The sequence below is a fragment of the Sanguibacter sp. Z41_6 genome (genome assembly GCF_059621145.1).
On record NZ_JCAQIF010000003.1, the window covers coordinates 57,672 to 115,342 of the forward strand.

Below are 57,671 nucleotides of genomic sequence, written 5' to 3' on the forward strand. Positions count from 1 at the left end.
CGATGGAGCCCGCGTCCGCGAGAGCGAGGATCTCGCCGGTCCGCACGTCCTGCACCACGGCCCACCCGCCCTCGGCCCCCATCGCCTCCACCTGTCGGTCGAGGGCCGCCTGGGCCGTCCACTGCAGGTCGTTGTCCAGCGTGAGCCGCACGTCCGAACCCGGCACGGCCGGGTCGGTCGACTGCTCGCCCGTGGGGATGCGGTGGCCCTTGTAGCCCCGCTCGTACGTCATCAGCCCCGGCGTCCCCGACAGGACGTCGTCGAGCGCGTACTCGAGCCCGGACTGGCCGGTCCCCTCCGCCCCGACGAACCCGATGAGGTTTCCCCCGGTCGTGCCCGCAGGGTACGACCGCTTCGGGTCGGGGGTGCCGAAGACACCGGAGATCCCCAGGCCGCGGACGGCCTCCCACGTCTCCGGAGCAACGTCCTTCGCGATGATCTTGTGCTTGTTCTCGCCGACCATCTGCGCTGCGAGCTCGGGGGCAGAGAGGCCGAGCAGCGGTGCGAGGAGACGCGCTGCCTCGGGAGCTCCTCCGACCATCGCGCCCTCCACCTCGTGCTCCCACTCGGCGATCAGGGGTTGGTCGATGAAGATCTCGTAGCGGGTGACCGAGGTGGCGAGCACGACACCGTTCGCGTCGGTGATCTCTCCTCGCACGGCTGGGATCGTGACCTGCTTGATCCGCAGCGCCTGGGCCTTCTCGGCGAGTTCGTCGCCGAGATAGCCCTGGATGTAGACGAGACGGCCGGAGAACACGACCAGCACGAGCATGACGATCACGCTGAGGTAGCGGATCCGCCGATCAGGGTGGCCGGGCGCCGGCGCCTTGCGCGGACGATCGGCGCGCACCCGGTCCAGGACGCGTCGGTCGGCTCCGCCGCTGGCGGACCGTGGGGGCCGCCCGCCGGCCACGTCGCGTGACGCGGTGCGGGCGGGCGCGGCAGCGTTCCGCACGCGTGGTCGCGCTGCACCGGCGGGAGCACCGGTCCGTCCGGTGCGTGCACCGTCCGCGGGGCGTCCCGTACGCGCCGCACGTGCGGCACCACTGCTCCGGGCGGGACGCGGGTCGCCTGCTGCCACACGTGGGCTGCGAACCCGGTCCGGGACAGGTCGAGAGACCGTGGGGGCGCTCGGCCCCGCAGGTCGAGCCTGAGGCGACCTCTTCGCCACCGGCCGCTGGTCCGTCGCACGCTGACCCGACGCCGCGCCATCCTCCCGGACAGGCCGTGCGGGCCGCGCGTCGCGCTGACGGGCGGCCGAGGTCGGCCTCGGCGTCGGCCTGGGCGTCGTGCGTCCCGTCGCGCTCGTCGTCGGACCGTCCGCACGTGGACGGACGGCGGGGCGCGCCGACCGCGTGCCCGCCGTCCGCTCGCCCCCTGCGACCGAGGCCGCGCGCGGCTGCCGGGTCGTCGAGGCCTGCGACCGCCCACGCGGCGTCGCCCCCTCGCCGCGGGAGCCCGTGGGGCGCGGCACCCCGGCGCCACGCTCCGGTCGCCGCTCCGTCACTGCGTGCCGCCTGCTGCCGGGGCTCCGCCGTACACCGTCTGGTCGGCGAGCCGCAGCGTCCCCGGGTTGTAGAACCGGACCATGCCCAGCTCCGTAGCGCGCGCAGCGAGTGCCTGCGGCGACTTCTTCTCGTCGAGCGCTGCGCGGAGGTTGTCCCCCACCTCTGCCTCCCGCGCGAGCTCCCGCTGGAGGGTCTGCGCTTCGTACGCCCCGTTGGCCATCGCCGTGTTGAGCACGAGCGTACCGAGCAGTGCCGCGGCCAGGATCCCGATGCACAGGAGGACGAAGGGGACCCGGCTGCGGGAGTACGAAGGGGCTTCGACGAGCTGGAGCCGGGGCGCTTCGTTCGCGACCGGGGAGACGGGCGACCGGTCGGTCGACGTGACGCGTACGGCAGCGGCATGTGCACGGCTCATGGTGTGCGCTCCCTACGGGTCTTCATGTGGTCGGGGGTGGGTCGGATACGTTCGACGGCGCGCAGGCGCACCGATGCGGATCGAGGATTACGAGCGAGCTCGGCCTCGTCGGCCTCCTCGGCTCCTCGGGTGAGCAGCCGGAGATAGGCCCGGTGCGTCTCGGGCTCGACAGGAAGGTCGGGTGGCGCGCTCGAGGTGACTCCCCGCGCGAACGCGCGCTTCGTGAGCCGGTCCTCGAGCGAGTGGTACGACTCCACGACGAGGCGCCCTCCGACGGCCAGGGCCTCGATGGCAGCCGGCAGCGCTCGCTCCAGCACCTCGAGCTCACCGTTCACCTCGATCCGCAAGGCCTGGAAGGTGCGCTTGGCGGGATTGCCCCCGGTCTTGCGCGTCGCGGCCGGGATGCAGGCCCGGACGAGATCGACGAGATCGGCTGACCGCTCCCACGGCCTCGTGGCACGCCGCGCGACGATCGACCGGGCGATCTTCGCCGCGAACCGCTCCTCGCCGTACTCACGCAGGATTCGAGCGAGGGCGCGCTCGTCGTAGGTGTTGAGGACATCCGCCGCCGTCAGGTCAGCGGTCGCGTCCATACGCATGTCGAGCGGTGCGTCGTGCGCGTAGGAGAAGCCGCGCTCGGACTCGTCGATCTGCAGGGAGGAGACACCCAGGTCCATGAGGATCCCGTCTGCTCCCGAGATCCCCAGGCCGCTGAGGACCTCGGGGATCTCGTCGTACACCGCGTGGACGCCCACGAACCTGTCGCCGAACACTGCGAGCCGCTGCCGCGCGAGGCTCAGCGCCTGCGGGTCCCGGTCGATGCCGACAGCCCGGACGTCGGGAAACCGTCTCAGGACCTCATGGGTGTGCCCGCCCATACCGAGCGTGCAGTCCAGGTAGACGGCGCCGGGCTTGCTCAGCGCCGGGGCGAGCAGGTCGACGCACCGCTCGAGCAGGACAGGGACATGACGGTCCGCCGCATCGGTCGGACGTGCTGCATCCCCACCGGCGTCGTTCGTCATGGGCGTGTTCCTGTCCCTGGTCATGTCGGATGGTGTCGTGCTGATCGTCCGGGCCGCCGGATCAGGTCTCCCTCCGCGTCCCTCTGGCACCGGGGAAGTGCGCCAGAGCGGGCGGGAGGAGGCCTCATCCGACGGCCGCGCTCACATCCGCAGTCCTGGAAGGATCTCTTCCGCGGTGTCCGCATAGGTGTCCACCTGTTCAGCGAGGTAGGTCTCCCATGCGGCGGCGTCCCAGATCTCGACACGGGTGCCCGCACCGATGACGGCGACGTCGCGGGAGAGGCCGGCGTACTCCCGGAGGCTCGCCGGGATGGAGACCCTTCCCTGCTTGTCAGGCACCTCGTCGCTGGCTCCGGAGAGAAAGACCCGCAGGTAGTCGCGCGCCTGCTTGCTCGTCACCGGAGCCTGTCGGATCTGCTCGTACATGCGCGTGAACTCGTCCATCGGCAGCAGGAAGAGGCAGCGCTCCTGCCCCCGAGTCATGACGAGCCCAGATGCCAGCCGAGACCGGAACTTGGCGGGAAGGATGAGGCGTCCCTTCTCGTCGAGACGTGGTGTGTACGTGCCGAGCAAGAGGCCTGGGCCGCTGCCGAACAGTTCTGTCACTGTCCGCACCCCTTCCTTTTGCTCCAGCAATCCCCACGGTACTCCACTTTCCTCCACCTGCAACGAGAGCATGGGCAGAATTCACCCACTCTCGGGCCATTTGCGCAGGTCACGCAGCTGAGGCGTGGTGGAGGGCGTTGACGGTCCTGCGGCCGCGCAGCGGTCCGCGGCCGCCGAGGCCTGATGCCCGGGGCGCCCCGGCTCCCGACGGCGCGCGCACGACGGGCGCCCGCACAGTCAGGCGCCCAGGCGCGTCAGGAGCGCCGGGACCCGAGGGTGGAGGGAAGTGGGGCGGCGGGAAGCGGACCCACGACGCACATGAGCCCTACCGCAGTGCGGTAGGGCTCATGGGTGGTACGTGTCGTGCGGCCGGACGTGGGTCCGGTCGCCGTGGGACGTGGCGCCGCGTCGGGATCAGCCGCGCTCGTCGCGGCGACGCTCCCAGCGCTCCTCGAGTCGTTTCATGAACGACTGGCTCCGCCCGGAGGTCGCGCTGCCCGGCCGGGCTCCCTTGCCGCGCGGGCCCGAGCTCCGCGGTCGTTCGATCTTTCCGTCGCCGGCGACGATCCCCGTGGGCCCCGACAACGGCGCGGGTCGCTTCGGTTGTGCAAACGCGTACGTCACGGCTCCGAACATGATGACGAATCCCACGACGCCCACCCAGGGAACGGACTGAGCGACACCGAGCACGAGGAGCAGCAGGCCGACGAGCAGCCCTACCCCGGCGACGACGTAGCGGAGTCCCGACCGGGGGGACGAGGACTGGAGCGTCGTGGCGAGCCGTGGGTCGTCAGACGTGAGCTCTCGCTCCATCTGCTCCAGAACACGCTGCTCGTATTCGGACAGAGGCATCTCTACCCCCGCGCTCTCGGTGGTCGGACCGTGTCACTTCTCAGGATAGTTGCACATCCCGAACTACGGTAGTCGAGGAGGTCGGGCGCACCCCTGCACCGATCGCCCCGTGCCCGAAGCGCTCGCGCACCTGATCGACCGCGAGCTCGACGGACCTCGTCTGCGCGTCAGTGTCCTCGACCGCGTCCTCCAGCGTCGGCTGGACACCAGACCGCGAGCGCACCTCGAGCCCCTCCGCCCGAACGCCCACGAGTCGTACCGGAAGCCCGCGCAGATCCACCGACGAGACGAGCTGGCGCGCGACGAGATAGACCTCCCGGCCAGAGTCCGTCGGCGAATGGAGCGTCCGGGAGCGGGTGAGCGTTCGGAAGTCGCTCGTGCGCACCTTGACGCTGACGGTGCGCGCGAGGAACCCGTGGGAGCGGAGACGCGCACCACACCTGTCTGCCAGCTCGAGGAGCTTCGACTCGACCACAGAGACGTCGTACTCGTCGCGCGCGAACGTGCTCTCGCCACCGATGCTGCGCTCCTGCCGGACGGGCTGGACCGGTCTGGGGTCGCGCCCCCACGCCAGGTCGTGCAGGTGCGCAGCGGAGGCGACGCCCAGGATCTGTCGGAGCACGCCGCGGTCCGAGTGCGCCAGCTCCGCCACCGTCGTGATCCCCCACCGAGCCAGGTTGTGCTCCGTCTTCTCTCCGACTCCCCAGAGAGCGCCCACCGGCAGCGAGTGGAGGAACGGCACCGCGGCGGCGCGAGGGACGAGCATGAGCCCGTCGGGCTTCGCGTGCGTCGACGCGAGCTTCGCGACGAACTTCGTCGAGGCGACACCCACCGAGCACGTGATCCCGAGCTCCCCGGAGACCCGCTCCCGGATGGCACGCGCGATGTGCACGGCTGGTCCGAGCCGCCGTCGCGCACCGGAGACGTCGAGGAACGCCTCGTCGACGCTCACCTGCTCGACGACCGTCGTGACGTCCCGCAGGATCTCCATCGCGCGGCCCGAGACCTCGCGGTAGGTAGCGATGTCCGGTGGGATGGTGACCGCCTGCGGGCACAGACGTCGTGCCATCGCAGCAGGCATGGCCGATCGCACGCCGAACGCCCTGGCCTCGTACGTCGCTGCGAGCACCACCGCGCGGTCGGAGCCTGCGACGATCACCGGCTTGCCGCGCAGATGAGGCCGACGAGCGATCTCGACCGAGGCGAAGAACGCGTCCATGTCCACATGAAGGATCGAGCAGCCGTCCTCGTCGTCCCCCCACGACCGTCGGGCGTCGCGCGCCCGGGGCGCCCGGCTCACGGCGTGGCCCCTCGTCGGATCATGACGCCCAGCCAGCGTCCGCGACAGCGTCGCCACCGAGGTGCGCACTCACGACATCCCTGAAGTCCTCAGCCGCAGCCACCCACCGCGCTGCCAGCGCATCGTCGACCATGTCCGAGCGTCCTGCAGCGACAGCCGCTCGGAGCCGGGCGCCAGCCTCGAAGTACGCGGCCCAGTCCGCGAGCCGGGGCTCCGCCTTCTGCAGCTGCTGCCAGGCGCTCCGTGGGCGACCCCGCGGGGGATGGACTCCCGCTGCGGCGAGCGCGGCTCCCGCGATGCGGAGCGCCGCGAGGTGCGCGTGGAGGAAGCGCTCGGCGGGGTCGGACGCAAGCTGGGAGGCCAGCAGCTCTGCATCACCGCGGCCGAGCATCTCCATGGAGGCGCGCGAGATGGGAGCCCGCCCGCGTGGAGGAGCGTCGACGAGCGTCCGCCCGACCGCCCCTCTGTCCCTCGTGCCCATGATGACCTCCCCGCTCATTCTCGAACACCTGTTCGAACACTGTCAAGCAGTCCGGACCACCTACGCTTGCTCCATGGCCCGTCGCCCGTCCCGCACCGCATCCTCCACCGGGCCACTGACACCCGGCTCGCGGGCCCCCCTCCCCTCCGGACCCGTCACCACGGACCACGGGGTGGTGGAGATCGTCCGCGACCGGGACGCCCCCACGGCACTCACCCTTCTCGTCAACGGTGCACCCAGCTCCTTCATCGACCTGGACGATCCGCGGCACGTCGGGTTCGAGTACATGGAGATCATGTGCGCGATCATCGACGAGGTCCGCGAGGGTCCGGTCGACGCCGTCCACCTCGGCGCCGCAGGGTGCGCCATGGCCCGGTACATCGACGCGGCCCGGCCGGGGTCACGACAGATCGGGATCGACATCGACGGACGCCTGCTCGAGCTGGTCCGGGACTGGTTCGCCCTCCCCCGCTCGCCCCGGCTGCGCCTGCGCGCCGGAGACGCGCGCGACCAGCTCGCGTCGCTCCGATCGGCGTCCGCCGACATCGTCGTCCGCGACGTCTTCGCCGGGGACCGCACTCCCGAGCACCTGCTCACGCGCGAGTTCGGGGAGGAGGTGCTCCGCGTGCTCCGGCCCGGCGGGGTCTACCTCGTCAACTGCGCCGACCGCCCGCCGCTCGTGACAGCCAGGTCCGAGATTGCGACGCTCCGCGCAGCGCACGCCGCCCACCCGGCGGCCGGCGCAGGGAGCACGGCGGACCTTCAGCTCGCCCTCGTCTCCGAGCCCGCACTGCTCAAGGCGCGCAGGTACGGCAACCTCGTCCTCGCGCTCGTCGCCCCCGGCGGAGAGCCAGGGGACCCGCTCCTCGGATCAGCGACGCTGGCCCGGCGTCTGCGCACGCTCGCAGTGCCGGCACACATCGTCCTCGGTCCCGAGCTCCGCCGCTTCGCCGGACAGGCGCCGGAGCTGCGCGACCCGCAGGAAGCGGGCGGTCAGCTTCCCTGAACGTCGCCGCGGTGCTGCGAGAGGAACTTCTCGAACTCCGCGCCGAGCTCGTCCGCCGTCGGCAGGTCGGTGGCGTCGGCGAGCAGGTTCTCGCGGGCGGCCGACTGAGCGAACGCGTCGTACTGCTCCTCGAGCGCCTTGACCACCCCGGCGACGTCCTCGGACTCACGCATCTGACGGGCGATCTCCTCGTGGGCCTCGTCCGCGGCCGGGGCGAGCTCCTCGACGCGCAGTGCCAGACCGGTGAGGCTCTCGACCTGGGTGAGCGCCGCCGCCGTCGCCGGCGGATACACGGACTGCGCAAGATAGTGCGGCACATGGATGGCATACCCCACCGCGTCCCGACCTCGCTCGCCGAGGCGGAGCTCGAGGAGGCTGGCTACGCTGCCGGGCACCTTGACCCTGCCGAACCACGAGACCGATGCCCCGGCGAGGGTCTCGCGCGTTGCGTGGGTCGTCGAGGACACGGCGCGGGTGTGCGGCACGCCCATCGGTATGCCGTACGCCGACACCGTCAACGACACCGCGAACCGCTCGACGAGCTGGCACACCGCTTCGACGAACCGCTCCCACTGCACATCGGGCTCGCTGCCGTGGAGCACGAGCACCGCGGTGCCCTCGGCGTCCCGCACGAGATCGATCGCCAGCACCGGCGCTTCGTACTCGGCCCACGACCGGGCGTCGAACACCATCATCGGTCGCCTCGAGCGGTAGTCGAGCAGCTGGTCGACGTCGAACGTCACAAGACGCTGGGCGTCCCCCTGCCCGAGCAGGTGCGTCGCGGCCGTGCCGGCGACCCCACCTGCGTCGACGAGACCCCGCACCGTGTTGATGAGCACGGGCCCGGTGCCGCCCGCCGTCGCCGGCAGCCCGAGCTCCGACTCGACCACGGCGTCCACCTCGTAGATCCCCTGAGGATCAAGCACCACACGTCTCCTGTCGCTGGTCGTCCGCGGACCGCGCTGGCGGTCCGAACCTCCGAGGGGTACAACGCTCCCGGCGGTCCGATTCTTCCCGCGGTCAGCGAGAGGGGAGGCGCACCACGGACACGAAGAAGTCGTCGATCTGGCGGACGACCTCGATGAAGCGGTCGAAGTCGACGGGCTTGGTCACGAACGCGTTCGCGTAGAGGGAGTAGCTGCGCACGACGTCCTCCTCGGCCTCCGAGGTGGTGAGCACGACGACAGGGATCTTGCGGAGCTCGGGATCCGACTTCAGCTCGGAGAGGACCTCGCGCCCGTCCATCCTCGGCAGGTTGAGGTCGAGCAGGATGAGGTCCGGCGTCGTCGCCCCGGCGTAACCACCCTCCTTGCGGAGGTACTCCATCGCGCTGACGCCGTCGCTCACCACCGAGAGGCGGTTGGCGACCTTGTTGTGCTCGAACGCCTCCTGGGTCATGAGGACATCACCCGGGTCGTCCTCGACGAGCAGAACCTCGATGATCTGGGTGACGTCGCTCACATGTTCTCCTTGCGATCCGCGGACGGACCGTCGACTCGGGCGGGCGCAGCCACTTCGGCGCTCTCTGCGGACGAGGATACCGCCACCCCCGTGCCATGGGGTCCGACGACGTCCCAGCCGGCCGGAGCCGCCTCGTCGATCGTGGTGGAGATGACGTCAGGCAGCGTCCACCGCACCGTGGTCCCGTCGGTCCGTTCGGGGCTGCTCGCGTCGTCGTCGCCGGCCTCCACCTGCGTGGGCTCGTCGATCCAGATCTCGCCTCCGTGGAACTCGACGATCTTCTTGCACAGCGCGAGGCCGATGCCGGTGCCCTCGTAGACGTCCTTGGCGTGCAGACGCTGGAAGATGACGAAGACCCTGTCGAGGTACTGCTTCTCCACCCCGATGCCGTTGTCGGTGCACCACAGCTCCCACATCTCGTCCCTGCGGCGCGCGCCGACCCGCACGTGCGGGTCGCGGCCGGGTGCCCGGAACTTGATCGCGTTCCCCACGAGGTTCTGGAAGAGCTGGACGAGGAGCCCGTGCTGGCCGATCACCGTCGGGAGCGGGTCACGGTCGACCCGGGCGCCGGTCGTCGCGATGGTCTCGCCGAGGTTCGCCAGCGCCACGGCCAGGGCGTCGTCCAGGTCGACGGGCTCAGGGTCACCCAGCGAGCGCCCGACCCGGGAGAACCCGAGGAGGTCCTGGATGAGGCGCTGCATGCGCTTGGCGCCGTCGACGGCGAAGTCGATGTACTGGTCCGCGCGGTCGTCCAGCTGGCCGCCGTAGCGCTTCTGCAGCAGCTGCGTGAAGCTCGCCACCTTGCGCAGCGGCTCCTGCAGGTCGTGCGACGCGACGTAGGCGAACTGCTCGAGGTCACGGTTGGACCTGCGCAGCTCCTCGGCCTGCTCCGTCACGAGGCGGTGCGCCTCGGCGATCTCGGCCCGGGACGTGCTCGCTGCGGCCATCTGGGTGACGAGGGCGACGCGCATGGTGTCGACCGCACCGGCGAGCGCCGCGATCTCTCCCGGGGCCTGCGTCCGGACCGCCTGGTCGAGATTCCCGTTGCTCACGGTCTCGGCCTTCGCCGCGAGGTCGGCGATCGGCTCGAGCACGCGCTGACGAAGAGTCCGCCAGAGCGCCAGGCCGACGACGAGGCCGGCGAACGCGAGCATGATCACCGTGAGGAACAGTGCCTGCGTCCACGACGCCAACGTCTCGGCGGCATCGTTGCGGGCCTCCCGCAGCCCTGAGACGAACGCGTCGGCGGCCTTCTCGGCCTCGGCGCCGAGCGTGGCCCCCTCGGTGAGGAGGTCCGCAGGCACAGCGTCCGGTCCACCGGCGCGCACGAGCTCCCTGACGGGGTCGGCGAAGTCGTCCTCCCAGGCGCGCGCTGTCGCCGACGCCTCGTCGAGAGACTCGACGAGCACCGAGTTGCTGCCGAGCTCGCGGACCACGTCGCTCCGCACGCTCTCCGGGCGTCCGCTCTCTCCGTCGACCGGTTCGAGCGTGCGCTCGTAGCCGGTGACGAGGTAGGCGTCCATCGCGACCTGGGCGTCGTCGATCCATGCCTGGTGCTCCTGGGCCGCGACGATCGCACGGAAGTAGAAGTCGGTGACACGAGACTGGTAGTTGACGACCTGCACGAGCGCGACCACGGCGAACGCCACGATGACGAGGAGCACGGCAGCGGACGCTCCGAGCATCCGGGCGAGGTGGTGTCGGAGCGTCGGCGACGCCTCGGCGTCGGCGGTCGGGGTTCCGGACGTGCTCACTGCCACTCCTCCGCGTCCGCGAGCGTCGCCGTCCGTCGGCCCGCGGCATCGTCACCACGACCAGGCCAGCCGACGAGGAGCACGGCGGCGTCGTCTGCCAGGCGTCCCCCGTGCGCCGAGTGCACGCGGTGCAGGAGCCGCTCGACGAGGTCGTCCGTCCCCGCGGCGAGCTCTGCATCCACGACCTCGAGGAGACCGTCGAGACCCAGGCGGGCAGCGACCTGCACGCCCGGCCCCTCGAGCACCGTCGGCGGGGCGTCGAGGATCGTCGTCTCGAGGAGACCGTCGGTGTAGATCATGAACCACCACGTGTCGCCCAGCTCGACGCGCGTCGGCTCCCACCGGCCGTCGACCGGGATGCCGAGTGCCGGCCCGCGCCCCTCGGCGGACATCGGGGTGCTCACGTCACCCAGGACGATCGGGGCCGGGTGCCCGGCCAGGTACAGGTCCGCCGAGCGCCGGTCGGGAGCCACGACGACCTGGCACAGGGTCGTGAACGTCTCGGGCCGTGCCCGTTCGTGGACGAGCACGCGTTCCACGAGCGACAGCACCTCGCCGAGCGGCACCCCCGCGAGCACGAGCGTGCGCCAGGCGGTGCGCAGCGTGGCACCGAGCGCTGCCTCGTCCGGGCCGTGCCCGGCGACGTCGCCGACGATGCAGGCCAGACTTCCGTCCGGCCGCTCGAGGACGTCGTAGAAGTCGCCCCCCAGGAGTCCGCTGCCTCCGGGCAGGTACCCGACATGGATCGAGAGGCCCGTGTCACGTACGACCGGTCGAGGGAGGAGCGCCCGCTCGAGGCGCGCGGTCTCCTCCGCACGCACGGCGTTGCGGTAGATGGTCCGCTCCTGCTCGTCCGAGCGACGGCGCTGGACGGCGTACCGGACGGAGCGTGCAAGGAGGTCGGGGTCGATGTCGTTCTTCACGAGATAGTCCTGCGCGCCTGCAGCGACGGCCGCGACGCCCATCTCCACGCTCGACAGGCCGGTGACGACGACGAGGGCCGGCTGCTCCGGGGCGGCCCGCAGCGCCGTGACGCCGGAGAGTCCGACGGAGTCCGGCAGCCCGAGGTCGAGGAGCACGCAGTCGACGTCGAGCATGCCGAGAGCCTCGTCGACGGAGCGCGCCCGGGTGAGGAGCACCTTCAGGCCTCCGTCCTCGAACATCGTCTCGACGAGGACGGCATCGCCGTCGTCGTCCTCGACGAGCAGGACCCTGACCGGCCCCTCCTCGCTCGGCGCTGTCACGTCGGGGTCTCCTGGGTCGGGCATGCCCACGATCGTAAACGGTGGCGAGCGCTCCTCCTCCCCCCGGTGACGGACGGCGGCGCACGAGTCACCGCGGATCAGCCATAATGGACGGCCGCGATCGGCTGACGACGCGATCCCCTCGTCCCGGAAGGACACGTGTGAGCGACCAGGCCGCTGAGGTCAGCCTCGAGCAGCAGACCGTCGATGCCCTGTACGCACGCCTGGACGAGCTTCGCGCCGCCGCCCGCGGCCGACTCCGGGACGTCCGGCGCGGAGGCCCGAGCGGGTCACCGCAGAACCGGAGCGAGCGTGACGCCTTCGCCACGCTGTACGAGGACCGCATCGCGCTCCTCGACGCCGTCGAGGACCGGCTGTGCTTCGGTCGTCTCGACTTCGACGCGGGTCCCCCGCGGTACATCGGGCGCATCGGCCTCACCGACGTGGAGCACACGTCGATCCTCACCGACTGGCGCGCCCCCGCCGCCCAGGCCTTCTACCGGGCGACGGCTGCCCACCGGGACGGCGTCGTCCGACGCCGTCACCTCGTCACGCGCAGCAGGCGGGTGACCGGGATCGAGGACGAGATCCTCGATCTCGAGATGTCGAGCGAGGATCAGGCCGGGCTCGCGCTCTCCGGCGAGGGCGCCCTGCTCGCGGCACTCACGGCCGGCCGCACCGGACGGATGGGTGACATCGTCGCGACCATCCAGTCCGAGCAGGACACGATCATCCGCGGAGAGCTGCAGGGCGCGCTGGTCGTGCAGGGCGGCCCCGGGACCGGCAAGACCGCCGTGGCGCTGCATCGCGCCGCCTATCTCCTCTATGCGCACCGCCGGCTCCTCGAGCGCTCCGGCGTCCTGCTCATCGGGCCCAGCCAGTCGTTCCTGCGGTACATCGACCAGGTCCTCCCCTCGCTCGGCGAGACCGGCGTCGTCAGCACGACGATCGCCGACCTCCTGCCCGGCATCAGCGCGCGTGGGGACGAGGACCCCCGGGTCGCCGAGATCAAGGGGCGCCCCGAGCTCGCCGGCGTGATCCGTCGCGCTCTGGCGGCCCGTCAGCGCGTGCCGGAGGCCGACGTGCACGTGCGCGTCGACGGGCACGACATCGTCGTCCGTCGACGCGACGTGCGCGACGCCATCGCCCGCGCGCGTCGGCACCGCAAGCCGCACAACCTCGCACGCGTCTCCTTCGTCCGGGACATGCTCTCCCGGCTGGCCGACCAGTACGTCGAGCAGATGCGCTACCCCCTCGCGGACGACGAGCGCGGCGAGATCATCGAGGAGCTGCGGACCACCCGGGAGATCAGGATCGCGCTCAACCTCGCCTGGATGCCCCTCACCCCCCAACGGCTCGTCGAGGACCTCTACATCAAGCCTCACCGGCTCGCGGAGGCGGCCCCGGGGCTCTCGGCCGCGGAGCGCGCTCTGCTCGCGCGTCCCGCCGGCTCGCCCTGGACGGAGGCCGACGTCCCGCTGCTCGACGAGGCCGCAGAGCTGCTCGGCGAGGACGACCAGGCAGCCCGGGCGCAGGCACGCCGCGACTCGGAGGAACGTGCCCGCGACCTGGACTACGCGCGTCAGGTGCTGGAGAGCTCCGGTGGCGGCGGCATGGTCAACGCCGAGGTGCTCGCGCAGCGGTTCAGCGCTGGTGGTGGATACCTCACGACGGCGGAGCGCGCCGCGAAGGACCGCGCGTGGACCTTCGCTCACCTCGTCGTCGACGAAGCGCAGGAGCTCTCCGCGATGGCGTGGCGGATGCTGCTGCGCCGGTGCCCCACACGGTCCATGACGATCGTGGGAGACGTGGCCCAGACGTCGTCGCCCGCCGGTGCCCGGTCGTGGTCAGCCATGCTCACCCCGCTCCTGCGGGACTCCTGGCGCCTGGCCGAGCTCACCGTCAACTACCGCACACCGCAGACCATCGCGTCCGCCGCTCGTGCGATGGCGCTCGAGGCAGGGCTCCCTGTCTCCCCCCTCACCTCGGCCCGCGAGGTGCCGGACGCGCTCGTCGTGCGGACCGTCCCCGCCGCCGAGGTCGTACCGGTGGCAACCCGCGAGGCCCAGGACGCCGTCGCGCGTCTGCACCGCGCGGGCCAGGGCGGGACGGTCGCCGTCATCGCACCCGCACCGCTCGTCGCGACGACGCGGGACTCCGTCGGCGCAGCCCTGGCGTCGGACGAGGCGTCCGCAGCCATGGTCTCCGTCCTCAGCCCGAGAGAAGCAAAGGGCCTGGAGTTCGACGTGGTCGTCCTCGTCGAACCCGCGCAGGTGCTCGCTGGCCCCGGCGGCGCCTCAGACCTCTACGTCGCCATGACCCGCCCGACGCAGGCTCTGCGCATCGTGCACGCCGAGCAGCTCCCCCCGGGCATGCGCGAACAGGGCACGCCGATGTCCGAGTGACAAGACCCGTTTGGCTGGCGGCGCAGGAGAGAGGAGCATGACTACGTGCTCAAAGCCCTGCTCCTGGAAAACGTCCACCCGCTCTCCGTCAAGATCCTCGCGGACCACGGCATCGATGTCGAGGTCCGGTCCGGGGCGCTTGACGAGGACGAGCTGATCGAAGCGCTCGCGGGCGTCCACATCCTCGGCATCCGCTCCAAGACGCAGGTGACCGAGCGGGTCATCGCCGCGTCGAGCGAGCTGTTGACGATCGGTGCATTCTGCATCGGGACCAACCAGATCGACCTGCGCGCCGCTGCGAGCCACGGGGTCGCCGTGTTCAACGCACCCTTCTCGAACACGCGGTCCGTCGTCGAGATCGCACTGGCCGAGATCATCTCCCTCACGCGTCGCCTCACGGAGCGGGACAAGGCCCTGCACGACGGCGTCTGGGACAAGTCCGCCGAGGGCTCCCACGAGGTGCGAGGTCGCACGCTGGGCATCGTCGGGTACGGGAACATCGGCACCCAGCTCTCCGTGCTCGCTGAGAACCTCGGCATGTCCGTGGTGTTCTTCGACACCTCTGAGAAGCTCGCGCTCGGCAACGCGCGCCGGCTGGACACCCTCGAGGAGCTCCTCGCCGTCGCGGACATCGTCACGCTCCACGTCGACGGCCGCAGCGGCAACGCCGGCCTCTTCGGTGCCGCGCAGCTCCAGCAGATGAAGCGAGGGGCGGTCTTCCTCAACCTCTCCCGCGGCTTCGTCGTCGACACCGCCGCGCTCCGCGAGGCCATCGTCTCGGGGCACCTCGCGGGTGCCGCGATCGACGTGTTCCCGCACGAGCCGAAGAAGCGGGGTGACGCATTCGAGTCCGAGCTCCGCGGGCTGCCGAACGTCATCCTCACGCCGCACATCGGCGGTTCGACCCTTGAGGCGCAGGAAGCCATCGGGGTGTTCGTCGCGAACAAGATCCGTGACTACGTCCGCACCGGCACGACGACGCTCAGCGTGAACATGCCCAACCTCGCGCTGGAGAACTCCACGGGGGTCGCCCGCGTTGCCCACCTGCACCGCAACACCCCTGGCGTGCTGGCCGCGGTGAACAAGACGTTGGCCGAGCACGGCACGAACATCGAAGGCCAGCTGCTGGCTACCCGCGGGGAGATCGGCTACGTCGTCACGGACGTCGGGTCGACGCTCGAGGCAGCGGTGATCGAGGCGCTGCGGGGCATGGACCAGACGATCAAGCTCCGCGTCCTCACCGAGGCGCGCGCCTGAACGGCCCCGGACACGACGAAGGGCCCGAACCGTTGACCACGGTACGGGCCCTTCGTCGTCGCGGGCGCGCAGTAACAGGAGGCACCGCCACGGCCTGTGACGGTGAGCGGGACTCAGCCCGACTTGCGTCGGAACGTGCGCTGCACGGGTCCGGTGGTCTCAGAGGAGTGCACCGACCCGGTGTTCGACGAGCCCTCGCTCGTTCTGTGGCGCGCTGCGTTCTTGCGCTCCAGCGCCTCCTTGAACTTCGCCTTCGTGTCCGCGCTGACCGCCGCGGTGTCCTTGTCCTCGCTGTCGTGCGTCATGAGGCCTCCTCTTCGTCGTCGTGCCGGTCGCTGCCTGGGCCGTCGTTGTCCGCCGCTGCGGCCTGCTCGTGCTCAGCACGGAGCAGGTTGATCGCTGCCTCGAAGTCCTCGAGGGAATCAAACCCCTGGTACACGCTCGCGAAGCGCAGATACGCGACCTCGTCGAGCTCGCGCAGCGGGCCGAGGATCGTCAGGCCGATCTCGTAGGCGTCGAGCTCGGCGCTTCCCGTCGCGCGGACCGACTCCTCGACGCGTTGTGCGAGCAGCGCGAGGTCATCCTCGCTCACCGGCCTCCCCTGGCACGCCTTCCGTACACCGTTGACAACCTTCTCGCGGCTGAACGGCTCGGTGACTCCGGATCGCTTGACGACGGAGAGGCTCGCGGTCTCCAGGGTGGTGAAACGTCGGCTGCACTCAGGGCACTGGCGACGTCGCCGGATCGAGGCGCCGTCGTCGGAGGTGCGGGAGTCGACCACACGAGAGTCCGGGTGACGGCAGAACGGGCAGTGCACGGGCGCCTCCTGAGCATCGACTGCGAGCGTCGATCGACCCGCTGTCCGGTGCCACCCTACGCGGGACCCGGCCGCCCGCGCACGTGCTTACCCTCAGCGCACGGGCAGGAGGATCTGCTCGCCCACCTGCAAGGCAGCGCTGCTGCGCCCGTTGAGGGTGATGATGTCGGCGACGACATCACGCACGTCCTCCCCCGGCAGCGCGACCGAGGAGGCGAGTGCCCACACCGTCTCGCCCTGGGCGATCGTGTACGGCACCACCTCGACGGGATCCCCCGGTCCGCCTGCGAGCGCGCGCCCGCCGAGGAGCACGCCCCCGAGCACGAGCATCACCGCGAGCATCCACAGGACGACACGTCCGCGGCGCGTGAGGACGAGGTCGGGTTCCCGGATCGTGCGGGCGCTCGTCGGACGGGCCGCCAGGGCCCCGGTTGCGCTCGTGCTGTGCGCCATGATCGCTCCTTCCAGTTCGCGGGTCGGCGTCAGCCGGACCCCGCGATCGAACACATGTTCGTAGAACAAGTGTACGAACGACGCCCCAGATGGCAAGGGGTCGGGCCCAACACGCTCGAACATGTGTTTGAAACGTGGGCGGCACAGCCCTAGGCTGAGGCAGAACCGTCGAGACGCACTCGACCACGACCCACTGACACCGGGCGCGGACAGGTGGCCACCAGGCGCGCGACGGGCGCGGACGACGACCGGAGGACCCTCGTGGTGACGAACATCAGCAAGGCCGCGGCGCAGAGCGTCGCTCCCGGCCAGGGAGCTGCGTCGAGCGAGCCGGCCGACGGGCTCAGTGCGCGCCAGCGGCGGGTGCTCGAGACGATCCGGTCGTCGCTCGACGCCCGCGGCTATGCCCCGAGCATGCGGGAGATCGGTGACGCCGTCGGCCTCAACAGTCCCTCGAGCGTCAAGCACCAGCTCACGGCACTTGAACGCAAGGGATACCTGCGACGCGACCCCAACCGCCCACGGGCGATGGAGCTCGTCCTTCCCGCAGGCGACGACCCGGCCGCCCGGCAGCAGGAGAGCTGGGAGGAGGGCGGGAGCGAGGGCGAGCTCGATGCCCGTCCCGCTGCCACGTACGTCCCCCTCGTCGGCCGGATCGCCGCCGGTGGCCCGGTGCTCGCCGAGCAGGTCGTCGAGGACGTGTTCGCACTCCCCCGACAGCTCGTCGGCGACGGTGACCTCTTCCTCCTGCGGGTCAGCGGGGAGTCGATGATCGACGCGGCCATCTGTGACGGGGACTGGGTGGTCGTGCGACGTCAGCCGGTCGCGGAGAACGGACAGATCGTCGCTGCGATGATCGACGGCGAGGCGACGGTCAAGACGTTCAAGCGCAGCGACGGCCATGTGTGGCTCATGCCGCACAACCCGGCGTTCAGTCCGATCCCCGGAGACGAGTCGACGATCCTCGGCCGCGTCGTGTCGGTCCTTCGCAGCCTCTGACCGCCGAAGCCCCCGGCGCGCATCGCGCGCAGCCAGTACGCACACCGCCCCGCGACCCCTTCCGGGGCCGCGGGGCGGTGTGCGTACGCGCGCGCGTGGTGGGTCAGAACCCGAACCGTCGAGCGACCTGCGTGAGCGCGGCGGCCGAGCGCTGCAGGCCCCGGATCTCGGTCGGGGACAGCGGCACGGCGAGTCGTTCCGTGCAGCCTGCGCGTCCCACGACGGACGGCACGGACAGGCAGATGTCGCTGATGCCGTAGTAGTCGTCCAGCAGGGTCGAGACGGGCAGGATCCGATGCTCGTCCTGGAGGATCGCCTCGATGATCCGCGAGCCCGCGAGGGCCACCGCATAGTTCGTCGCGCCCTTGCCCTCGATGATCCGGTAGGCCGAGTGCACCACCTCGTGGGCGATGGACTCGCGCACCTCCTGGGTGAGCGGCCCGCCCCCGCCGACACCGTTCCAGTCGAGGAGCGGAACCCCGCCGATGGATGCAGAGCTCCACAGCGGGATCTCGCTGTCGCCGTGCTCCCCGGCCATGTACGCGTGGACGTTCTGCACGGCCACCCCGCAGTGCGCGGCCACGAGGTAGCGCAACCGGGAGGAGTCGAGCACCGTGCCCGAGCCGAAGAGCTGGGTCGGGGGGAGCCCGGAGATCTTCAGGGCCGCGTACGTGACGATGTCCACCGGGTTGGTGACCATGACGTAGATGGCGTCCGGAGCGACCGCCTGCAGCTGCGGGAGGATCTTCGACACGAGGCCGATCGTGGCCTCGGCGAGGTCGATCCGGGTCTGGCCCGGCTTCTGCTTGGCGCCGGCCGTCACCATGATGACGTCCGCGCCCTCGCAGACCGAGATGTCGTCAGAGCCGAGCACCTCGGCCATCGGCATGAACTGGATGCCGTGCGCGAGGTCGAGCGCTTCGGCCTCGACCTTCGCCTTGTTGATGTCATAGAGCGCGACGGTTCGCGCGGAGCCCCGCATGAGAGCGGCGTAGGCCATCGTCGAACCGACCGCGCCAGCCCCCACGACCGCCACCTTCGTCGTCTTGCGACGGGCCGAGGCGGGTATCGGGCCGGTCTCGCCGATCTCGGGCGATTCTTCGTCGGTCATTCTTCCTCCACGCGATCCTGGTCACTGGGGCGGGCCGGAGAGACCCTTCACGTCAGGGTAGGCCAGCGAGTCGGCTCAGCGCCGCTTCGGCGACCGCCCGGTCGGTGGTCCGCCAGAAGTCAGGAAGGGTCCGGACGAGGAACGGCCCGTACCGGGCGGTCGCGAGGCGCGGGTCGAGGACCGCGACGACCCCCCGGTCCGACGTCGTCCGCACGAGCCGGCCAGCCCCTTGTGCGAGCAGCAACGCCGCATGGGAGGCCGAGACCTGCATGAAGCCGTTGCCGCCGTGCGACTCGACGTAGCGTGCACGGGCGGCCTTGACGGGGTCGTCCGGACGGGGGAACGGGATCCTGTCGATGAGGACGAGCTGGCAGGCGGAACCGGGCACGTCGACGCCCTGCCACAAGGAGAGCGTGCCGAACAAGCAGGTGGCGTCGTCCTCGGCGAACTGCCGGACGAGCGTCGGGAGCTGGTCGTCCCCCTGGCACAGGATCGGCACGTCGAGACGCTCGCGGAGCAGCTCGGCAGCGCGCTCCGCGGCACGCCGCGACGAGAAGAGACCGAGCGTGCGCCCCCCTGCCGCGGTGATGAGGGCAGCCATCTCGTCGATCTGAGCATCGGTCGTGGCCTGCTGGCCCGGCACCGGGAGCTTGCTCGCGATGTAGAGGATGCCCTGCCGCGGGTAGTCGAACGGGCTCCCGACGTCCGTTCCCCGCCAGCGTGGCGCGGGCGCAGCGCTGGCCTCACCCGGCACGGCGGACGACGGCTCGAGGCCCACCGAACGGGCGATGGGGTCGAAGGAGTCCCCCAGCGCGAGCGTCGCGGACGTGAGCACCCCGACCTTCTCGTCCCACAGGCCGGTGCGCATGAGGCCGGACACGCCCAGCGGTGCCGCATGGAGCTTGGACATGCCCGCGCCGAACCCGCCTTCGCCCGCGCGCGAGCACCACAGCACGTCGAACTCCGAGGACTCGCCCGTCATCCGCTCCGCGATCTCGAAGACGACGAGCATGCTCGAGGACGCCATCTTCAGACCGCTGCTCGCAGCTCCGCCGTCCCCGCTCGTGGGCGTGTCGGGCTTGAGCTCGCTCATGACCGCGCGCGCCGCGTCGCGCACCGCCGCGACCGCGGCGTGCGCCGCTTCCGGGAGGCCGTCAGGGAAGCGCTCTGCCGGGAGGGAGGCGAGGACCGCGCCGAGCTGGGCGGACGCGGCGTCCAGGTCGGTGGTGAGGACGCCGCCGTGGCGCCGCGCCTGCCGCGCAGCATGCTCGACGGAGGCGACCGACAGCTCGACGGTCGCGGCTGCCGTGACACGGTCGGGGAGCTCGTGCGCCTCGTCGACGACGAGGACGGCGTGCTCGGGCAGGACGTTGGGCGACCCGGTGGCAGCGATGCCGAGCATGGCGTGGTTCGTCACGACGACGTCGGCCTCACGAGCGAGACCTCGTGCCCTCTCGGGGAAGCACTCGGTGATGAGCGGGCACCGCTGCCCGAGGCACTCGAGGGAGTTCACGGAGACCTGCCGCCAGGCCCGGTCCGAGACGCCGGGCGTCAGGTCGTCGCGGTCACCCGTCTCCGACTCCTCCGCCCACTCGCGCAGCCGGAGGATCTGCTGCGCGAGCCCGGCGCTGCTCTGCTCCTGTCGCGACGGGGACGCGCCCGGTGGAGCGTCGAACGGGTCCGGGGGGCCGTCCGTGCGGGGCATGTCGAACAAGGTGCCCGCGTCGTCGGCCGGGTACCCGCCGGCGATCTTGTGGCGGCAGGCGTAGTTGTGCCATCCCTTGAGCAGTGCGAGCCGGGGACGCCGCGGCAGGTGCGGGGCGAGCGTGTCGGCGACGAGCGGCAGGTCCCGCGTCATGATCTGACGCTGCAGCGCCAGGGTCGCCGTCGAGACGATGACGCGCTCTGCGCTGTGGACGGCGTGCTGGACCGCGGGGACGAGGTAGCCGAGCGACTTCCCGGTCCCTGTGCCGGCCTGGACGAGGAGATGCTCGCCGCTCGTCATCGCAGACGCCACCGCCGCCGCCATGACGTGCTGGCCTTCCCGCCGCGCGCCGCCCAACCTGGCCACAGCGAGGTCGAGCAGCTCGTGCACGGCCTCCGTGTCCGGCGTCGCCGTCGGCCGGGGCGTGCTCGTGGAACTCACCGGGTGAGTCTACGGTCACCGGGCGGACCAGAGGCGGCGTCCTCGAGGAACGCGGGGGTGTACCGCGACCGCAGCCGCGCACGCCGCGTCACCCGCGCACGGCCACCGCAGACAGCTCCGCCGCCAGGCCGTCCTCGACGCGGCCACGCAGGAGCGTCCCTGACTCGATGTGCTCGAGGTGATCGATCTCGCCCTCCAGGTGAACCCGGCTCAGCAGGTCCCCCCGGTCGTACGGCACGACGAGGTCGACGGACACACCGGGACGGGGCAACGACGCCGAGATGTAGTCGAGCAGCTCGGGGATCCCCTCACCGGATCGCGCCGAGACGACCACCGTGCTGCGTTCCCGGCTCTGCAGCCGGGTGATCGTCTCGGCGCTCGCGACGTCCGCCTTGTTGAGGACGATGACCTCAGGCACGTCCTCCATCCCCGGGATGTCGGCGAGGACGTGGCGCACGGCCGCGATCTGGCCCTCGGGGTCCGGGTGGGACGCATCGACGATGTGCAGGAGAAGATCGGCGTCTGCAACCTCCTCGAGGGTCGAGCGGAACGCTTCGACGAGCTGGTGCGGCAGGGAACGGACGAACCCGACCGTGTCCGCGAGCGTGTAGACGCGCCCGTCCGGGGTCTGGGTGCGTCGCACCGTCGGGTCGAGGGTGGCGAAGAGCGCGTTCTCGACGAGCACCCCGGCTCCGGTCAGCGCGTTGAGGAGACTCGACTTGCCGGCGTTGGTGTAGCCGGCGATGGCGACAGCCGGGATGGCGTTGCGCTTGCGTGCCGCGCGCATCGTCACCCGGGACGGCTCCATCGCGGCGATCTCGCGCCGCAGCTTGGCCATCCGGTCGCGGATCCGGCGCCGGTCGAGCTCGATCTTCGTCTCACCAGGACCGCGGGAGCCCATGCCCGCGGCGGCGCCTCCCACCTGACCACCGGCTTGGCGAGACATCGAGTCTCCCCAGCCCCGCAGACGCGGGAGGAGGTACTCGAGCTGGGCGAGCTCGACCTGTGCCTTGCCCTCCCGGGACTTGGCGTGCTGCGCGAAGATGTCGAGGATCAGTGCGGTGCGGTCGACGACCTTGACCTTGATGACGTCCTCGAGGCTGCGGCGTTGCGACGGTGCGAGCTCGCCGTCGACGATCACCGTGTCCGCGCCGTTCGCGGCGACGAGGGCAGCGAGCTCGGCGGCCTTGCCCGAGCCGAGGTACGTGCTCGGGTCGGGCTTCTGGCGCCGCTGGAGGATACCGTCGAGGACGACGGACCCCGCGGTCTCCGCGAGCGCCGCGAGCTCGCGGAGCGACACCTCCGCGTCCACCATGTCGCGGGACCACAGCCCGACGAGGACGACCCGTTCCAGACGGAGCTGGCGGTACTCGACCTCGGTGACGTCCTCGAGCTCGGTCGACAGACCAGCGACGCGCCGCAGCGCCGTGCGCTCCGCGAGGTCGAGCTGGTCCCCGTCGTGCACGGAGTGGTCCGTGCCTCCCTCCGAACGAGCGGTTCCCGCTCGCGCGAGCACACGCGCGACGACGTCGCTCGCGATGTCCCGGGCGGCCCGCGGGGCGGGGTCAGCCACAGCCGCGCCCGTCGCCTCGAACTGCTCGTCCGACGTCCCGCTGTGTGGCTCGTGACTGTTCGTCATGCATCCCTCTGTCTGTCTGGTGTCGTGTGGACTCAAGCGTCCCATGCCGGTGCTGCCCGCGCTAAGTGATTACGCGCAGGGAGGACGGCTCCGGCCACACCCGGACTACGATGGCCCACTGTGAGCGAGACGAGCCCGGACCACTACTTCACGGCGCGACCGGCGTCCTCCGACGAGCGGCGCCTGCTCACGGTCCGCCTGGACGGCGCGGACCGTGAGGTGGAGACCGCAGGTGGTGTCTTCTCCCCCGGGCGCCTCGACCTCGGCACCCAGGTGCTCCTGCGGACGGTCGAGACTCCCCCGGCCGGCGACGTCCTCGACCTCGGGTGCGGGTGGGGGCCGGTCGCCCTGACGATGGCGCTGCGCAACCCGGCAGCCACGGTATGGGCCGTGGACGTCAACGAACGCGCGCTCGACCTTGTCCGTCGCAACGCTGCGCGGCTGGGACTGACCTCGGTGCGAGCGGTCCTGCCCGACGACGTGCCGGACGACGTCACCTTCACGACGCTGTGGTCCAACCCGCCGATCCGGGTCGGCAAGGAGGCGCTGCACGCGATGATGGACCGCTGGATCCCCCGGTTGGCTCCGCAGGCGTCGGCTTTCCTCGTCGTCCAGCGCAACCTCGGGGCGGACTCGTTCCAGACCTGGCTGGCAGAGCGGTTCGCCAGCCTGTCCCCGGCCGCAGGCCCGGACACCGGCTCCCCGGGCGTCACGGTCTCCCGGGTGGCCAGCGCGAAGGGGTTCCGGGTCCTGCAGGTCGTCCGACCCTAGCCAGCGAGCAGACGGTCGAGACGGACCCGGCCGCGTGCGACGACGACCGCCGGGCCCGCGAGCTCGACGTGGCCGTCCTGGCGCATCGTCACCCGGACGGTGCCGCCCGGGACGTCGACGAGCCACTCGTCCGGAGCCGCGGCACCCGCCCACGCGCGCACCGCGAGGGCGGCGGCGCACGCACCCGTCCCGCACGAGAGCGTCTCCCCCACGCCTCGTTCGTGCACCCGCATGCGTACGCGCCCCACCGTCCGGCCGTGCGCACCCGTCTCCTCACCGAGGGGCACGACGAGCTCGACGTTCGTCCCCTCGGGCGGGACGGGCACGACGTCCGGCGCTCGGAGCAGGTCGGCGCGCTCGAGGTCAGCGAGGGTCGGGAGCGCGAGGACCGTGTGCGGGTTGCCCAGGTCGACGCTCAGCGCGGGTCGGACGACCTCGGCGCCGGCGGGCTCGCACCCGTAGGCGCGGACCTCGGCATCGAACCCCTCCGCGACTGCACTGGCGCCCCCCGGGAAGGACCAGGCACCCATGTCCACGACGAACCACCCGGTGTCCTCCTTGCGGACGCGCCGCGCCCCGGCCCGGGTCCCGACGACAAGCTCGGGTGTCCGCGCGTCGAGCTCGACGAGCCCGAGGTCCTCGAGGAAGGCGACGAACACGCGCACACCGTTGCCGCACATCTGCGCGATCGATCCATCGGCGTTGCGGTAGTCCATGAACCATTCCGCGTCCGGCTCGTGCCGCAGGACGGCCCGCCCTTCGGCGAGGTGCGCGGACCGGACGACACGGATCACTCCGTCACCGCCGACCCCGGCCCGCCGGTCCGCCAGGAGCCGGACGAGCTCGTCGGTGAGGTCGAGGTCGTCGTCGCGGTCGTCGATGAGGACGAAGTCGTTCTTCGTCCCGTGCCCCTTCGCGACGTCGAGCTCTGCCGGGTGGACCAGGCCAGGTGCGGCGGCGTGCGTCATGATCCCAGCGTACGGCGGACGGGCGTGTCCGCGACCGCCGTGGGCCCCTGGTCGCCTGCCCGACGGACGACAGCCAGCGCCTCCTCCACGAGGTCGTCGGACTCAGCAGAGAGCCAGTGCACACGCGGGTCGCGGCCGAACCATCCCATCTGCTTGCGGGCGAGCCGCCGGGTGTTCGTCACGACCGCCTCACGCGCCTCGTCCTCGCTCGTCGCCCCGTCGAGGTAGGCAAGGACCTCGGCGTAGCCGACCGCCCGCCGGGCGGTCCGCCCCATCCCCCGCTCCGCGAGGGAGCGCACCTCGTCGACGAGCCCGTCGCGCCACATGGCGTCCACACGGGCCGCGACCCGTCGGTCGAGGACGTCCCGGGAGCAGTCGAGACCGATCTGCACGGTGGGGCGGACGTAGACCTGCCGGGGAAGGTTGGCGGTGTACGGCCGTCCCGTGATCTCGATGACCTCGAGGGCCCGGACGACGCGGCGGACGTTGCGGGGTCCGATCGCCGCGGCGGCGGCCGGGTCGAGTCGTGAGAGCTCGGCGAACAGCGCACGCGTGCCCGCACGCTCGAGCCGTGCCTCGATGGCCTCCCGCACCACGCTGTCCGTCCCCGGGAACGTCATGTCGTCGAGCAGTGCGCGGACGTACAGCCCGGATCCTCCGACCACGACGGGGAAGCCGCCCCGGTCGAGAATCTCGGCGACGTCGGTCCGGGCGGAGTGCTGGTAGCGCGCGACCGACGCGTCCTCGGACGGTTCGATGACGTCGATCTGCCTGTGCGGGATGCTCCGCCGGTCGGCGACCGGAACCTTGGCCGTACCGATGTCCATACCGCGATAGAGCTGGAAGGCGTCGGCGTTGACGATCTCGTTGGTCCCGGCAGGATCCGCGCCGAGGCGTTCGGCGAGGTCCATCGCGAGATCCGACTTCCCGGTGGCCGTGGGTCCCACGACAGCGACGATGAGCACTCGACGACGGTACCGTCTCACGGTGAGGCGAGGGCTGCGTGGGCGGCGCGGGTAGGGTTGCCTCATGGCGTTCTTCAGGGATCGGCGGTGGAGCTGGTCCGCGCGGCCGGCATCTGGCGCGCGAGCCGCACACGGGGCACCCATCGCCCGGGCACCACGTCACGTGTCGGACGCCGACCTCCGCACGGACGTCGAGCTCCTTCTCGAACGGGAGCTGGGTGCGTCGACCCTGGCAGACGAGACACCCCTGCGGCCCGCGCCCGTCACCAGGGACAGGCTCCTGCGCTGGATCTCCGAGTACGGCTACTCCTCCTTCGTCGACTCCGACGGTGACGTCGGCGGACTGTGGAACTCCCGGGTCTTCTACTTCCTGCTCTTCGGTACGCACCAGGAGATCCTCCAGGTGCGGGGACAGTGGAACCGGGAGATCACCATCGAGCGGGTGGAGGAGATCCTGGAGTTCTGCAACGACTGGAACACCGACCGGATCTGGCCGAAGGCGTACTTCCGGGTCCGGGACAACGGGATGATCCAGGTCTACGGGGAGGTCGCGGTGGACCTCGAGCACGGCGCCAGCGACGAGCAGCTCGACCAGATGCTCACCTGCGGGCTGAGCACGGGCGCCATGCTCTTCGACGCGCTCGACGAGCTGTACGTGGACCCGGCGGGGACGGCACCGTGAGCGCCGCCCCACCGACCCGCTGGCTGCAGCGTCTCCTCATGGCACGCGCGACGGACACCCGCACCGCGCCTCCCGCTCCCCTGCCGACGCCGGTCACGCGCGACCGCGTCGGGGCGTACCTCACCGGTCGCGGCTACAGCTTCCGGTTCGACGAGGACGACGACATCACCGGCACGTGGGACGGCAACCGCTTCTGGTTCCTCCTGCTGGGCACCCAGGACGAGATCCTCCAGGTCCGCGGGCGCTGGCACCGGCCGCTCCCGCCGAACGCCAAGAAAGCCGTCCTCCAGACGATCAACGACTGGAACCGCGAACGCATCTGGCCGAAGGCCTACGTCCGCACGGAGTCGACCGGGCTTGCGCTGTACACGGAGGTGTCCGTGGACTTCGCACCCGGCGCTACCGACGACCAGCTCAACCAGATGCTGGGCTGCGGCCTCGGCACGGCCGTGCAGCTCTTCGCGTCGGTGTCCGCGATGCTCCCACCGGAGTCCCGGGACGACTTCGAGCAGGACGCGGGCGACACGCCCACGGACTGAGCCCTCACACCCGCCGGACGGTGGGGAGCCCGAGGTCGACCTTCGCCGGGTTCGCGAGCACCGACGTCTGCTGCGGCGTGGTCCCGTGGGAGTGCGCCTCCCGGTCGAGCCCGACCCGGACCCGCTCCCGACGGACCCACGCGTCGCCGGCAGACGTGCGGCGGACGGCGTACACCCGGTCGTCCGGGTCCACGGCCAGCACCGAGTCGGCGATGAGGTGGTACGGCGACGAGCGGGTGACCTGGACCGTCACGACGTCGCCCGGGCGTGGCAGCAGCGGGTCAGGGTCCTCGGCCAGACGCGGGTCGACCGCGCTCGCACCGCCCGGTCCCACGACCGCGAGGTGCGCGGGGACGGCGAGGTGCACGAGCCTGTTGTCCGCTGCCCGTCCGGTGAGTCGGTGGGTCGCTCCGTCCTTCCGGCCCGAGCCGTCGGTGACGAGGACCTCGACCGTCCGGCCCACCTGGAGGGCGCTCTGCTCCGCCGACACCCGGTCCTGGAGCGCCATGAGCCGCTCGTACCGTTCCTGGACCACAGCCTTCGGCAGCTGGTCCGGGAGGTCGGCAGCGGGTGTGCCCGGACGCGGGGAGTACTGGAACGTGAAGGCCGAGGCGAACCGGGACTGCTCGACGACCCGCATCGTGTCGAGGAAGTCCGCCTCCGTCTCGCCCGGGAAGCCGACGATGATGTCGGTGGTGATCGCGGCATCGGGGATGCTCGCGCGGACACGGTCGATGATGCCGAGGAACTTCTCTGCCCGGTAGGAGCGCCGCATGGCGCGCAGGACCCGGTCCGATCCGGACTGGAGCGGCATGTGGAGCTGGGGCATCACGTTCGGCGTCTGGGCCATCGCCTCGATGACGTCGTCCGTGAACGCCGCGGGGTGCGGTGAGGTGAAGCGCACACGCTCCAGCCCCTCGATCTCCCCGCAGGCGCGCAGGAGCTTGGCGAACGCCCCGCGGTCGCCGAACTCCACGCCGTAGCTGTTGACGTTCTGTCCCAGGAGAGTGACCTCGATGGCCCCCTCGGCGACGAGCGCCCGGACCTCCGCGAGGATCTCGTCCGGCCGCCGGTCGCGCTCCTTGCCGCGCAGGTGGGGGACGATGCAGAAGGTGCAGGTGTTGTTGCACCCGACACTGATCGAGACCCAACCCGCGAAGACCGACTCACGACGGGTGGGCAACGTCGACGGGAAGACCTGGAGCGACTCGGCGATCTCCACCTGCGCGGCGTCGTTGTGCCGGGCACGCTCCAGGAGCACCGGCAGCGCGTCGAGATTGTGCGTGCCGAACACGACGTCGACCCAGGGCGCCTTCACGACGATCCCCGCGCGGTCCTTCTGGGCGAGGCAGCCACCTACGGCGATCTGCATCCCCGCTCGCCGGTTCTTCACCGAGGCCAGCTGACCGAGGTTGCCGTAGAGCTTGGTCGCCGCGTTCTCGCGGACCGCGCACGTGTTGATGACGACGACGTCCGCCTCGTCGCGAGCGTCCTGCTCCGGCGTCGCACGCCGGTACCCCGCGCGCTCGAGCATCCCCGACATGTGCTCCGAGTCGTGGACGTTCATCTGGCAACCGAGAGTACGGACGACGTAGGTCCGCCCGTCGGCGCTCGGAGGGACGGGTGGGGCAGCTGTGCCAGCACCAGAGGGGGCGGTCGCACCCGGCACCAGGAGGTTCGTGGACATCACACCCCAGGATACGGCGCCCCACGGCTCGATCCCCCGGCGCGTGCCCGGTTGTGTGGCGGTCACGTGAACAGATTGTTACGCCATTCGATGGCGTCCGACACAAATGTCCCCTACGTTCAGGGCATGCCCGAGAGCGAGCGTCGCACGACCCCACCGGACCACACGTCGGAGCCCCGACCAGCAGCTGACAGCCTCGTCAGCCTCACCGGGGTGAACAAGCACTTCGGTGCCCTGCACGTGCTCAAGGACATCGACCTCTCCGTCGCGCGCGGCGAGGTCGTCGTCGTCATCGGCCCGTCGGGCTCGGGCAAGTCGACGCTCTGCCGGGCGATCAACCGGCTCGAGACGATCGACTCGGGCGTCATCGAGCTGGACGGCGAGAAGCTCCCCGAGGAGGGCAAGGCGCTCGCCCGCCTCCGCGCCGACGTGGGCATGGTCTTCCAGTCGTTCAACCTCTTCGCGCACCGCACCGTGCTGGAGAACGTGACGTTGGGGCCGCGCAAGGTCCGCAAGATGAGCCGCGGGGACGCGGAGCGCCTCGCGATGGAGCTCCTGTCCCGGGTGGGGGTGGAGTCGCAGGCGAAGAAGCTCCCCGCGCAGCTCTCGGGTGGTCAGCAGCAACGCGTCGCGATCGCGCGTGCGCTCGCCATGCAGCCGAAGATCATGCTCTTCGACGAGCCGACCTCGGCCCTCGACCCGGAGATGATCAACGAGGTCCTCGACGTCATGGTGGCGCTCGCCCGGGACGGGATGACGATGATCGTCGTCACCCATGAGATGGGGTTCGCCCGCAAGGCCGCGGACCGCGTGGTCTTCATGGCCGACGGCGAGATCGTCGAAGAGGCAGAGCCCGAGACCTTCTTCCTCCATCCGTCGTCCGAGCGTGCCAAGAGCTTCTTGTCCAAGATCCTCACCCACTAGACCCACGACACCCGTTCACGCGGCACGGCGCACAGCTGGCCGTGACTAAGGAGGAACCATGCGGCAGGCACGACGGCCCCTGATCACGACGATCGCTCTTGTCGGGGTCTGGGCCCTGGCACTCGCGGGATGCAGCTCGGACGACGGCGGCGGTGAGAGCAGCGACGGGAGCGGCGGCATCAAGATCGGCATCAAGTTCGACCAACCCGGCCTCGGCTTCAAGGACGGCGACACGTACTCCGGGTTCGACGTGGACGTCGCGAGATACGTGGCGGGCGAGCTCGGGTACGCCGAGGAGGACATCGAGTTCGTGGAGACCCCGACGCCGCAGCGCGAGACGATGCTGCAGAACGGTCAGGTCGACATGATCTTCGCGACCTACTCGATCACCGACGCTCGGAAGGAGACGATCTCCTTCGCGGGGCCGTACTTCGTCGCTGGTCAGGATCTGCTCGTCGCGAACGACAACACCGACATCAACGGTCCGGAGGACCTCGACGGCAAGAACCTGTGCTCCGCGGCGGGCTCGACCTCCGCCCAGCGGATCAAGGACGAGTTTGCCGAGGGGGCGAACCTCGTCGAGCAGCCGGGGTACGCCGAGTGCGTCACGCTCCTCGCCTCGGGTTCCATCGACGCCGTCACCACCGACGACATCATCCTCGCCGGCCTCGCCGCACAGCCGGCCAACGCCGGGAAGGTCAAGGTCGTCGGCAACCCGTTCTCCACCGAGAACTACGGCGTCGGGTTGCCGAAGGACAGCGACCAGTGCGAAGCGGTCAACGAGGCGCTGACGAAGATGATCGCCGACGGTGACTGGGAGGCCGCCGTGGCCGCCAACACCGAGGGCACCGGGTACTCCGCGAACGCGGACTCCAACCCTCCGACCGTCGACGCCTGCGCCTGACCGGCTCACCGGCCGGTCCCCCGGCCGGTGAGCCCTCTGGGCCCGGACACCCGGGCCCGAGCCGACGCCCGACCGAAGGAGTGAGCTCCGCTGGGTGACTACCTGAACCAGTTCACCGAACTCTTCAGCTCGTACGACGTGCCCGGAGCGTTCTGGATGAACATCAAGCTGGCGTTCTTCGCGGGGATCGCCGCCCTGGTGCTCGGCACGGTGCTCGCGCTCATGCGCATCTCCCCTGTGCCGAGCCTCCGGTGGCTCGGCGCCTCGTACGTGACCCTCGTGCGCAACACGCCGCTGACGATCATCATCGTCTTCTGCACGCTCGCGGTCTGGGGGCAGCTGAAGATCGTCCTGTCGGACGACTTCGCGGAGAACTTCTTCCGTCTCGCCGTCGCGGGCCTTGCGGTCTACCACGCTGCGTTCGTGTGCGAGGCGATCCGCAGCGGAGTGAACACCGTGCCGCTCGGCCAGGCCGAGGCCGCGCGGGCCATCGGCCTCGGGTTCCTGCCGTCGGCTCGGCTCGTCATCATGCCCCAGGCGTTCCGTGGCGCGGTGGCCCCCCTCGGCAACGTCCTCATCGCGCTCATCAAGAACACGACCGTCGCTGCGGCGGTGAGCGTCGAGGAGACCTCAGGACTCATGCGCACCATGATCGAGAACCGACCGGACGTCATCGTCGCGATCTTCCTCACGTTCGCACTCGGGTACGTCATCATCGTCATCCCGGTCGGGCTCGCGACCACGTCCCTGTCCCGAAAGCTGGCGGTGGCCCGGTGACCAACCAGTCCGTCCTCTTTGATGCACCGGGCCCCAGGGCACGGCGCACGATCGCGATCGGGAACGTCGTCGGCGTCCTTGTCGTCGCCGCCATCCTCGCGCTCGTCCTGCGACGCTTCGCGGACGAGGGCCAGCTCGCCGCGGACAAGTGGACACCGTTGATCGAGCCCCGTGCATGGGTGGACTTCTTCCTGCCCGGCCTCATGAGCACGCTGCGGGCCGCGGCCCTCGCGGTGGTCGGGGCCGGGATCTTCGGCGTCGTGTTCGGCCTTGGCCGCCTGTCGGAGATCGCGGTCGTCCGTGTCGTCGCGGGCGCCGTGGTCGAGTTCTTCCGAGCAGTCCCGGTGCTCATCATGATGGTGTTCCTGTACTTCGGCCTCGGGCAGATGCGGGTCCTCGACCCGTCCGACGTCCCGCTCGTCGCGGTCGTCATCGCCCTGACGCTCTACAACGGGAGCGTCGTGGCCGAGCTCATCCGGTCCGGAGTGCACAGTCTTCCCCGGGGGCAGCGTGAGGCTGGTCTGGCGATCGGACTCACCTCGCAGGCCTGCCGTCGGCTCGTGGAGCTGCCCCAGGCGCTCATCGCGATGCTTCCCGCGCTCATCAGCCAGCTGGTCGTCGTCCTCAAGGACTCGGCGCTGGGCTCGATCATCACGTACTCCGAGCTGCTGCAGGAGGCACGTCGCCTCGGCTCGGCCGACAGCAACATCCTGCAGACCCTGCTCGTCGCCGCGCTCATCTTCATCGTCATCAACTACGTGCTCTCCGCGGCCGCGACGCTGCTCTCCCGCCGCCTGTCCGGTCGGACCGCGGGTCGGACCCGCGCGCCGCTCAGCGTCGGGACGCCGGTCACGTGAGGACGCCGGCGGCGTCGCCCGGCGCTCGCGCTCAGCCCGCTGTGGCGGTCGCCCGCAGCTCTCGCACGACGGTGATGGAGATCTCCCCCGGGTAGGTGAGGTCCCGCTCGAGGTGGCGTGCGATGTCCGCTGCGAGCGTGCCGAGCTTGTCGTCCGGTACCTGGGAGGGCTCGACGACGACGCGTACCTCGTGCCCGGAGGACATCGCCAGCACCCGCTGGACGCCTGCGTGCCCGGCGACGAGCTCCTCGAGGCGCTGCATGCGATCGATGTAGTGCCCCGCGTCGTCCTTGCGTGCTCCCGGCCTCGCCGCTGAGCAGGCATCGGCCGCACGGACGAGCACTGCCTCCACCGACTGCGCCTCCACCTCGTCGTGGTGCGCCGCGATGGCGTTGACCACGACCGCGGTCTCGCCAGCATCCTGTGCGAGCCGGGCGCCGAGCGCAGCATGCGTCCCGTCCCCGGAGATCCCCTTGCCGATGTCGTGCAGGAAGGCGGCACGTCGCGCAGCGACGACGTCGGCCTGGATCTCTGCGGCCATCGCCGCAGCAATGAGCGCTGCCTCGACGCTGTGCTCGAGCACGTTCTGACCGAACGACGTCCGCAGCCGGAGGCGCCCCATGGCCTCGATGAGCTCAGCCGGCATGTGATCGACGCCGGCCCGCTCGGCTGCCGAGTGTCCCGCATCGACGGCGCGCGCCGCGGCACCGGCGGTAGCGGCGGCGAACGCAGCCTCGATGCGCTGGGGGTGGATCCGGCCGTCCTCGAGGAGCTCTCGCATCATCACCTCCGCGACCTCCCGGCGTTCGGGGTCGAACGAGGACAGCTGGACGGTGTCGGCGTCGTCCTCGAGGAGAACGTTCACACCGGTGATCGCCTCGAACGTCCGGATGTTGCGCCCCTCCTTGCCGATGATCCGTCCGCGCATGTCCTCCGAAGGGAGCGGGAGCACGGTGAGCGCTCCGTGGGTGCTGGTGGGGACGGCGAGCCGCTGGACGGCGGACGCCACGATCATCTTCGCCCGCCGGTCCGCGTCCCGGCGAGCGGCGGCCTCGGTTCGTCTGATGACACCGGCGGCGTCCTGCACCGCACTCTCCTGGAGCTCCGCCGACAGCTGTGCGCGGGCCTCCTCGGCGGACAGGTCGGCAGCACGCTCGAGGACCTCCACGGCGCTCGCCCGTAGCCGGGCAGCCTCGGCGAGCGCGTCGTGTCGCACGGCTTCGGCGTCGGAGAGGCGGTTCTCGGCCTTCTCCGTGGCTGCGTCGGCGCGCAACCTCTCGGAAGCCAGGTGACGCTCGGCCTCCCGGATCTCTGTCAGACGGACCTGCGACTCGGCCTCGCGCCGCTTGACCTCGGCCCGCAGCTCCTCGACATCCCGTGCTGCCTGCTCGCGGACCGCTGCCGCCTCCCGGCGGGCGACCTGGACGAGCAGCAGCGCGACGAGAGACGCGCCGAGCAGGCCGAGGAGGATGCTCAGCTCACCTGTCACAGCCGTACACCTGGCCTTCGTCGCGATCCGTGTGGTCCTGCACCCCGGGTCGTGGAGTGATGGTTCATCATCCCTGATGCCGGACCAGGACTCGTCGAGCAACACACTGCTGCAGGTCGGGCTCTCTCACTATCGTCCGGGTACTGGTTCAGTCACCGTTGGACGCGTCCAGGTCGTCGAGGTACTCGGGCACACCGGCGTCGGCACTGCCGACCTCGTCGGCCAGCGCGGCGCGGACGCTCGCGAGGGCGACACCCGGTGGATACCCCTTGCGACCGAGGGCAGCGAGAGCGCGCCGCGTGCGTACCTCCACGGGCAGCCCTCGGGTGCGCCGCACACGTGTCCGCGCCACCTCGTCGGCCGCACGCTTCTCGTCGTCGGAGGTGATCTGCGTGAGCGCATCGTGGGCATGCTCGGCAGAGATCCCCTTGCGGGAGAGCTCTTGTGCGATCGCCCGTCGGGCCTGGTGACGTTCCGCGAAGCGGGTCCGGACGACGGCACGCGCATATGCCGCGTCATCAATGAGGCCGACGTCCTCGAACCGGTCGAGGAGAGCTGTGCTGAGAGTCTCGTCGACGTCCGCCGCTGCCAACCGCTCCTCGAGCTGGGACCGCGTGCGCGGAGCGCCTGCGAGTGCCCTGAGTGCCAGCGCCCTGGCCCGCTCCTCCTCCTCGTGAGGAGTGAGCGGGGCGAGGAGCGGGCCGTCGTCGCGTGGCCGGTCTCGTCGGGCCTCCGACGGGACCATGCTCAGAAGTCGGCCTTCTTCGCCTTGCCTGCCGCAGACGAGACCTTTGCTGTCTCGGCCTTGCCGGCGGCCGGCTTCGCAGGAGCGGTGGGCGGCGTGTCGGCCGGGGCATCGAGCTGTGCTCCCACCCCGAGCTTCTCCTTGATGCGCTTCTCGAGCTCGTTCGCGAGATCCGGGTTGTCCCTGAGGAAACCGCGCGAGTTCTCCTTGCCCTGCCCCAGCTGGTCACCGTCGTAGGTGAACCACGAGCCAGACTTCCGGACGAACCCGTGCTCCACACCCATGTCGATGAGGCCGCCCTCCCGAGAGATGCCGACGCCGTAGAGGATGTCGAACTCCGCCTGCTTGAAGGGCGGAGCCATCTTGTTCTTCACGACCTTGACACGCGTCCGGTTGCCGACAGGCTCGGTGCCCTCCTTGAGGGTCTCGATGCGGCGGATGTCGAGACGGATCGAGGCGTAGAACTTCAACGCCTTGCCTCCGGTCGTCGTCTCCGGCGTACCGAAGAAGACGCCGATCTTCTCGCGGAGCTGGTTGATGAAGATCGCGGTCGTTCCCGACTGGCTCAACGCACCGGTGATCTTGCGCAGCGCCTGGGACATGAGGCGCGCCTGCAGACCGACGTGGCTGTCACCCATCTCCCCCTCGATCTCCGCCTTGGGCACGAGGGCCGCGACGGAGTCGATGACGATGACGTCGACCGCGCCGGAACGGATGAGCATGTCCGTGATCTCCAGCGCCTGCTCACCCGTGTCCGGCTGGGACACGAGGAGCGCATCCGTGTCGACCCCGAGCTTCTTCGCGTAGTCGGGGTCCAGGGCGTGCTCGGCGTCGATGAACGCAGCGATCCCCCCGGCGCGCTGCGCGTTGGCCACGGCGTGGAGCGCGAGGGTGGTCTTACCGCTGGACTCCGGGCCGTAGATCTCGACGACCCGGCCGCGCGGGAGGCCGCCGATCCCGAGCGCGACGTCCAGCGCGATCGACCCGGTGGGGATCACCTCGACGGGCGCGCGCCCCTCGTCCCCCAGCCGCATGACGGATCCCTTGCCGAAGTTGCGGTCGATCTGTGCGAGCGCCGCCTCGAGGGCCTTCTCGCGGTCTGCTGGTGCGGCCATGTGTGCCACCTCTGTCTCGGGGAGCGACGTGCGCTCACGGTGCTGCTCGGTTGTCGTCGGCGACGCTACGTGCACCTACCGACACCCGGCAGGGACCTCGCGGCTCCTGTGGACGACGAACCTCGTGCACAACGTGCTTCCCAGCATATCCGAACACACGTTCGATCAACAGCGCGGTACCGGCGAGTCGCTCGCCACGCGGTCGGCACGCTCCGCGGTGCAACGAGCTCACCGGGCGACGGGCAGCGGAGCTACGAGCCAGCGGGGCGACGAGCTAGCGGGGCGGCGCCTGGCGGTGGAGGTCCGTGCCCCACCGTCCACTGTCGGGCACGTCCATCGCGTCGCACAGCGCGTGCCACACGACGCGCGGCTCCACGCCGTCCTCCACGGCCTGCGCGGCCGTGCGGTCGTCGAGCACGCTGAGGACCTGGTCCGCGGCCAGCGTCCGCCCGTAGGCCGGGCCGAAGACCTCGTCCACCAGCTGCCAGAACTCTCGATATCGCACAGCACCAGGGTGCCACGCAGGCACGTGTCGGTCGCACCGGACACAATGGCCCGATGGTGTCCCCCCCTGCCGGGCTCAGCCGCTTCGGCCCCGCGACCCGGGCATGGTTCACAGGTGCCTTCGAACGGCCGACGACCGCACAGGACGGCGCCTGGGAGGCTGTCGCTGCTGACAAGCACGCTCTCGTCGTCGCCCCCACCGGTTCGGGCAAGACGCTGGCCGCGTTCCTCTGGGCGCTCGACTCGCTCCTCGACCCGGACGCGCCCGAGCCCGACCGCGACCTCCGGTGCCGTGTGCTGTACGTCTCCCCGCTCAAGGCTCTCGCCGCGGACGTCGAGCGCAACCTGCGGTCGCCGTTGACCGGCATCCGCCAGGCCGCCGCGCGCCTCGGCACACCGGTGCGGGCGGTGACCGTCGGAACGCGCACGGGTGACACGCCTGCGAGCGAGCGCAGGCGCTTCGCGACGCACCCGCCAGACATCCTCATCACGACGCCGGAGTCGCTCTTCCTCATCCTCACCTCAGCCGCCCGGGCAGGGCTCCGGGGGGTCGAGACCGTGATCGTCGACGAGATCCACGCGGTCGCCGGCACCAAGCGCGGTGCGCACCTCGCTGTGTCCCTCGAACGCCTCGACGCGCTCACCCGGTCCCCGGTGCAACGGGTCGGCCTGTCCGCGACCGTCTCCCCGGTCGACGTCGTGTCCGGGTTTCTCGCCGGAGGCCGGTCGGAGACGGACGGCGGCCGCGCCGTCCAGGTCGTGCAGCCTCCGGCGACCAAGCGGATCGACGTCGACGTCGTCGTCCCGGTTCCCGACCTTGCCGACCTGCGGGCCGTTCCTCACGTCGCGGCGCCGCCCGGTCCTGCGTCCGCCGAGGGCGACCTCAGCGGTGCCGCGGCGGGCCCGTCCCGCCGCCCGTCGGTCTGGCCCCACATCGAGGAGCGTGTCGTCGACCTCGTGGCCGCGCACCGCTCGACGCTCGTCTTCACCAACTCGCGCCGTGGTGCCGAACGTCTCACCTCCCGGATGAACGAGGTGTGGGCGGAGCGCCACGGCACCGACGTCCCGGACCAGGGGGAGCGGCACACCGCTGAGATCCAGGCGCAGTCCGGAGCCGCCGCGGGGGTGCCCCCGCTGCTCGCCCGGGCGCACCACGGCTCGATGAGCCGCGCCGAGCGCACCGAGACGGAGACGGCACTCAAGGACGGGCGGCTCCCGGCGGTCGTCGCGACGTCCTCGCTCGAGCTCGGCATCGACATGGGAGCCATCGACCTCGTCGTGCAGATCGGCAGCCCCCCGTCGGTGGCCAGCGGTCTCCAGCGGATCGGACGCGCAGGGCACCAGGTGGGCGCGACGTCGCACGGGGTGGTCTTCCCGATGCACCGCGGAGACCTCGTTCCCGCCGCGGTGATCGCCGAGCGGATGCGCGACGGCCGCATCGAGGACCTCCGACCGTTGCGCAACCCGCTCGACGTCCTCGCTCAGCAGATCGTCGCGATGGTGGCGGTCGAGGACTGGGCGGTCGACGACCTCGCGGAGGTGCTGCGTCGAGCGGACCCCTACCGGACCCTCGGGAGAGGCGCGCTGCACGCCGTTCTCGACATGCTCGCCGGCAGGTACCCCAGCGAAGACTTCGGGGAGCTCCGTGCACGGATCGTCTGGGACCGGGTCACCGACCGTGTCTCGGCCAGGCCCGGTGCACTGAGGTTGGCCGTCACGAGCGGCGGCACGATCCCTGACCGGGGCCTGTACGGCGTCTTCCTCGCCTCGGGCACGACCGACGGCGGCACCGCAGAGACTCCCGTTCAACGCGGCGGCAAGCGTGTCGGCGAGCTTGACGAGGAGATGGTCTACGAGTCCCGTGTGGGTGACACCTTCACGCTCGGGTCGAGCACCTGGCGGATCGAGGACATCACGCACGACCGCGTCCTCGTGACGCCGGCGCCCGGGGTGCCCGGACGCCTGCCGTTCTGGAAGGGCGACTCCCCCGGCCGGCCGGCCGAGCTCGGTCGTGCCATCGGGCGATGGGTCCGCGCCGCAGGTGCTGCGGTCGCCGAGAGCGATGCGCGCACGTCCGGTGGCGCGCCCGTGGGGGTCGAGACCACGCCGTGGGTCGGACTGGACGCGTGGGCCACGGACAACCTCCGGAGCTACATCCGCGAGCAGACGGCCGCCACAGGAGCCCTCCCGGACGACCGGACGATCGTCGTGGAGCGCTTCCGGGACGAGCTCGGGGACTGGCGTGTGGTGATCCATTCCCCGCTGGGTGCCAAGGTGCACGCTCCCTGGGCGCTCGTCCTCGCTGGCCGCGTGCTCGCCCGCTACGGCATCGACGCTGCAGCCATGCACTCCGACGACGGTATCGTCCTGCGGCTGCCGGACGTCGACGACCTGTCGGCCGCGGCAGCCTGGGGTGCCGCGGCGAGCGGCACGCCGGACGAGCCGGGCGCGACGATGGATCTCGCCGACCTCCTCATCGATCCCGACGAGGTCGCCGGCCTCGTCCAGGCCGCGCTCGGACAGTCCGCGCTGTTCGGTGCGCGCTTCCGCGAGGCAGCGGCCCGCGCGCTGCTGCTCCCGCGCAGACGCCCCGACCGGCGTCAACCGCTGTGGCAGCAACGCCAACGGTCCGCCCAGCTCCTCAGCGTGGCCGCGGACTACCCCGAGTTCCCCATCGTCCTGGAGGCGGTGCGCGAGTGCCTCCAGGACGACTTCGACGTGACCGCGCTCGCCGCGCTCATGCGTGAGGTCGAGGCCGGCCAGGTCCGTGTCGTCGAGGTGTCCACCACCTCACCGTCACCGTTCGCCCAGTCCCTCCTGTTCGGCTACACGGCGCAGTTCATCTACGACGGCGACGCACCGCTCGCGGAACGTCGTGCTGCAGCGCTGACACTGGACCCCGACCTCCTGGCGGAGATCCTCGGTCTCGAGGGCAGCTCGGAGCTGGCCGACCTCCTCGACCCCGACGCGATCGTCCGCACCGAGCGCGAGCTCGCCGGGCTCACCGACGATCGGCAGGTGCGCCACGCGGAAGACGTGTGGGAGCTGCTGCGACGGATGGGCCCGCTGTCGACGGACGAGATCGTGCGCCGGACGCGCACCACCGGCCGCGAGGACGTCCCGGGATGGCTCGCGGAGCTCCAGCGCTCCCGGCGCGTCATCCCGGTACGCCTCGCGGGTGTCGACCGGGACAGCGGCGAACGCTGGGCGGCGATCGAGGACGCGGGGCGGCTGCGCGACGCCCTGGGGGTCGCGCTGCCCGTCGGCGTGCCTGAGACCTTCACGGAGCCGGTGCCGGACCCCCTCGGCGATCTCCTGCGCCGCTTCGCTCGCACCCACGGCCCGTTCACCGCGCACGACGCTGCGCAGCACTACGGCCTGGGCGTCGCCGTCGTCACCGAGGTGCTCCTGCGGCAGGCAGCGACCGGGGTGCTGGCGCGAGGCCGCCTGCGGCCCGAGGTGCTCGGCGGGACAGGTGCGGACTTCTGCGACAGCGAGGTGCTGCGCACCCTGCGACGTCGGTCGCTCGCAGCGCTCCGTGCGGAGGTCGAACCCGTCCCGCAGGACACGCTCGGAGCGTTCCTCGCCCGGTGGCAGTCGGTCGGGAGCCTGAGAGGCGTGGACGGGCTCTACCGCGCGGTGGAGCAGATGGCTGGCGCGAGCGTTCCAGCCTCCGCCCTCGAGTCCCAGATCCTGCCCGCTCGCGTGACCGACTACTCCCCGGCGATGCTCGACGAGCTGACGACGGCAGGCGAGATCCTCTGGTGCGGCCACCACCGACTGCCCGGGAGCCGTGGCTCGCAGGACGCGGTGATCAGCCTGCACCTGACAGAGTCGGCTCCGCTGACCCTCCCGCCGCTCGCTCCGCAGGACGACTGCGACACGGACCTGCACCGTGCGGTGCTGGCACATCTCAGCGGCTCGGGTGGCTTCTTCCTGTCACAGGTCGCCGGCGCCGCGGGAGCGCCCGTCCCCGCGACGCTCGACGTGCTGTGGGATCTCGTCTGGGCAGGCCTGGTGACGAACGACGGCCTCGGTCCGCTGCGCGCCCGTCTCGGACAGCGATCGGCTCCGCGGGCTCGCGCCACCGCCGGGCCCCGGTCGGCGAGCAGACGCCCGCGGTTCCGGCTCGGCAGCGCGCCGCTCGTCGGAACAGCGGGAGCGGGCCCCGCAGGCGGACCCGCCGCCCGGGCAGCAGAAGGCGTGGGCGGCGGACGGTGGTCGGCCCTGCCCACGCGGGACGCCGATCCGACACGTCGCGCGCACGCCCTGGCGACGACGCTCCTCGACCGGCACGGCGTCCTCACGCGTGCTGTGAGCGCCGCAGAGAACGTCACGGGCGAGTACGGCGCCATCTACCGCGTGCTCGCTGCGCTCGAGACCGGGGGGCAGGTCCGCCGCGGCTACTTCGTCGAGCACCTCGGCGGCTCGCAGTTCGCGCTGCCGGGCGCGGTCGACCAGCTGCGGACGATCGAGGCCGACCGCACGCGGGCCGCGGAGCGCGGATCACCACCCCACGCCCTCGTGCTCGCGGCGACAGACCCCGCGAACCCGTACGGCGCAGCGCTCGGATGGCCGGCCAGTGCCTCGATGCCCGACGGCGGTGGTGCTCCGCAGAGCCTCTCCGGAACCGTCGACCCTCCGTCCGCGCAGGTACCGACCACCCCGGCGGCACCGGCACCCACCACGACCGGGACGCACCGGCCCGGCCGGAAGGCAGGCGCACACGTCGTGCTCGCCGACGGCCGGCTCGTCCTGTACCTCGAGCGCGGCGGACGGAGCCTGCTGACCTTCGACAGCGCGCCCGACGTCCTGGCCGCCGCCACCGCCGCCCTCGCCGGGATGCTGCGTGGCAGCCGTACCGGCCGGGTGCAGATCCAACGGATCGACGGCCGCGACGCACTCGTCGGCGCCTCTGGTGTCGGTCGACCCGCAGTGCTCACCGCGCTGCTCGCGGCAGGGTTTACCGCGACGCCCTCAGGCCTGCGGGTGGGTCCCGGTGCCTGAGGGAGACACCGTCCTGCTCACCGCGCGCAGGCTCGATGCTGCGCTCTCGGGACGGCGTCTGACCCGTGCCCAGCTCCAGTGGCCGCGCGTCCCCGTCAACGACCTCGTCGGCGCGCGCGTCCTCGCGACCCGCGCCTACGGCAAGCACATCCTCACGACGTTCGACGACGGCCGGACCCTCCATACGCACCTGCGCATGGACGGGAGCTGGCGGGTCGCCCGGACGGGCAGTCGCGAGGCGGGCGGGCGGAGCGACGACGTCCGTGCCGTGCTCGCCCACGAGACCTGGACATGCATCGGGACGCGGCTGGGAATGCTCGACCTCGTGCCGACGAGCCAGGAGCACGCGCTCATCGGACACCTCGGCCCGGACATCCTCTCGGACGAGTTCGACGCACAGCTCCCCGGTGTCCTCGCACGCGTGGCGGACGAGCCTGCCCTCGCTGCAACGGCCATCGGAGAGCTCCTGCTCGACCAGCGCGTGCTCGCGGGCATCGGTACCCTCTTCGCGGCCGAGGGACTCTTCGCGCTCCGCCTCTGGCCGTGGTCACCGGCGGGGGACGTCGACCTGGAGCTGCTCGTCCTGACGATCAGAGCCAATCTCCGTCGGGGCGTGCTGCGCCCCGTCGGTGGGCGCCGGGTCCATGTCCACGCCCGCGACGGCCAGCCGTGCCACCGGTGCGGAACCACGCTGCTCCGGGGCACGGTGCGTCAGCCGCCCACGGAGCGGCCGATGTTCTACTGCCCCGTGTGCCAGACGCCGCCCCGCGCGCGACGGGACATACCGCGCGACGGGGCATACCACTGAGCCCCGAGCCATGAGGGCCCGGGGCTCAGCGGTCACGATCAGGCTCGCGTCAGCCGACCGGCTGGAGATCGCGCCGCGGCCCGCGTTCGGGGTGCGGCCGACCGAGTGCAGCGAGGTCGGCCGGGACCGTGTCGGGGATGAGCAGACCCTCCGCCACGGCGATCCGGTCACTCACCTCCCTGAGAATGAGCGACATCGGGACGTCCAGGGCCTCGCAGATCGAGCCGAGAAGCTCCGACGACGCCTCCTTCTGTCCGCGTTCGACCTCACTGAGGTAGCCGAGCGACACGCGCGCGGCCGAGGACACCTCACGGAGCGTGCGCCCCTGCCGCTGACGAGCATCCCGCAGTACGTCCCCGATCTCTCGGCGTAGTACAACCATGTGGCGACCTCCTCCCGTGTGCCGTGCTTCGTGTAACGTTTGTGCCGTTCGCCCAGGACCGTGCGGTGCGCTGGCCGATTCGGACGTGTTCCCACCGTACCCTGCCGGTCCCGCAGAACGCCGTGCGGGACGGGCGGGCGCAGCAAACCTTGACCGGTTCTTCATCTCCACCGGCCCATCACTCGCCTGCATCATCATCACACCCTGTGCAACGCGACCACATGTCGCATTGTTCCCGGGGTGATCAGGACGGCGAGGCCGGGAGCACGTCGAGCACGAGGGCGAGAGCGAGGTCGACCGCCGCGGCCCTCACATCGGTCCGATCGCCCTCGAGCAGCGCACGCACGACGCGAGACGTCTCAGCGCTCGCCGCCGCCACGTAGACCGTCCCGGGCTCGTGGCCGTCCTGCGGTCCCGGTCCGGCCACGCCTGTCGTGGCCAGTCCGACCGTCGCACCGAGCCGGGCGCGCACACCGTGAGCCATCTGCAGCGCGACGTCCGGGTCGACCGGCCCCCGGCGCTCCAGCAGCCGGGGTGAGACCCCGAGCAGCGACGCCTTGAGGTCGGTCGCGTACGCGACGACTCCCCCGCGGAGAACGCGGGAGGCGCCCGGGACACCGACGAGCTCGGCGGCAAGGAGGCCGCCCGTCAACGACTCAGCGACCGCGACCGTCCATCCCTGCGCCTCGAGCCGGGACAGCGCCCGTTCGGCGTGCTCGTTCACCGGGCGAGACGGTCCGGCGCGCCGGCGCGAGGTGCGCGCGCTCCCCGGCTCACGCGCCACCCCTTGATCGCGTAGTCGATCCCGGTCACGACGGTCACGGCAAGAGCAGCACCGATGAGCGCGGCCGCGAGCCAGGTGACGACGACGGGCAGGTGGTCGAGCGGCAGCAGGTACACCCCCAGCGCGACGGACTGCAGCACCGTCTTGAGCTTGCCACCGCGAGACGCTGGCATCACCGCGTGCCGCAGGACGAGGAAGCGCATCACCGTGATCCCGAGCTCCCGGGCGAGGATGACGATCGTCACCCACCACCAGAGATCGCCGATCCAGGACAGGAGGACGAGCGCGGTTCCGATGAGCACCTTGTCCGCGATCGGGTCGAGGATCTTGCCGAGGTTCGTCACGAGGTCGCGCTTGCGGGCGAGGTACCCGTCGAGCCGGTCGGTGGCTGCGGCGAGGACGAAGATCGCCACGGCGGTCAGCCGCCACGTCACGGTGTGCCCACCCTCGGCCAGCAGAGCCCAGGCGAACACGGGGACCATGGCGATGCGGGCCATCGTGATGGCGTTGGCAATGTTCCACGGCGAGGCGGTCTGCGAGGTCACCACTCCAGCGTAGTGGCGGACCGGGACGGTTCCGGCGACGGGCTGGCCGGTCGCACGGTCAGCGGACAGGGCCTGTCCAGCCGTCGTCCTCGGTGTCGGCGCCGTCGTGGTAGTCGACCGCTTCCGGAGGGAGCCCTGCACTCATGTCGTCGTAGGGGTCGCCACCGTCACCCGCAGGCTCCTGCGGGGCACCCCGCAGGAGCGCGAGCGTCCCCGCCAGGTCGTCCGGCTGGACCATGACCTCCCGAGCCTTGGAGCCCTCGGAGGGGCCCACGATCTCTCGCGACTCCAGCAGGTCCATGAGGCGCCCGGCCTTCGCGAAACCCACCCGGAGCTTGCGCTGCAGCATGGATGTGGACCCGAACTGCGTGGTGACGACGAGCTCAGCAGCCTGCAGCAGAAGGTCGAGGTCGTCGCCGATGTCCTCGTCCACCTGCTTCTTCGTGGCGACCTGGGCCACGTCCTGACGATAGACGGGCTTGAGCTGTGCCTTGACGTGCTCGACGACCGCGTGCACCTCGCTCTCCCCCACCCAGGCGCCCTGCACACGGATGGGCTTCGATGCACCCATCGGGAGGAAGAGTGCATCTCCCTGGCCGACGAGCTTCTCCGCACCCGGCTGGTCGAGCACGACCCGTGAGTCCGCGAGCGACGACGTCGCGAAAGCGAGCCGGGACGGGACGTTCGCCTTGATGAGCCCGGTCACGACGTCGACGCTCGGTCGCTGCGTCGCGAGGACCAGGTGGATGCCGGCGGCTCGCGCCAGCTGCGTGATCCGCTGGATCGAGGCCTCGACGTCCCGCGGAGCGACCATCATGAGGTCAGCGAGCTCATCGACCACGACGAGAAGGTACGGATACGGAGCGATCTTGCGCTCGGACCCCGGCAGGGGCTTGACCTTCCCCGCGCGTACCGCGGCATTGAAGTCGTCGATGTGCTTGAACCCGAACAGGGCGAGGTCGTCGTACCGCGCGTCCATCTCCCGGACGACCCACTCGAGGGCCTCGGCGGCCTTCTTCGGGCTCGTGATGATCGGCGTGATGAGGTGCGGGATCCCCTCGTAGAGGGTGAGCTCCACGCGCTTGGGGTCGACGAGCACCATCCGCACCTCGTCAGGCGTGGCACGCATGAGGATCGAGGTGATCATCGAGTTGACGAAGCTCGACTTGCCGGCGCCCGTCGCGCCCGCAACGAGGATGTGCGGCATCTTGGCGAGGTTCGCCACGACGTATCCGCCCTCGACGTCCTTGCCGACGCCGATGATCATCGGGTGATCGCTGCGCCGTGCGACACCTGAGCGCAGGACGTCACCAAGGACCACGGTCTCGCGGTCGGTGTTGGGGATCTCGATCCCGATGGCGGACTTTCCCGGGATGGGCGAGAGGATGCGGACGTCGGCGCTCGCCACCGCATAGGCGATGTTCCTGCTCAGCGCGGTGACGCGCTCGACCTTGAGACCCGGTCCGACCTCGACCTCGTAGCGCGTGACGGTCGGGCCACGTGTGAATCCCGTGACCTTCGCCGCGATCCCGAACTGCTCGAACACCCCCGTGAGCGCTTCGACGACGCGGTCGTTCGCTGCGGAGCGCACCTTGTGCGGTGCACCTTTGACGAGCATGTCCTCGTCGGGCAGGAGGTAGACGGAGTCACCATCGAGCATCGGCTGCTCGCCCCGTGGTACCGGGGTGGGTGGGGGTGGGGGGAGGTCGCGGGGCGCGGGCGCGGCGTCGAGCGGCACCGTCTCAGCCTCGGGCGGGCCAGCAGCCGGGAGGATGTGCGTCCCGGCGGTGGGCGCGCGGTCCCCGAGGACCGCGGTCTCCGCCGCGTCGTCGCCGCCCTCGTGCAGCTCACGCTCGAGGGCCGCGGCGCGTTCGAACGCCTCGTCGCCCACGTAACCACCCTCGAGACGAGCGGCCTCGGCCGCGACCTCGGCCTGCACAGCCCGCTCCCGACGAGAGATCCGGCGGGACCGCGGAGCCTTGACCGGTGTCTCGTCGTCGGTCCCGTCGTGCCGACGGACGCCCTCAGCGAGCCGCAGGTCCTGCTCGTCGTCGGTCGCGTCCTCCAGCGGCTCGTGCCCGGTGAGTCGCGCATAGACGGAGTGCAGGCGGTCCGGGATGGCGTGGACGGGAGTCTTCGTCACGACGAGAACGCCGAAGAAGGCGAGCAGCAGCAGGAGCGGCACCGCGACCCACCCGCTCAGCCCGGTGGCCAACGGGTGGCCGACGAGGTATCCGAGGATCCCGCCTGCACTGCGGAGACCTTCATAGCCTTCGGCCGGCACCGGCCGACCGCCGCTGATGTGCAGGATTCCGCAGACGGCCAGGATGATCGCGGACAGCCCGATGCTCACCCGTGAGTTCGCACGCTGCCGGTCCGGGTGCCGCATGAGCCGCACTGCGACGGCCAGCAGCACGAGCGGCAGCACCACTGCGACGCTGCCGAAGGTGCCCGCCGCGACGACGTGCACCGCCTCGGCCGCGGCGCCCTGCACGCCCCACCACTCCCGGGCAGCGACGACGAGGGCAGCTGCGAGCAGGAGGAACGCGACACCGTCCCGGCGGTGGGCGGGGTCCAGCTCGCGTGCGTCGCGACCCACGCGCCGTGCGGTGCCGCCGACGACGTGCGCCACGCCCATCCACGCACCCCGTACTGCCCGCACCGGCAGGGGGGCCGAGCGTCCCGGGCCGGGTGCGGGCGCCTTCGTGGCCCGGGGCGGGGCGGCCTTCCCACGTCCCGCGGATCGCGGACGTGACGTCGAGGTCGCACGGGTTGCCATGGTGCCAATCTAGTCCGCTCCGACGGGCATCTCGCGGATTCACCGTCGTGTGTTCGCCCGCACGGGGTGCTCGCGCCCCCGGGAGGCACCGCGCGGCGGGCACCGCGGCCGCAGACGCAGGAAGGCCGGCAGCGACGCTGCCGGCCTTCCTGCGTGCTTCACCCGGGTGCAACTTGACGGACCAGGTCCGTCAGGAGGTGCTCAGGTCACTGCGTGGCGAAGTACGCCTCGTACTCACCGTCGTAGTCCTCCCAGGCCGAGACGCGCCAGACGCCACCCGACACCTGGTCGCTCGGAACCGTGACGCAGATGTTCCCGGAGGCGGAAGCATCCGTGTAGAGCTCCTGGTAGCGATCCACCTCGTTCGGCAGGGTCGCGTAGCCGCAGGGGTCGTCGTACGTCGATCCGTTGGCGCCGACGTACACCCAGTCGAGGTCCGACAGCGAGGACCGGTCGTCTCCGGTGTAGGTGACGTTCACCGGAGCCATGACGTAGGTCTCGCCGTCGAGGGGCGCGTAGCTGTCGACCATGTACTCGCTCATCCCGGTGGAGATCTCAGCCCAGGCGTCGAGGTTGGCAGCGCTCATCGAGACGGTCCAGTCCATGACCGTCGCGACCTCGTCCACGGCGAGCGGGTCGCTCCGCGTGCCGTTGGAGCCGCTCGCGGTGTCGTCCGTCTCCTCGTCGGTCGGCTCGTCGGTCGGCTCGTCCTCGTCGGTCGGCTCGTCCGTCGGCTCGTCCTCGTCGGTCGGCTCGTCCGTCGGCTTCTCCGACTTCTCGGTCTTGGTCGTCGGCTCCTTCTCGGGCTCGTCGTCGCCTCCGAACACGCCGGTGGCGAAGAGGATGCCGAGGATCGCGAGGAGCGCGACGACGCCGATGATCACGGGGATGAGCCAGCCCTTGTTGCCCTTGGGGGCACCGTCACCGGGCTGCCCGGGCTGCTGCCATCCACCGGGGCCGCCGGGGCCGCCGAACCCGGGTCCACCGGGGCCCGCGGGGGGCGGTCCGCCGAACGAACCGGGCTGGAAGGTCGCCGTCTTCGAGGGGTCGTTCGAGTTCACGCCACCCTGCGCCGAGAACACCTCGGTCGGCGCGTTGTCGGAGCCGGCGAAGCGCGAGACGTCCGGCGCGCCGGCACCCGGTGCACCCTCGTCGATCCACAGCTGCCAGCCGGGGGGCGCCGGCGGCCAGGACGGGTCCGGGTTCCATCCGGGAGGCGGGGTCCACCCCTCGGGAGCTGGCGGCCATCCGGGCGGTGGGTTGAAGCGAGCAGCCATGACGGCCCCTTCCGATCGCAGTGAGCACAGGTGCATGCACGCATCTGCGGGCGCTTCGTCACCCCACAGATGCGTGAAGTCGTCGCTCAGGCTACACGGGAGCTACTCGCCGGCGTCGCGTTCTCAGGGCCGCACGGTGGGCACAAGTCCCCATCTCGTAGGCGAATGGTCGGTAACGCGAAGAAACTTCACCTCATCGCGCGCGAGAGCACGCCCAGCCCGCCCCCGTCGATGGCCTCCCGCACCCGCACGGCCTGTTCGGCGGTGGCCGGAACCTGGGGCAGACGGAGCGTCTGCTCCGGCAGCAGGCCGAGGCCCGCGAGCACGGACTTGACCATGACGACCCCGTGCCCCTCCCCCATGATCGCGTCGATCACCGGGACGAGGTCGCTGAAGGCCGCGGCCGCGTCGCCGGTGCGGCCCTCGCGGAAGGCGACGCCCACCCGCGCGAGCTCAGGTCCGGCGACGTGTCCGATCACGGAGACGACTCCGGCGGCGCCATGAGCGAGGAACGCGAGGTAGAGCGCGTCATCGCCGCTGTACCAGGCGAGGTCCGTGCGCCGCATGTTCTGGACCGCCCCGTAGACGTCCCCGGTGGCGTCCTTGACGGCGACGATCTTCTCGTGGGCGGCGAGCCGGACGTAGGTGTCCGGGGCAAGTCGGACCGCGGAGCGCCCCGGGATGTCATAGATCATGACGGGGAGATCGGTAGCGTCCGCGATGGCGGTCGTGTGCCGGACGATGCCGTCCTGCGAGGGCCGCGAGTAGTACGGCGTGACGACGAGCAGACCGTCGGCCCCAGCCTCAGCCGCCTGCTCCGCCATCCGTACCGAGTGCTCGGTGTCGTTGGACCCGGCGCCCGCGACGACGGTCGCGCGGTCGCCCACGGCGTCGACGACCGCCCGCACGAGGTCCGCCTTCTCGGGAGCGTGCGTGGTCGGCGACTCCCCCGTCGTGCCGTTGAGGACGAGGCCGTCATGGTCGGCCTCGTCGACGAGGTACCGCGCCAGCGACACCGCGGCGTCGAGGTCGACCGCGCCGCTGGCGGTGAACGGGGTGACCATGGCCGTGAGCAGCGTGCCGAACGGCTGGGCGGGCGAAGAGGGAAGCACCATGGGTGCAAAAGTACCGCGCCCGGAGCGGTACCGGTTCCGGTGCCCACACCTAGCAGGTCACCTGCGCCGCCCCTGCGTCAGGCCGGGGCAGGGCCGTCACGCCCGTCGATACGCCTCGATGCGGAACCGGAGGCCGCTCGACGACGGAGTCCACCCGGCGGCCGGGATCGAGCACACGGCCGTCCACTGCGCGGACAACGCCGGAGCGTGGGTGTCGGCGTCCACCACCGTGTCGACGTACGTGACCACCGCGAGCCGCGCGCAGTCCAGTGCCTCGGACCACACCCGGCTCCCGCCGATGACCCACACGGGCCGGTCTGCGTGCAGGGCGAGCGCCGCCGGCAGGTCCGTCGCCACGGTCGCTCCGGGTGCGTCGTACCCGGGCGCGCTGGAGAGCACGACGTTCTCGCGTCCCGGCAACGGCCGGAACCGCTCCGGCAACGACTCCCAGGTCGCCCGTCCCATGACGACCGCCGCCCCGGACGTCAGACGGCGGAAGTGCGCCTGGTCCTCGGGCACCCGCCACGGGATCTGACCGTCCGCACCCACGCCGGCGTGCCGGTCCTGCGCCCAGACCACACCGACCTCGCCGGGACGCAGCACCATGTGCTCGCACCCCGCCGGGTGCGACCCATCGGCGTTCATACGGCGATCGGTGCGGTGATCGTCGGGTGGTGCTCGTACCCGTCCACCGCGACGTCCTCGAAGTCGTAGGAGAACAGCGAGGAGGCTCGCCGCAGCCGCAGGCGCGGGAAGGCGAACGGGACGCGGCCCAGCTGCTCGCGGACTTGCTCCTCGTGGTTGTCATAGATGTGGCAGTCCCCGCCGGTCCACACGAAGTCCCCCACCTCGAGGCCCGCCTGCTGGGCGACCATGTGCGTGAGGAGCGCGTAGCTCGCGATGTTGAACGGCACCCCGAGGAAGAGGTCGGCAGAGCGCTGGTAGAGCTGGCAGGAGAGCTTGCCGTCCGCCACGTAGAACTGGAAGAACGCGTGGCACGGCATGAGGGCCATGCGGTCGAGCTCGGCGACGTTCCAGGCGGAGACGATCATCCGGCGGGAGTCCGGGTTGCTCTGCAGGGTGTCCAGCACCCGGGACAGCTGGTCGATGTGCTCGCCGTCGGGTGTGGGCCACGACCGCCACTGCACCCCGTACACCGGCCCGAGGTCGCCGTCCTCGTCCGCCCACTCGTTCCAGATCCGGATCCCGTTCTCCTGCAGCCATCGCACGTTCGACTCCCCGCGCAGGAACCACAGGAGCTCGCCGACGATCGACCGCAGGTGCACGCGCTTCGTCGTCACGAGCGGGAAGCCGCGTGAGAGGTCGAACCGCATCTGGTGGCCGAACACGCTCCGCGTCCCCGTCCCCGTGCGGTCCGACTTGCGCGTCCCGGTCGTGAGGACGAGCTCGAGAAGGTCCTCGTACTGATGATCGACGGGGGCGGCAGGGGGTGCAGTGGTCACCCGGACATCCTAGGACGCTCCCCGGGCCCGCGGACCCGACCCGCCCCCGCTTCTCGCGCCACCGCAGGCCTCGGCTCGGATACTGGGAGCATGACGCACGCAGACCAGGCACATCTCGCAGACCTCCCGCGGGCCATCCTCGTCGACGGCTCGTGGACGCCTGCCGAGCACGGGCGCACGTTCGTCGTCGTCGACCCGGCGACGGAGGAGCCCCTGGCCGAGGTGGCCGACGCTGACCCGCACGACGGAGCGCGGGCGCTCGATGCGGCAGCAGGTGCGGCCCGCGCGTGGCGCGGGACGTCCCCCCGACAGCGGTCGGAGGTCCTGCGGGCAGTGTTCGACACGCTCGTCGCGCGGATGGACACCGTGGCCGCGCTCATCACTGCTGAGTGCGGCAAGCCGCTCGCGGAGGCTCGCGCCGAAGTCACCTACGGGGCGCAGTTCCTCCTGTGGTACTCCGAGCAGGCGGTGCGCGCCCCGGGATCGGTCCGCGCCGCGGCGGCGGGCGGGAGGCAGGTCGTGCACAGGCGCCCGGTCGGCCCGGCCCTGCTCATCACACCCTGGAACTTCCCGCTCGCGATGGCCACCCGCAAGATCGCACCGGCCCTCGCCGCCGGTTGCACCGTGGTCGTCAAGCCCGCCGCGCAGACGCCGCTGACGACCCTGTACCTGGCCGAGCTCGTGCGCGCCGAGCTCGTCGCTCGGGGCCTGCCCGCGGGCGTGCTCAACGTCGTGCCGACCTCGTCGGCCGCCGCACTCACGCGCCCCCTGCTCGCGGACCCACGGCTGCGCAAGCTGTCCTTCACCGGATCCACCCGCGTCGGGACCGAGCTCCTCCGGGGCGCCGCCGGGGGTGTGCTGCGCACCTCGATGGAGCTCGGCGGGAACGCGCCGTTCCTCGTCTTCGCCGACGCCGACCTCGACGCCGCCGTCTCGGGCGCGATGGCCGCGAAGATGCGCAACGCCGGGCAGACGTGCGTCGCCGCGAACCGGTTCCTCGTGCACCGGTCTGTCGCTGCGGACTTCACCGCGCGGCTCTGCGCCGCCTTCGACGAGCTGGTGGTGGGCGCCGGCATGCAACCGGGGGTGACGGTCGGCCCCCTCATCGACCGTCGCGCGGTCGACGCGGTCGAGCGCGTCGTGCAGGCGGCCGTCGACGACGGCGCGCACGTGCACGTCGGCGCCCCGCCGCCGGCTGGCCCGGGCTTCTTCACGGCGCCCGTCGTGCTCACCGACGTCCTCCCGGACGCGGTCGTCGTGCGCGAGGAGACGTTCGGGCCGGTCGCGCCGATCCTCACCTTCGACGACGACGACGAAGCCATCGCCCTCGCCAACGGCACCGAGCACGGGCTCGTGGCCTACGCCTACACCCGTGACCTCGAGCGAGCACTCATGCTCTCCGCCGAGCTCGAGGCGGGGATGATCGGGATCAACCGGGGACTCGTCTCGGACGCGAGCGCGCCGTTCGGAGGGCTCAAGCGGTCGGGCCTGGGTCGGGAGGGCGGGGAGGCGGGCATGGAGGAGTACCTCGAGACGGTCTACGTCGCTCTCTGACCGTTCCCTCCCGGTGGCCCCGGTGGCCGAGGTTCTCGGGTGCTGCGCCGGTAGGGTCGACACATGGCTCTCTTCAGCGAATCCGCCGACGTCTCGGTGCGCCCTGCGGTCCCCGGCGACGAGGTGGCCCTCGGTGACATCCAGCTCACCGCCTGGCGGACGTCGCACGGTGAGGTGCTCGGCACCCCCACGCTCGACGCCCTCGACCTGGATCGCATGCGGCAGCAGTGGGGTGCGGCCATCACCGCACCTCCCGGGCCGGGCTTCGCGGTGCTCGTCGCCTGCGAGCGGGCGGACGTCGTCGGGTTCGCCGCGGTGAGCCCGGGCCAGCTCGTCGCGCTCGAGGTGCGCCCGCAGGCACGACGGGCGGGGCACGGGTCACGGCTGCTCTCCGCCGCGGTCGACCGGTTGCGCAGCGACGGCGCCACGTCGGTCGCCACATGGGTGCTCGACGGCGACCTCGGGCGTGAGCAGTTCCTGGCCGGCGCGGGCCTCGGTCCGGACGGTCGGGTGAGGACGCTCGCGACCGGTGTCCGCGACGTGCGCGAGGCCCGGTGGTCCGCGGCGATCTAGGGCTGTCCGCGGCGGTCGGCCCGGTAGAGGGAGGCCGCCCTGCGCAGGCAGGCGCGCGCCTGCTTGCGGTCGCGCGCCGCGTCGTAGGCGAAGGCGAGGTTGTACCAGGCCGCCCAGCTCTCCGGCGCGTCCTCGACGGCGGCCCGGGCGCCCGGGAACGCCGCGTCCGCGGCCTCACGGTCGATGCGACCGCCCGGGGAGCGTGGAAGGTCGTCCACCGGCAGCTCCCCACGCGCCGCGAGCGCGTCGGCCATCCGCTGCACGGTCCTGGCCAGCTGCCACTCCCGGACGAACAGCCCGACGGCGAGCACGGGGAACACCAACGCTGCGACTCCCATGCCCACCGCAGCGGTCTCGCCGGTCCCGATGAGTGCACGGGCGTACCCGACGATCTGCCAGCAGAAGACGAGCAGGACGAGGACCAGCGCAACGAGCCCGACGATGCTCAGCGCCCGCCGGCGGCCGACGCTCACGAGAGGTCGAGCACATTCTCGAGGCCGACGGTCAACCCCGGTCTCGAGACGACCTCGCGCACGGCGAGGAGGACGCCGGGCATGAAGGACACGCGATCGAAGGAGTCCTGACGGATGGTCAGCTGCTCCCCGGGGTTGCCGAAGAGGATCTCCTCGTGGGCGACGAGGCCGCGGAGCCGCACGGCGTGCACCCGCACCCCGTCGACGTCGGCGCCCCGCGCCTCGAAGCCGGTCTGCGTGGCGTCGGGGCTCTCGGCGATACCGACCTCGCGCCGGGCCGCGGCGATCGCTGCGGCCGTGTGCCGCGCGGTGCCGCTCGGCGCGTCGACCTTGTCCGGGTGGTGCAGCTCGATGACCTCGGCCGACTCGAAGTACCTCGCAGCGCGGGCGGCGAACGTCATCGCGAGCACCGCGCTGAGCCCGAAGTTCGGGGCGATGAGCACACCGAGACCCGCCCGCGCGGTCGCCGGTTCCGCGAGGTGCGCGGCGACGCGCGCACGGCTCGCGTCGTCCCACCCGGTCGTCCCGACGACAGCGTGGATCCCCGCGTCGAGGAGAGCATGGACGTTGGACTCCGTCACGCCGGGGACGGTGAAGTCCACGGCGACGTCAGCGCCGCTGGTCGCGACGACCGAGAAGTCGTCGCCCGCGTCGTACCGTGCCACGAGCTCGAGATCCGGCGCGGCGTCCACCGCGGCGCAGACCGTCCTGCCCATCCGACCAGCCGCCCCGAGAACAGCGACCCGCAGCCGTCGGGCCTGCGGGCCGGCCGCAGATGCGGAGCCGGCGGCAGCGTCGGGGTCAGAGGCGGGGTCGGGGGCACAGGCGGCTGGGATCACCGGCCGATCTTATCCGGTGCCCCGCGACGGACCTGCACCTCGCCGGTGCGCTCCGGCACGCACGACGAGAGACTCAAGATCAGCGCCAGCACTGCCGATACGCCGCACATGGCACCGAGGAGGGCACGGCGACGGACGAGCATCCTTGCGGCGAGCTCGGTGGTCGCCTCCGCCGTGGCAACCGTGTGCTACACCTCCCTCGCGTACCTCGACTCCTTCTCCGAGCACCTCGGGCAGACCGACCCGTGGAGCGCGCGGGATCTCCTCACCCCGTTCCTGGGAGACGTCCTCGCTCTCAGCCTGCTGGCGAGCGCAGCAGCGCTCGGTGCACTGCACCGTGGGACGCGCTGGTGGGCATTCCCGGTCGGCGTCAGCGGACTTCTCGCCCTCTGGTGCGTACTCGTCTGGGGTGCTCTCGTCGCAGGGCCGGCCGACGCGTGGACACCTTTCTGGCTGGGCTGGCCCGGCCTCGTCGGACCTGGTCCCGCGGGGCTCGGGGGCACCACCTCGGTCCTCGTCATCCTCGGGGGGCCCGCGGTGCTCCTGCTCGCGCTGTGGTCAGGTCCCACCGCCGTCGCTCTGGACATCCATCGCCGCCAGGCGCCGGAGAGGAGCACCCCGCCGCGCGAGGTCCACGTCGTCCCCTCGGGCGTCGGGACCGACCTCGCCCGCGCTGGCTCTGCCGTCGCGCTCGTCGCGGTCGTGAGCCTCGTCGGCCTCGTCGGTCTCTCGACGGTCGGGGGGCTCGGACTCGTCATGGGGTGGTACGACGTCGACTGGTACGGGCTGCAGTCGGGCACGTTCGCCGTCGCCCTGCTGGCGGTAGCGGTCGCCTGGACCTGTGCCGACGGACCGCGCCAGGCCGCCGTCCTCGTCGGTACGGGCGTCGTGGTCCTCGTCGTCACCGCCGTGATCTCGGCCGAGCCGCCATCGGTACCCGTTCTTGCGGGCGCTGCCGTCGCGGTCGCCGCGTCGCGTCACAGGCTCGGCGCGTCGGGGGCACGCCTCGTCGCGCGTTAGCCGACCGCGGCGCCCGGTGGTCGGGCGCGGGCTCGCTGCCGCCAGAACCGGACCGCCACGACCACGCCGAGCACGAGGACGAGGACCGCGATCACGGGTGCGAGGACGGCCAGCACCGTGAGGCCGACAGAGGCACCGTCCTCCGCCACACTCACGACGGCACCCCCGATCCCGAGGGTGAGGACGTTGACGACGGGACGGATGCTCGACTTCAGCAGGTGCACGCCGAGGGCGATGAGCAGTCCGACGACCACCGGGACCCAGCGCTCGGTGGCGAGCACGTCCGCGGCGTCGTCCACGGCGAACGTGCGCGACGACGAGCCGGCGCCGAAGACCACTCCCCCGGCACCCGGCCGCACCACGGTCTGCACGACGTCGTTGACGGAGTCGACAGCGGGGATCTTGTCTGCCACGACCTCGACGACGAGGAGCACCGCGAGCCCGCTGAGCAGCCAGCCGTCCGTGAGCCATGCCCACGCATCAGGCAGGGCGACGAACGAGGTGAACCGCGCCAGGACCCCCACGAGGATGAGCGGGATGTAGGCGTTGAGGCCCGCCGCACCCGCCAGGCCGATCCCCGTGACGAATCCCAGCACCCGATCCTCAGTCCTCGAACGGCCCCACGCGCACGATCGACCGGGCGCGTGACGCGAGGTCCTTCGCGAGCGACTGGACCTCGTCGGCCGTCACGGCACGGATCCGCTCCAGCGTCTCGGCGATGCCGAGCAGCTCACCGTGCACGAGGTCGGCCTTGCCGAGCCGGCTCATGCGGGACCCTGTGTCCTCGAGGCCGAGGACGAGCCCACCGGACAGCTGGCCGATGCTCCGGCTGAGCTCTGCGGCCGTGATCCCGGAATCGGCGAGCCGCTCGAGCTCGGTGCCGAGGAGAGCGGTCACCTCGTCGATCTTCGCGGGCGCGCATCCCGCGTAGAGCCCGAACGTGCCCGTACCCCCATGACCTGACGCGAAGGAGTAGGTGGAGTACGCGAGACCGCGCTTCTCACGGATCTCCTGGAACAGACGGGAGGACATGCCGCCGCCGAGCACGGCACTGAGCACCGAGAGGATGAACCGGCGCTCGTCCGTCGCCGAGAGGCCTGTCGAACCGACGATGACGTTCGCCTGCTCGACGCTGCGGCGGATGGTCCGTTCGACCGGGACCGTCCCTAGCCCGAGCAGGTCGCTCGCGTCGCGGCGCTCTCGGGGAACGGCCCCGTCCGCGAGGTTCCAGCCCCCGGCCACGAGCGCCTCGGACACCTGCGCGCACAGCACGTCGTGGTCCACGCCGCCCGCGGCGGAGACGACGAGCGTCTCGGGACGGTAGTGCCACTGGTAGTGCTCCCACACGGCCTCACGCGGCACCGCACGGATGGCCTCGGGCGTCCCGCCGATCGGACGTCCGAGCGCGTGCCCAGCGAGGACCGCGGACGCGAACTCCTCGTGGACGACGTCCGACGGGTCGTCGTCGTTCATGGCGAGCTCTTCGAGGATGACCCCGCGTTCGGTCTCGAGCTCGTCCTCGTCGATCCGCGCCGAGGTGATCATGTCGGTGATGACGTCGACCGCCATGGGCAGGTCGGAGTCGAGCACACGGGCGTAGTAGACCGTGTGCTCCTTCCCGGTGCCCGCGTTCGCCTCGCCACCGACGGCGTCGAAGGCCTCGGCGATGTCCATCGCCGACCGACGCTGGGTGCCCTTGAACAGCAGGTGCTCGAGGAAGTGCGTCGAGCCGTGGTGACCGCTCGTCTCGTCCCGCGAGCCGACACCCACCCACGCGCCGACGGTCGCGGACCGCAGGCCAGGCATGTGCTCGGTGAGCACCCGAACCCCGCCGGGCAGGACGGAACGACGGATCGTCGCACCGTCCTGCCCGGCAGTCAGCTCGTTCTCCGGCGCACCGGAGGGGTGGAGCGGAAGGTTCCAGGGCACGTCAGGCGTCAGCCTGCTCGGTGCTGGTCCCCTCGCCCGAGGCGTCCGCGGTCTCCTCGACGACGGCGTGCAGCGAGAGCTTCCCACGGGGGTCGACCTCACCGATCTCGACCTGGACCTTCTGGCCGATCGACAGGACGTCCTCGACGTTCTCGACACGCTTGCCACCGACGAGCTTGCGGATCTGGCTGATGTGCAGCAGTCCGTCCTTGCCCGGGGAGAGGGAGATGAACGCACCGAAGGACGTCGTCTTGACGACCGTTCCCACGAAGCGCTCACCGATCTCGGGGACGTGCGGGTTGGCGATCGCGTTGATCGCCGCGCGCGCGGCCTCGGCGGACGGGCCGTCGACCGCACCGATGTAGACGGTGCCGTCGTCCTCGATGGAGATGTCCGCGCCGGTCTCCTCCTGGATCTGGTTGATCATCTTGCCCTTCGGGCCGATGACCTCACCGATCTTGTCGATCGGGACCTGCACCGCGATGACGCGCGGGGCGTGCGGTGACATCTCGTCGGGCACGTCGATGGCCTCGTTGAGGACGTCGAGGATCGCGAAGCGGGCGTCACGCGCCTGCGTGAGCGCGCCACCGAGCACCGAGGCGGGGATGCCGTCGAGCTTGGTGTCGAGCTGGATCGCGGTGATGAACTCGCGCGTACCGGCAACCTTGAAGTCCATGTCACCGAAGGCGTCCTCAGCTCCGAGGATGTCCGTCAGGGCCGCGTAGCGCGGCTTCCCGTCGACGGTGTCGGAGATGAGTCCCATCGCGATGCCCGCGACCGGGGCGCGCAGCGGCACACCGGCGTTGAGGAGCGAGAGGGTCGAGGCGCAGACAGAGCCCATCGACGTCGAGCCGTTGGACCCGAGCGCCTCGGAGACCTGGCGGATCGCGTAGGGGAACTCCTCGCGGGACGGCAGGACGGGCATGAGAGCCCGCTCCGCCAGTGCGCCGTGGCCGATCTCGCGACGCTTGGGGCTGCCCACGCGGCCGGTCTCACCGGTCGAGTACGGCGGGAAGTTGTAGTTGTGCATGTACCGCTTGCGCGTCTCCGGGCCGAGCGAGTCGATCTGCTGCTCCATGCGGAGCATGTTGAGCGTCGTGACGCCCATGATCTGGGTCTCGCCACGCTCGAAGATCGCGGAGCCGTGGACGCGCGGGAGAACCTCGACCTCGGCGGAGAGGGTGCGGATGTCCGCGAGCCCGCGGCCGTCCATGCGGACGCCGTCCGTGAGCACACGCTGACGCACGAGCTTCTTCGTCACGGCGCGGACCGCGGCCGACAGCTCCTTCTCGCGGCCGTCGAAGCCGTCCTGCAGCCGGCCGATCGCAGCGGCCTTGATCTCGTCGAGACGAGCCTCGCGTGCCTGCTTGTCGCCGATCGTCAGCGCCTGGGCGAGGTCGTTGGAGACCTCCGCCTCGATGGCGGCGTAGGCGTCGTCCTGGTAGTCGAGGAAGAGCGGGAACTCCTGGACAGGCTTCGCGGCCTTCGCCGCGAGCTCGGCCTGGGCCTCGCAGAGCGCCTTGAGGAACGGCTTGGCCGCCTCGAGACCCTCGGCGACGATCTCTTCGGTCGGGGCTGCGACGCCCTCGTTCTTGATGAGGTTCCACGCGTTGTCCGTCGCCTCGGCCTCGACCATCATGATCGCGACGTCGTCGCCCACGACACGGCCGGAGACGACCATGTCGAAGACGGCCCGCTCCTTGTCGGAGTACTTCGGGAA

53 protein-coding genes (2 of these 53 cut by a window edge) are annotated in these 57,671 nt (G+C 71.3%); 16 read left to right on the top strand and 37 right to left on the bottom strand.

All coding sequences use genetic code 11. The annotated features are described in order from the left end of the window. The 7 genes from AC54T1_RS07860 to AC54T1_RS07890 form a co-directional block, all read right to left on the bottom strand. On the bottom strand, positions 1-772 hold the start of the coding sequence (locus tag AC54T1_RS07860) for a peptidoglycan D,D-transpeptidase FtsI family protein (RefSeq protein WP_496911598.1). It extends 911 nt beyond the left edge of the window; only the first 772 of its 1,683 coding nucleotides appear in the window; its start codon is at positions 770-772; the stop codon falls past the left edge of the window. A 731-nt stretch (positions 773-1,503) separates the two neighbouring features. Further along, positions 1,504-1,923: a cell division protein FtsL gene (ftsL, locus tag AC54T1_RS07865; RefSeq protein ID WP_496911599.1), complete on the bottom strand. Its 420-nt coding sequence runs from the start codon at positions 1,921-1,923 to the stop codon at positions 1,504-1,506. After that, entirely contained in the window at positions 1,920-2,945 is a 1,026-nt protein-coding gene (gene rsmH / locus AC54T1_RS07870) for a 16S rRNA (cytosine(1402)-N(4))-methyltransferase RsmH (RefSeq protein ID WP_496911600.1), read from the bottom strand. The genes ftsL and rsmH overlap by 4 nt, the downstream gene beginning before the upstream one ends. Before the next feature lie 141 nt (positions 2,946-3,086). Further along, entirely contained in the window at positions 3,087-3,551 is a 465-nt protein-coding gene (gene mraZ, locus AC54T1_RS07875; protein WP_496911601.1) for a division/cell wall cluster transcriptional repressor MraZ, read from the bottom strand. A gap of 414 nt (positions 3,552-3,965) precedes the next feature. Continuing rightward, positions 3,966-4,403 (bottom strand): SCO2097 family morphological protein, encoded by a 438-nt coding sequence (locus AC54T1_RS07880; protein ID WP_484345339.1) that lies wholly within the window; start codon positions 4,401-4,403, stop codon positions 3,966-3,968. Between the two features lie 40 nt (positions 4,404-4,443). Continuing rightward, the gene (dinB, locus tag AC54T1_RS07885; protein ID WP_484345338.1) at positions 4,444-5,703 is read right to left on the bottom strand and encodes a DNA polymerase IV; all 1,260 of its coding nucleotides are present in this window, start codon (positions 5,701-5,703) and stop codon (positions 4,444-4,446) included. Between the two features lie 19 nt (positions 5,704-5,722). Next, on the bottom strand, positions 5,723-6,202 hold the full coding sequence (locus tag AC54T1_RS07890) for an SAV_6107 family HEPN domain-containing protein (protein WP_496911602.1): 480 nt from the start codon (positions 6,200-6,202) through the stop codon (positions 5,723-5,725). Between the two features lie 55 nt (positions 6,203-6,257). Here AC54T1_RS07890 and AC54T1_RS07895 point away from each other — a divergent pair, with 55 nt between their 5' ends. Beyond that, a complete protein-coding gene (locus tag AC54T1_RS07895) occupies positions 6,258-7,190 on the top strand; it encodes a spermidine synthase (RefSeq protein WP_496911603.1) in 933 nt (310 codons plus the stop codon). Here the strand turns inward: AC54T1_RS07895 and AC54T1_RS07900 are convergent. The 4 genes from AC54T1_RS07900 to AC54T1_RS07915 all read right to left on the bottom strand — a co-directional run bounded on the left by AC54T1_RS07900 (position 7,178) and on the right by AC54T1_RS07915 (position 11,673). Then, positions 7,178-8,116, bottom strand: a complete 939-nt coding sequence (locus tag AC54T1_RS07900; RefSeq protein ID WP_484345335.1) for a PAC2 family protein — start codon at positions 8,114-8,116, stop codon at positions 7,178-7,180. The two genes, AC54T1_RS07895 and AC54T1_RS07900, sit on opposite strands and share 13 nt — an antisense overlap. 94 nt (positions 8,117-8,210) lie before the next feature. Next, positions 8,211-8,651: a response regulator gene (locus AC54T1_RS07905; RefSeq protein WP_484345334.1), complete on the bottom strand. Its 441-nt coding sequence runs from the start codon at positions 8,649-8,651 to the stop codon at positions 8,211-8,213. Continuing rightward, the gene (locus tag AC54T1_RS07910) at positions 8,648-10,405 is read right to left on the bottom strand and encodes a sensor histidine kinase (RefSeq protein WP_484345333.1); all 1,758 of its coding nucleotides are present in this window, start codon (positions 10,403-10,405) and stop codon (positions 8,648-8,650) included. The genes AC54T1_RS07905 and AC54T1_RS07910 overlap by 4 nt, the downstream gene beginning before the upstream one ends. Next, positions 10,402-11,673, bottom strand: a complete 1,272-nt coding sequence (locus AC54T1_RS07915; protein ID WP_484345332.1) for a PP2C family protein-serine/threonine phosphatase — start codon at positions 11,671-11,673, stop codon at positions 10,402-10,404. The genes AC54T1_RS07910 and AC54T1_RS07915 overlap by 4 nt, the downstream gene beginning before the upstream one ends. A 137-nt stretch (positions 11,674-11,810) precedes the next feature. Between AC54T1_RS07915 and AC54T1_RS07920 the strand changes: the two genes are divergently transcribed. Both AC54T1_RS07920 and serA read left to right on the top strand, forming a co-directional pair. Further along, complete coding sequence (locus tag AC54T1_RS07920) at positions 11,811-14,054, top strand: HelD family protein (protein ID WP_496911604.1); 2,244 nt, start codon at positions 11,811-11,813, stop codon at positions 14,052-14,054. A 45-nt stretch (positions 14,055-14,099) separates the two neighbouring features. Then, positions 14,100-15,311: a phosphoglycerate dehydrogenase gene (gene serA, locus AC54T1_RS07925; RefSeq protein ID WP_484345330.1), complete on the top strand. Its 1,212-nt coding sequence runs from the start codon at positions 14,100-14,102 to the stop codon at positions 15,309-15,311. A gap of 113 nt (positions 15,312-15,424) precedes the next feature. Here serA and AC54T1_RS07930 read toward each other — a convergent pair whose 3' ends face one another. From AC54T1_RS07930 to AC54T1_RS07940, 3 genes are all read right to left on the bottom strand, one after another. Beyond that, a complete protein-coding gene (locus AC54T1_RS07930; RefSeq protein WP_484345329.1) occupies positions 15,425-15,616 on the bottom strand; it encodes a DUF5302 domain-containing protein in 192 nt (63 codons plus the stop codon). Next, entirely contained in the window at positions 15,613-16,128 is a 516-nt protein-coding gene (gene nrdR / locus AC54T1_RS07935; protein WP_484345328.1) for a transcriptional regulator NrdR, read from the bottom strand. The genes AC54T1_RS07930 and nrdR overlap by 4 nt, the downstream gene beginning before the upstream one ends. A gap of 93 nt (positions 16,129-16,221) precedes the next feature. Next, a complete protein-coding gene (locus AC54T1_RS07940; protein ID WP_484345327.1) occupies positions 16,222-16,581 on the bottom strand; it encodes a LysM peptidoglycan-binding domain-containing protein in 360 nt (119 codons plus the stop codon). 273 nt (positions 16,582-16,854) lie between these two features. Here AC54T1_RS07940 and lexA point away from each other — a divergent pair, with 273 nt between their 5' ends. Next, positions 16,855-17,580 carry a transcriptional repressor LexA gene (lexA, locus tag AC54T1_RS07945; protein ID WP_496911857.1) on the top strand — a complete coding sequence of 242 codons (726 nt, stop codon included), beginning with the start codon at positions 16,855-16,857 and terminating at the stop codon, positions 17,578-17,580. Between the two features lie 103 nt (positions 17,581-17,683). On the opposite strand, the gene AC54T1_RS07950 is transcribed toward lexA, so the two are convergent. The 3 genes from AC54T1_RS07950 to hflX all read right to left on the bottom strand — a co-directional run bounded on the left by AC54T1_RS07950 (position 17,684) and on the right by hflX (position 22,476). Continuing rightward, positions 17,684-18,691: an L-lactate dehydrogenase gene (locus AC54T1_RS07950; protein ID WP_484345325.1), complete on the bottom strand. Its 1,008-nt coding sequence runs from the start codon at positions 18,689-18,691 to the stop codon at positions 17,684-17,686. A 52-nt stretch (positions 18,692-18,743) separates the two neighbouring features. After that, positions 18,744-20,837: an ATP-dependent DNA helicase gene (locus tag AC54T1_RS07955; protein ID WP_496911605.1), complete on the bottom strand. Its 2,094-nt coding sequence runs from the start codon at positions 20,835-20,837 to the stop codon at positions 18,744-18,746. Positions 20,838-20,925: 88 nt separating this feature from the next. Continuing rightward, entirely contained in the window at positions 20,926-22,476 is a 1,551-nt protein-coding gene (gene hflX / locus AC54T1_RS07960) for a GTPase HflX (protein WP_484345323.1), read from the bottom strand. 120 nt (positions 22,477-22,596) lie between these two features. Here hflX and AC54T1_RS07965 point away from each other — a divergent pair, with 120 nt between their 5' ends. Continuing rightward, a complete protein-coding gene (locus tag AC54T1_RS07965; RefSeq protein WP_496911606.1) occupies positions 22,597-23,247 on the top strand; it encodes a class I SAM-dependent methyltransferase in 651 nt (216 codons plus the stop codon). On the opposite strand, the gene dapF is transcribed toward AC54T1_RS07965, so the two are convergent. Together dapF and miaA are read right to left on the bottom strand one after the other, a co-directional pair. Then, positions 23,244-24,215 carry a diaminopimelate epimerase gene (dapF, locus tag AC54T1_RS07970; protein WP_496911607.1) on the bottom strand — a complete coding sequence of 324 codons (972 nt, stop codon included), beginning with the start codon at positions 24,213-24,215 and terminating at the stop codon, positions 23,244-23,246. The two genes, AC54T1_RS07965 and dapF, sit on opposite strands and share 4 nt — an antisense overlap. After that, positions 24,212-25,180, bottom strand: a complete 969-nt coding sequence (miaA, locus tag AC54T1_RS07975; protein ID WP_496911608.1) for a tRNA (adenosine(37)-N6)-dimethylallyltransferase MiaA — start codon at positions 25,178-25,180, stop codon at positions 24,212-24,214. Before miaA ends, dapF begins: the two co-directional genes overlap by 4 nt. 64 nt (positions 25,181-25,244) lie before the next feature. On the opposite strand from miaA, the gene AC54T1_RS07980 reads away from it, so the two are divergent. Then, positions 25,245-25,862, top strand: a complete 618-nt coding sequence (locus AC54T1_RS07980) for a type III secretion system chaperone family protein (protein WP_496911609.1) — start codon at positions 25,245-25,247, stop codon at positions 25,860-25,862. After that, on the top strand, positions 25,859-26,401 hold the full coding sequence (locus tag AC54T1_RS07985; RefSeq protein ID WP_484345318.1) for a type III secretion system chaperone family protein: 543 nt from the start codon (positions 25,859-25,861) through the stop codon (positions 26,399-26,401). The genes AC54T1_RS07980 and AC54T1_RS07985 overlap by 4 nt, the downstream gene beginning before the upstream one ends. 4 nt (positions 26,402-26,405) lie before the next feature. Here AC54T1_RS07985 and miaB read toward each other — a convergent pair whose 3' ends face one another. Then, positions 26,406-28,088 carry a tRNA (N6-isopentenyl adenosine(37)-C2)-methylthiotransferase MiaB gene (miaB, locus tag AC54T1_RS07990; RefSeq protein WP_496911610.1) on the bottom strand — a complete coding sequence of 561 codons (1,683 nt, stop codon included), beginning with the start codon at positions 28,086-28,088 and terminating at the stop codon, positions 26,406-26,408. Between the two features lie 126 nt (positions 28,089-28,214). Between miaB and AC54T1_RS07995 the strand changes: the two genes are divergently transcribed. The 4 genes from AC54T1_RS07995 to AC54T1_RS08010 all read left to right on the top strand — a co-directional run bounded on the left by AC54T1_RS07995 (position 28,215) and on the right by AC54T1_RS08010 (position 31,550). After that, a complete protein-coding gene (locus AC54T1_RS07995; RefSeq protein ID WP_484345316.1) occupies positions 28,215-29,012 on the top strand; it encodes an amino acid ABC transporter ATP-binding protein in 798 nt (265 codons plus the stop codon). 58 nt (positions 29,013-29,070) lie between these two features. Beyond that, positions 29,071-29,916, top strand: a complete 846-nt coding sequence (locus tag AC54T1_RS08000; RefSeq protein WP_496911611.1) for a glutamate ABC transporter substrate-binding protein — start codon at positions 29,071-29,073, stop codon at positions 29,914-29,916. Positions 29,917-30,072: 156 nt separating this feature from the next. Then, positions 30,073-30,693 carry an amino acid ABC transporter permease gene (locus AC54T1_RS08005; protein ID WP_484345314.1) on the top strand — a complete coding sequence of 207 codons (621 nt, stop codon included), beginning with the start codon at positions 30,073-30,075 and terminating at the stop codon, positions 30,691-30,693. After that, entirely contained in the window at positions 30,690-31,550 is an 861-nt protein-coding gene (locus AC54T1_RS08010) for an amino acid ABC transporter permease (RefSeq protein WP_496911612.1), read from the top strand. The genes AC54T1_RS08005 and AC54T1_RS08010 overlap by 4 nt, the downstream gene beginning before the upstream one ends. Positions 31,551-31,581: 31 nt before the next feature. Here the strand turns inward: AC54T1_RS08010 and AC54T1_RS08015 are convergent, their stop codons facing one another. From AC54T1_RS08015 to AC54T1_RS08030, 4 genes are all read right to left on the bottom strand, one after another. Then, on the bottom strand, positions 31,582-33,039 hold the full coding sequence (locus AC54T1_RS08015) for an Rnase Y domain-containing protein (protein ID WP_496911613.1): 1,458 nt from the start codon (positions 33,037-33,039) through the stop codon (positions 31,582-31,584). A gap of 148 nt (positions 33,040-33,187) precedes the next feature. Beyond that, a complete protein-coding gene (locus tag AC54T1_RS08020) occupies positions 33,188-33,784 on the bottom strand; it encodes a regulatory protein RecX (RefSeq protein ID WP_496911614.1) in 597 nt (198 codons plus the stop codon). Between the two features lie 2 nt (positions 33,785-33,786). Further along, entirely contained in the window at positions 33,787-34,899 is a 1,113-nt protein-coding gene (recA, locus tag AC54T1_RS08025) for a recombinase RecA (RefSeq protein ID WP_484345310.1), read from the bottom strand. Between the two features lie 274 nt (positions 34,900-35,173). Beyond that, positions 35,174-35,404 (bottom strand): DUF3046 domain-containing protein, encoded by a 231-nt coding sequence (locus AC54T1_RS08030; protein ID WP_484345309.1) that lies wholly within the window; start codon positions 35,402-35,404, stop codon positions 35,174-35,176. A gap of 53 nt (positions 35,405-35,457) precedes the next feature. On the opposite strand from AC54T1_RS08030, the gene AC54T1_RS08035 reads away from it, so the two are divergent. Both AC54T1_RS08035 and AC54T1_RS08040 read left to right on the top strand, forming a co-directional pair. After that, positions 35,458-40,410: an ATP-dependent helicase gene (locus AC54T1_RS08035; RefSeq protein WP_496911615.1), complete on the top strand. Its 4,953-nt coding sequence runs from the start codon at positions 35,458-35,460 to the stop codon at positions 40,408-40,410. After that, on the top strand, positions 40,403-41,218 hold the full coding sequence (locus AC54T1_RS08040) for a DNA-formamidopyrimidine glycosylase family protein (protein ID WP_496911616.1): 816 nt from the start codon (positions 40,403-40,405) through the stop codon (positions 41,216-41,218). Before AC54T1_RS08035 ends, AC54T1_RS08040 begins: the two co-directional genes overlap by 8 nt. Before the next feature lie 49 nt (positions 41,219-41,267). Here AC54T1_RS08040 and AC54T1_RS08045 read toward each other — a convergent pair whose 3' ends face one another. From AC54T1_RS08045 to AC54T1_RS08080, 8 genes are all read right to left on the bottom strand, one after another. After that, positions 41,268-41,600 carry a helix-turn-helix domain-containing protein gene (locus AC54T1_RS08045; RefSeq protein WP_484345306.1) on the bottom strand — a complete coding sequence of 111 codons (333 nt, stop codon included), beginning with the start codon at positions 41,598-41,600 and terminating at the stop codon, positions 41,268-41,270. A 244-nt stretch (positions 41,601-41,844) separates the two neighbouring features. Next, positions 41,845-42,324 (bottom strand): CinA family protein, encoded by a 480-nt coding sequence (locus AC54T1_RS08050; protein WP_496911617.1) that lies wholly within the window; start codon positions 42,322-42,324, stop codon positions 41,845-41,847. Next, a complete protein-coding gene (pgsA, locus tag AC54T1_RS08055; protein ID WP_496911618.1) occupies positions 42,321-42,929 on the bottom strand; it encodes a CDP-diacylglycerol--glycerol-3-phosphate 3-phosphatidyltransferase in 609 nt (202 codons plus the stop codon). Before pgsA ends, AC54T1_RS08050 begins: the two co-directional genes overlap by 4 nt. Before the next feature lie 58 nt (positions 42,930-42,987). Next, a complete protein-coding gene (locus AC54T1_RS08060; protein WP_496911858.1) occupies positions 42,988-45,567 on the bottom strand; it encodes a DNA translocase FtsK in 2,580 nt (859 codons plus the stop codon). 347 nt (positions 45,568-45,914) lie between these two features. After that, entirely contained in the window at positions 45,915-46,985 is a 1,071-nt protein-coding gene (locus AC54T1_RS08065) for a hypothetical protein (protein ID WP_496911619.1), read from the bottom strand. Between the two features lie 188 nt (positions 46,986-47,173). Continuing rightward, entirely contained in the window at positions 47,174-48,100 is a 927-nt protein-coding gene (gene dapA, locus AC54T1_RS08070) for a 4-hydroxy-tetrahydrodipicolinate synthase (protein ID WP_496911620.1), read from the bottom strand. A 96-nt stretch (positions 48,101-48,196) separates the two neighbouring features. Next, entirely contained in the window at positions 48,197-48,745 is a 549-nt protein-coding gene (locus tag AC54T1_RS08075; protein ID WP_496911621.1) for a dihydrofolate reductase, read from the bottom strand. Beyond that, positions 48,742-49,563: a thymidylate synthase gene (locus AC54T1_RS08080; protein WP_484345300.1), complete on the bottom strand. Its 822-nt coding sequence runs from the start codon at positions 49,561-49,563 to the stop codon at positions 48,742-48,744. The genes AC54T1_RS08075 and AC54T1_RS08080 overlap by 4 nt, the downstream gene beginning before the upstream one ends. A gap of 90 nt (positions 49,564-49,653) precedes the next feature. On the opposite strand from AC54T1_RS08080, the gene AC54T1_RS08085 reads away from it, so the two are divergent. Both AC54T1_RS08085 and AC54T1_RS08090 read left to right on the top strand, forming a co-directional pair. Then, positions 49,654-51,117, top strand: a complete 1,464-nt coding sequence (locus tag AC54T1_RS08085) for an NAD-dependent succinate-semialdehyde dehydrogenase (RefSeq protein ID WP_496911622.1) — start codon at positions 49,654-49,656, stop codon at positions 51,115-51,117. A gap of 63 nt (positions 51,118-51,180) precedes the next feature. Beyond that, entirely contained in the window at positions 51,181-51,690 is a 510-nt protein-coding gene (locus AC54T1_RS08090; RefSeq protein ID WP_484345298.1) for a GNAT family N-acetyltransferase, read from the top strand. On the opposite strand, the gene AC54T1_RS08095 is transcribed toward AC54T1_RS08090, so the two are convergent. Continuing rightward, positions 51,687-52,163 (bottom strand): hypothetical protein, encoded by a 477-nt coding sequence (locus AC54T1_RS08095; RefSeq protein ID WP_484345297.1) that lies wholly within the window; start codon positions 52,161-52,163, stop codon positions 51,687-51,689. The genes AC54T1_RS08090 and AC54T1_RS08095 overlap by 4 nt on opposite strands. Continuing rightward, positions 52,160-52,912, bottom strand: a complete 753-nt coding sequence (dapB, locus tag AC54T1_RS08100; protein ID WP_496911859.1) for a 4-hydroxy-tetrahydrodipicolinate reductase — start codon at positions 52,910-52,912, stop codon at positions 52,160-52,162. Before dapB ends, AC54T1_RS08095 begins: the two co-directional genes overlap by 4 nt. A 198-nt stretch (positions 52,913-53,110) precedes the next feature. On the opposite strand from dapB, the gene AC54T1_RS08105 reads away from it, so the two are divergent. Then, positions 53,111-54,022 carry a hypothetical protein gene (locus AC54T1_RS08105; protein WP_496911623.1) on the top strand — a complete coding sequence of 304 codons (912 nt, stop codon included), beginning with the start codon at positions 53,111-53,113 and terminating at the stop codon, positions 54,020-54,022. On the opposite strand, the gene AC54T1_RS08110 is transcribed toward AC54T1_RS08105, so the two are convergent. The 3 genes in view from AC54T1_RS08110 to AC54T1_RS08120 are tightly spaced (at most 7 nt apart) and all read right to left on the bottom strand, a layout consistent with a single transcriptional unit that may run on beyond the window. After that, a complete protein-coding gene (locus AC54T1_RS08110; protein WP_496911624.1) occupies positions 54,019-54,618 on the bottom strand; it encodes a DUF4126 domain-containing protein in 600 nt (199 codons plus the stop codon). The two genes, AC54T1_RS08105 and AC54T1_RS08110, sit on opposite strands and share 4 nt — an antisense overlap. Positions 54,619-54,625: 7 nt before the next feature. Further along, complete coding sequence (locus tag AC54T1_RS08115; protein ID WP_484345294.1) at positions 54,626-55,951, bottom strand: M16 family metallopeptidase; 1,326 nt, start codon at positions 55,949-55,951, stop codon at positions 54,626-54,628. A 1-nt stretch (position 55,952) separates the two neighbouring features. After that, positions 55,953-57,671: the 3' portion of a polyribonucleotide nucleotidyltransferase gene (locus AC54T1_RS08120; RefSeq protein WP_496911625.1), read on the bottom strand. The gene runs 513 nt beyond the window's last position; only the last 1,719 of its 2,232 coding nucleotides appear in the window; its start codon lies beyond the right edge, outside the window — the gene reads right to left on this strand; its stop codon occupies positions 55,953-55,955.

Bases quoted from the DNA above. Each gene is read 5' to 3' on its own strand.
- ftsL (WP_496911599.1), bottom strand. From the start codon at position 1,923: ATGAGCCGTGCACATGCCGCTGCCGTACGCGTCACGTCGACCGACCGG.
- rsmH (WP_496911600.1), bottom strand. From the start codon at position 2,945: ATGACGAACGACGCCGGTGGGGATGCAGCACGTCCGACCGATGCGGCG.
- AC54T1_RS07880 (WP_484345339.1), bottom strand. From the start codon at position 4,403: ATGCCTCTGTCCGAATACGAGCAGCGTGTTCTGGAGCAGATGGAGCGA.
- AC54T1_RS07890 (WP_496911602.1), bottom strand. From the start codon at position 6,202: ATGAGCGGGGAGGTCATCATGGGCACGAGGGACAGAGGGGCGGTCGGG.
- AC54T1_RS07895 (WP_496911603.1), top strand. From the start codon at position 6,258: ATGGCCCGTCGCCCGTCCCGCACCGCATCCTCCACCGGGCCACTGACA.
- AC54T1_RS07915 (WP_484345332.1), bottom strand. From the start codon at position 11,673: ATGCCCGACCCAGGAGACCCCGACGTGACAGCGCCGAGCGAGGAGGGG.
- AC54T1_RS07930 (WP_484345329.1), bottom strand. From the start codon at position 15,616: ATGACGCACGACAGCGAGGACAAGGACACCGCGGCGGTCAGCGCGGAC.
- AC54T1_RS07940 (WP_484345327.1), bottom strand. From the start codon at position 16,581: ATGGCGCACAGCACGAGCGCAACCGGGGCCCTGGCGGCCCGTCCGACG.
- AC54T1_RS07950 (WP_484345325.1), bottom strand. From the start codon at position 18,691: ATGACCGACGAAGAATCGCCCGAGATCGGCGAGACCGGCCCGATACCC.
- hflX (WP_484345323.1), bottom strand. From the start codon at position 22,476: ATGACGAACAGTCACGAGCCACACAGCGGGACGTCGGACGAGCAGTTC.
- dapF (WP_496911607.1), bottom strand. From the start codon at position 24,215: ATGACGCACGCCGCCGCACCTGGCCTGGTCCACCCGGCAGAGCTCGAC.
- AC54T1_RS07980 (WP_496911609.1), top strand. From the start codon at position 25,245: ATGGCGTTCTTCAGGGATCGGCGGTGGAGCTGGTCCGCGCGGCCGGCA.
- miaB (WP_496911610.1), bottom strand. From the start codon at position 28,088: ATGTCCACGAACCTCCTGGTGCCGGGTGCGACCGCCCCCTCTGGTGCT.
- AC54T1_RS07995 (WP_484345316.1), top strand. From the start codon at position 28,215: ATGCCCGAGAGCGAGCGTCGCACGACCCCACCGGACCACACGTCGGAG.
- AC54T1_RS08000 (WP_496911611.1), top strand. From the start codon at position 29,071: ATGCGGCAGGCACGACGGCCCCTGATCACGACGATCGCTCTTGTCGGG.
- AC54T1_RS08005 (WP_484345314.1), top strand. From the start codon at position 30,073: ATGAACATCAAGCTGGCGTTCTTCGCGGGGATCGCCGCCCTGGTGCTC.
- AC54T1_RS08020 (WP_496911614.1), bottom strand. From the start codon at position 33,784: ATGGTCCCGTCGGAGGCCCGACGAGACCGGCCACGCGACGACGGCCCG.
- recA (WP_484345310.1), bottom strand. From the start codon at position 34,899: ATGGCCGCACCAGCAGACCGCGAGAAGGCCCTCGAGGCGGCGCTCGCA.
- AC54T1_RS08035 (WP_496911615.1), top strand. From the start codon at position 35,458: ATGGTGTCCCCCCCTGCCGGGCTCAGCCGCTTCGGCCCCGCGACCCGG.
- AC54T1_RS08045 (WP_484345306.1), bottom strand. From the start codon at position 41,600: ATGGTTGTACTACGCCGAGAGATCGGGGACGTACTGCGGGATGCTCGT.
- AC54T1_RS08060 (WP_496911858.1), bottom strand. From the start codon at position 45,567: ATGGGCGTGGCGCACGTCGTCGGCGGCACCGCACGGCGCGTGGGTCGC.
- AC54T1_RS08065 (WP_496911619.1), bottom strand. From the start codon at position 46,985: ATGGCTGCTCGCTTCAACCCACCGCCCGGATGGCCGCCAGCTCCCGAG.
- dapA (WP_496911620.1), bottom strand. From the start codon at position 48,100: ATGGTGCTTCCCTCTTCGCCCGCCCAGCCGTTCGGCACGCTGCTCACG.
- AC54T1_RS08075 (WP_496911621.1), bottom strand. From the start codon at position 48,745: ATGAACGCCGATGGGTCGCACCCGGCGGGGTGCGAGCACATGGTGCTG.
- AC54T1_RS08085 (WP_496911622.1), top strand. From the start codon at position 49,654: ATGACGCACGCAGACCAGGCACATCTCGCAGACCTCCCGCGGGCCATC.
- AC54T1_RS08090 (WP_484345298.1), top strand. From the start codon at position 51,181: ATGGCTCTCTTCAGCGAATCCGCCGACGTCTCGGTGCGCCCTGCGGTC.
- AC54T1_RS08105 (WP_496911623.1), top strand. From the start codon at position 53,111: ATGGCACCGAGGAGGGCACGGCGACGGACGAGCATCCTTGCGGCGAGC.